This window comes from Neisseria uirgultaei (genome assembly GCF_962719845.1).
GTDB classification, from domain to species: domain Bacteria; phylum Pseudomonadota; class Gammaproteobacteria; order Burkholderiales; family Neisseriaceae; genus Neisseria; species Neisseria bergeri.
Window position 1 is genome coordinate 1 of sequence record NZ_CAUIYF010000010.1, and the last position, 56676, is coordinate 56676.

Annotated in this window: 54 protein-coding genes, 2 tRNA genes and 1 pseudogene (1 of these 57 only partly in view); 27 read left to right on the forward strand and 30 right to left on the reverse strand. The window is 54.3% G+C overall.

Going from position 1 to position 56676, the window contains the following annotated elements; all coding sequences use genetic code 11:
- Nucleotides 1–249: 249 nt before the first annotated feature.
- Both Q9J32_RS07120 and Q9J32_RS07125 read right to left on the reverse strand, forming a co-directional pair.
- Nucleotides 250–2406 carry a TonB-dependent receptor domain-containing protein gene (locus Q9J32_RS07120; RefSeq protein WP_304675387.1) on the reverse strand — a complete coding sequence of 719 codons (2157 nt, stop codon included), beginning with the start codon at nt 2404–2406 and terminating at the stop codon, nt 250–252.
- 179 nt (nt 2407–2585) lie between these two features.
- A complete protein-coding gene (locus tag Q9J32_RS07125) occupies nt 2586–4229 on the reverse strand; it encodes a lactate permease LctP family transporter (RefSeq protein ID WP_301883187.1) in 1644 nt (547 codons plus the stop codon).
- Nucleotides 4230–4577: 348 nt separating this feature from the next.
- Between Q9J32_RS07125 and Q9J32_RS07130 the strand changes: the two genes are divergently transcribed.
- The gene (locus Q9J32_RS07130) at nt 4578–5357 is read left to right on the forward strand and encodes a FadR/GntR family transcriptional regulator (RefSeq protein WP_301883185.1); all 780 of its coding nucleotides are present in this window, start codon (nt 4578–4580) and stop codon (nt 5355–5357) included.
- Between the two features lie 223 nt (nt 5358–5580).
- Here Q9J32_RS07130 and gdhA read toward each other — a convergent pair whose 3' ends face one another.
- Nucleotides 5581–6915 carry an NADP-specific glutamate dehydrogenase gene (gdhA, locus tag Q9J32_RS07135; protein ID WP_301883183.1) on the reverse strand — a complete coding sequence of 445 codons (1335 nt, stop codon included), beginning with the start codon at nt 6913–6915 and terminating at the stop codon, nt 5581–5583.
- 383 nt (nt 6916–7298) lie between these two features.
- On the opposite strand from gdhA, the gene Q9J32_RS07140 reads away from it, so the two are divergent.
- A complete protein-coding gene (locus Q9J32_RS07140) occupies nt 7299–8093 on the forward strand; it encodes a thymidylate synthase (RefSeq protein ID WP_301883296.1) in 795 nt (264 codons plus the stop codon).
- A 9-nt stretch (nt 8094–8102) separates the two neighbouring features.
- Nucleotides 8103–9128, forward strand: a complete 1026-nt coding sequence (locus Q9J32_RS07145; protein WP_301883181.1) for an FAD:protein FMN transferase — start codon at nt 8103–8105, stop codon at nt 9126–9128.
- Between the two features lie 62 nt (nt 9129–9190).
- Here the strand turns inward: Q9J32_RS07145 and Q9J32_RS07150 are convergent, their stop codons facing one another.
- The 12 genes from Q9J32_RS07150 to Q9J32_RS07205 form a co-directional block, all read right to left on the reverse strand.
- Nucleotides 9191–10528: a sodium-dependent transporter gene (locus Q9J32_RS07150; protein WP_304667566.1), complete on the reverse strand. Its 1338-nt coding sequence runs from the start codon at nt 10526–10528 to the stop codon at nt 9191–9193.
- Nucleotides 10529–11072: 544 nt separating this feature from the next.
- Entirely contained in the window at nt 11073–12626 is a 1554-nt protein-coding gene (locus Q9J32_RS07155; RefSeq protein WP_304675389.1) for a glycosyltransferase family 2 protein, read from the reverse strand.
- A gap of 113 nt (nt 12627–12739) precedes the next feature.
- Nucleotides 12740–12815, reverse strand: a tRNA-Ile gene (locus Q9J32_RS07160).
- 53 nt (nt 12816–12868) lie between these two features.
- Nucleotides 12869–14071 (reverse strand): beta-ketoacyl-ACP synthase, encoded by a 1203-nt coding sequence (locus Q9J32_RS07165; RefSeq protein ID WP_304675391.1) that lies wholly within the window; start codon nt 14069–14071, stop codon nt 12869–12871.
- A complete protein-coding gene (locus Q9J32_RS07170) occupies nt 14068–14592 on the reverse strand; it encodes a hypothetical protein (protein WP_304666371.1) in 525 nt (174 codons plus the stop codon). Before Q9J32_RS07170 ends, Q9J32_RS07165 begins: the two co-directional genes overlap by 4 nt.
- Before the next feature lie 9 nt (nt 14593–14601).
- Nucleotides 14602–16947 (reverse strand): MMPL family transporter, encoded by a 2346-nt coding sequence (locus tag Q9J32_RS07175; RefSeq protein ID WP_304666370.1) that lies wholly within the window; start codon nt 16945–16947, stop codon nt 14602–14604.
- A 16-nt stretch (nt 16948–16963) separates the two neighbouring features.
- The gene (locus Q9J32_RS07180) at nt 16964–17557 is read right to left on the reverse strand and encodes an outer membrane lipoprotein carrier protein LolA (protein WP_301883169.1); all 594 of its coding nucleotides are present in this window, start codon (nt 17555–17557) and stop codon (nt 16964–16966) included.
- A 58-nt stretch (nt 17558–17615) separates the two neighbouring features.
- The gene (locus tag Q9J32_RS07185; protein ID WP_301883168.1) at nt 17616–18056 is read right to left on the reverse strand and encodes an acyl-CoA thioesterase; all 441 of its coding nucleotides are present in this window, start codon (nt 18054–18056) and stop codon (nt 17616–17618) included.
- Nucleotides 18053–18985, reverse strand: a complete 933-nt coding sequence (locus tag Q9J32_RS07190; protein ID WP_301883295.1) for a lysophospholipid acyltransferase family protein — start codon at nt 18983–18985, stop codon at nt 18053–18055. The genes Q9J32_RS07185 and Q9J32_RS07190 overlap by 4 nt, the downstream gene beginning before the upstream one ends.
- Nucleotides 18982–19707 (reverse strand): glycosyltransferase family 2 protein, encoded by a 726-nt coding sequence (locus tag Q9J32_RS07195; protein WP_196428703.1) that lies wholly within the window; start codon nt 19705–19707, stop codon nt 18982–18984. The genes Q9J32_RS07190 and Q9J32_RS07195 overlap by 4 nt, the downstream gene beginning before the upstream one ends.
- A 48-nt stretch (nt 19708–19755) precedes the next feature.
- Nucleotides 19756–21471 (reverse strand): ApeI family dehydratase, encoded by a 1716-nt coding sequence (locus Q9J32_RS07200; RefSeq protein ID WP_301883164.1) that lies wholly within the window; start codon nt 21469–21471, stop codon nt 19756–19758.
- 31 nt (nt 21472–21502) lie between these two features.
- Nucleotides 21503–21862, reverse strand: coding sequence for a hypothetical protein (locus tag Q9J32_RS07205; RefSeq protein WP_301883162.1), 360 nt, complete (start codon nt 21860–21862; stop codon nt 21503–21505).
- A 126-nt stretch (nt 21863–21988) separates the two neighbouring features.
- On the opposite strand from Q9J32_RS07205, the gene Q9J32_RS07210 reads away from it, so the two are divergent.
- Nucleotides 21989–22621: a 4'-phosphopantetheinyl transferase family protein gene (locus tag Q9J32_RS07210; RefSeq protein ID WP_301883161.1), complete on the forward strand. Its 633-nt coding sequence runs from the start codon at nt 21989–21991 to the stop codon at nt 22619–22621.
- Between the two features lie 61 nt (nt 22622–22682).
- Here the strand turns inward: Q9J32_RS07210 and Q9J32_RS07215 are convergent, their stop codons facing one another.
- The 3 genes from Q9J32_RS07215 to Q9J32_RS07225 are packed head-to-tail and all read right to left on the reverse strand — an operon-like array spanning nt 22683 to nt 25205.
- Nucleotides 22683–23921 carry a beta-ketoacyl-ACP synthase gene (locus Q9J32_RS07215; protein ID WP_301883159.1) on the reverse strand — a complete coding sequence of 413 codons (1239 nt, stop codon included), beginning with the start codon at nt 23919–23921 and terminating at the stop codon, nt 22683–22685.
- Nucleotides 23915–24643, reverse strand: a complete 729-nt coding sequence (fabG, locus tag Q9J32_RS07220; RefSeq protein WP_301667454.1) for a 3-oxoacyl-ACP reductase FabG — start codon at nt 24641–24643, stop codon at nt 23915–23917. The genes Q9J32_RS07215 and fabG overlap by 7 nt, the downstream gene beginning before the upstream one ends.
- A gap of 37 nt (nt 24644–24680) precedes the next feature.
- A complete protein-coding gene (locus tag Q9J32_RS07225) occupies nt 24681–25205 on the reverse strand; it encodes a hotdog family protein (protein ID WP_301883158.1) in 525 nt (174 codons plus the stop codon).
- 153 nt (nt 25206–25358) lie between these two features.
- Between Q9J32_RS07225 and Q9J32_RS07230 the strand changes: the two genes are divergently transcribed.
- The 7 genes from Q9J32_RS07230 to ubiD all read left to right on the forward strand — a co-directional run bounded on the left by Q9J32_RS07230 (nt 25359) and on the right by ubiD (nt 30020).
- Complete coding sequence (locus Q9J32_RS07230; protein WP_301883157.1) at nt 25359–26114, forward strand: beta-ketoacyl synthase chain length factor; 756 nt, start codon at nt 25359–25361, stop codon at nt 26112–26114.
- Nucleotides 26107–26865: a lysophospholipid acyltransferase family protein gene (locus tag Q9J32_RS07235; RefSeq protein WP_196428709.1), complete on the forward strand. Its 759-nt coding sequence runs from the start codon at nt 26107–26109 to the stop codon at nt 26863–26865. Before Q9J32_RS07230 ends, Q9J32_RS07235 begins: the two co-directional genes overlap by 8 nt.
- The gene (locus Q9J32_RS07240; protein ID WP_002222118.1) at nt 26862–27122 is read left to right on the forward strand and encodes a phosphopantetheine-binding protein; all 261 of its coding nucleotides are present in this window, start codon (nt 26862–26864) and stop codon (nt 27120–27122) included. Before Q9J32_RS07235 ends, Q9J32_RS07240 begins: the two co-directional genes overlap by 4 nt.
- An 11-nt stretch (nt 27123–27133) precedes the next feature.
- Complete coding sequence (locus tag Q9J32_RS07245) at nt 27134–27379, forward strand: acyl carrier protein (protein WP_002222119.1); 246 nt, start codon at nt 27134–27136, stop codon at nt 27377–27379.
- A 75-nt stretch (nt 27380–27454) separates the two neighbouring features.
- Entirely contained in the window at nt 27455–28000 is a 546-nt protein-coding gene (locus Q9J32_RS07250) for a COG4648 family protein (RefSeq protein ID WP_219228382.1), read from the forward strand.
- A 6-nt stretch (nt 28001–28006) separates the two neighbouring features.
- Nucleotides 28007–28522, forward strand: coding sequence for a DUF2199 domain-containing protein (locus tag Q9J32_RS07255; protein ID WP_301883151.1), 516 nt, complete (start codon nt 28007–28009; stop codon nt 28520–28522).
- Between the two features lie 19 nt (nt 28523–28541).
- A complete protein-coding gene (gene ubiD, locus Q9J32_RS07260; RefSeq protein WP_304666369.1) occupies nt 28542–30020 on the forward strand; it encodes a 4-hydroxy-3-polyprenylbenzoate decarboxylase in 1479 nt (492 codons plus the stop codon).
- 72 nt (nt 30021–30092) lie between these two features.
- On the opposite strand, the gene Q9J32_RS07265 is transcribed toward ubiD, so the two are convergent.
- Nucleotides 30093–30482 carry a hypothetical protein gene (locus Q9J32_RS07265; protein ID WP_301883148.1) on the reverse strand — a complete coding sequence of 130 codons (390 nt, stop codon included), beginning with the start codon at nt 30480–30482 and terminating at the stop codon, nt 30093–30095.
- Nucleotides 30483–30584: 102 nt separating this feature from the next.
- Between Q9J32_RS07265 and Q9J32_RS07270 the strand changes: the two genes are divergently transcribed.
- Nucleotides 30585–30878 carry a 6-aminohexanoate hydrolase gene (locus Q9J32_RS07270; RefSeq protein WP_301883146.1) on the forward strand — a complete coding sequence of 98 codons (294 nt, stop codon included), beginning with the start codon at nt 30585–30587 and terminating at the stop codon, nt 30876–30878.
- A gap of 354 nt (nt 30879–31232) precedes the next feature.
- Here the strand turns inward: Q9J32_RS07270 and Q9J32_RS07275 are convergent, their stop codons facing one another.
- Nucleotides 31233–33347 carry an AsmA family protein gene (locus Q9J32_RS07275; RefSeq protein WP_301883143.1) on the reverse strand — a complete coding sequence of 705 codons (2115 nt, stop codon included), beginning with the start codon at nt 33345–33347 and terminating at the stop codon, nt 31233–31235.
- A 274-nt stretch (nt 33348–33621) separates the two neighbouring features.
- Here Q9J32_RS07275 and folP point away from each other — a divergent pair, with 274 nt between their 5' ends.
- From folP to Q9J32_RS07315, 8 genes are all read left to right on the forward strand, one after another.
- Nucleotides 33622–34479 carry a dihydropteroate synthase gene (gene folP, locus Q9J32_RS07280; protein ID WP_304675393.1) on the forward strand — a complete coding sequence of 286 codons (858 nt, stop codon included), beginning with the start codon at nt 33622–33624 and terminating at the stop codon, nt 34477–34479.
- A gap of 129 nt (nt 34480–34608) precedes the next feature.
- Nucleotides 34609–35943 carry a phosphoglucosamine mutase gene (glmM, locus tag Q9J32_RS07285; RefSeq protein WP_304675395.1) on the forward strand — a complete coding sequence of 445 codons (1335 nt, stop codon included), beginning with the start codon at nt 34609–34611 and terminating at the stop codon, nt 35941–35943.
- A gap of 187 nt (nt 35944–36130) precedes the next feature.
- On the forward strand, nt 36131–36814 hold the full coding sequence (locus tag Q9J32_RS07290; protein WP_301883137.1) for a DedA family protein: 684 nt from the start codon (nt 36131–36133) through the stop codon (nt 36812–36814).
- Nucleotides 36815–37094: 280 nt separating this feature from the next.
- Nucleotides 37095–38087: an asparaginase gene (locus Q9J32_RS07295; RefSeq protein WP_301883135.1), complete on the forward strand. Its 993-nt coding sequence runs from the start codon at nt 37095–37097 to the stop codon at nt 38085–38087.
- Nucleotides 38088–38094: 7 nt separating this feature from the next.
- On the forward strand, nt 38095–38862 hold the full coding sequence (locus tag Q9J32_RS07300; RefSeq protein WP_301883132.1) for a TatD family hydrolase: 768 nt from the start codon (nt 38095–38097) through the stop codon (nt 38860–38862).
- A 104-nt stretch (nt 38863–38966) separates the two neighbouring features.
- Nucleotides 38967–40043, forward strand: coding sequence for a peptide chain release factor 1 (prfA, locus tag Q9J32_RS07305; protein ID WP_301883131.1), 1077 nt, complete (start codon nt 38967–38969; stop codon nt 40041–40043).
- A gap of 21 nt (nt 40044–40064) precedes the next feature.
- Nucleotides 40065–40208: a hypothetical protein gene (locus Q9J32_RS07310; RefSeq protein WP_159071435.1), complete on the forward strand. Its 144-nt coding sequence runs from the start codon at nt 40065–40067 to the stop codon at nt 40206–40208.
- Nucleotides 40208–41206 (forward strand): 2-hydroxyacid dehydrogenase, encoded by a 999-nt coding sequence (locus tag Q9J32_RS07315; protein ID WP_301883128.1) that lies wholly within the window; start codon nt 40208–40210, stop codon nt 41204–41206. The genes Q9J32_RS07310 and Q9J32_RS07315 overlap by 1 nt, the downstream gene beginning before the upstream one ends.
- Before the next feature lie 77 nt (nt 41207–41283).
- On the opposite strand, the gene serS is transcribed toward Q9J32_RS07315, so the two are convergent.
- Nucleotides 41284–42579: a serine--tRNA ligase gene (serS, locus tag Q9J32_RS07320; RefSeq protein WP_301883127.1), complete on the reverse strand. Its 1296-nt coding sequence runs from the start codon at nt 42577–42579 to the stop codon at nt 41284–41286.
- Nucleotides 42580–42745: 166 nt separating this feature from the next.
- Between serS and Q9J32_RS07325 the strand changes: the two genes are divergently transcribed.
- Both Q9J32_RS07325 and parE read left to right on the forward strand, forming a co-directional pair.
- Nucleotides 42746–43267: an RNA pyrophosphohydrolase gene (locus Q9J32_RS07325; protein ID WP_301883294.1), complete on the forward strand. Its 522-nt coding sequence runs from the start codon at nt 42746–42748 to the stop codon at nt 43265–43267.
- Between the two features lie 66 nt (nt 43268–43333).
- Nucleotides 43334–45319, forward strand: a complete 1986-nt coding sequence (parE, locus tag Q9J32_RS07330) for a DNA topoisomerase IV subunit B (RefSeq protein ID WP_301883125.1) — start codon at nt 43334–43336, stop codon at nt 45317–45319.
- Between the two features lie 73 nt (nt 45320–45392).
- On the opposite strand, the gene Q9J32_RS07335 is transcribed toward parE, so the two are convergent.
- Both Q9J32_RS07335 and aroC read right to left on the reverse strand, forming a co-directional pair.
- A complete protein-coding gene (locus tag Q9J32_RS07335; protein WP_301883124.1) occupies nt 45393–45818 on the reverse strand; it encodes a ProQ/FINO family protein in 426 nt (141 codons plus the stop codon).
- A 91-nt stretch (nt 45819–45909) separates the two neighbouring features.
- A complete protein-coding gene (aroC, locus tag Q9J32_RS07340) occupies nt 45910–47010 on the reverse strand; it encodes a chorismate synthase (protein ID WP_301883122.1) in 1101 nt (366 codons plus the stop codon).
- Between the two features lie 146 nt (nt 47011–47156).
- Between aroC and trmA the strand changes: the two genes are divergently transcribed.
- Nucleotides 47157–48245 carry a tRNA (uridine(54)-C5)-methyltransferase TrmA gene (trmA, locus tag Q9J32_RS07345; RefSeq protein ID WP_301883120.1) on the forward strand — a complete coding sequence of 363 codons (1089 nt, stop codon included), beginning with the start codon at nt 47157–47159 and terminating at the stop codon, nt 48243–48245.
- A 19-nt stretch (nt 48246–48264) separates the two neighbouring features.
- The gene (locus tag Q9J32_RS07350) at nt 48265–49458 is read left to right on the forward strand and encodes an amino acid aminotransferase (protein WP_301883119.1); all 1194 of its coding nucleotides are present in this window, start codon (nt 48265–48267) and stop codon (nt 49456–49458) included.
- A 64-nt stretch (nt 49459–49522) separates the two neighbouring features.
- Here Q9J32_RS07350 and Q9J32_RS07355 read toward each other — a convergent pair.
- Nucleotides 49523–49598, reverse strand: a tRNA-Arg gene (locus tag Q9J32_RS07355).
- Between the two features lie 284 nt (nt 49599–49882).
- Between Q9J32_RS07355 and Q9J32_RS07360 the strand changes: the two genes are divergently transcribed.
- The gene (locus tag Q9J32_RS07360; RefSeq protein WP_301883117.1) at nt 49883–50722 is read left to right on the forward strand and encodes a c-type cytochrome; all 840 of its coding nucleotides are present in this window, start codon (nt 49883–49885) and stop codon (nt 50720–50722) included.
- A 67-nt stretch (nt 50723–50789) separates the two neighbouring features.
- A pseudogene (locus Q9J32_RS07365) lies at nt 50790–50900 on the forward strand (IS5/IS1182 family transposase); the annotation flags it as partial.
- A 239-nt stretch (nt 50901–51139) separates the two neighbouring features.
- Here the strand turns inward: Q9J32_RS07365 and gcvP are convergent.
- Nucleotides 51140–53992 (reverse strand): aminomethyl-transferring glycine dehydrogenase, encoded by a 2853-nt coding sequence (gcvP, locus tag Q9J32_RS07370; RefSeq protein WP_301883116.1) that lies wholly within the window; start codon nt 53990–53992, stop codon nt 51140–51142.
- Between the two features lie 30 nt (nt 53993–54022).
- The gene (locus Q9J32_RS07375) at nt 54023–54382 is read right to left on the reverse strand and encodes a hypothetical protein (protein WP_101128713.1); all 360 of its coding nucleotides are present in this window, start codon (nt 54380–54382) and stop codon (nt 54023–54025) included.
- Here Q9J32_RS07375 and Q9J32_RS07380 point away from each other — a divergent pair.
- Complete coding sequence (locus tag Q9J32_RS07380) at nt 54381–54560, forward strand: hypothetical protein (RefSeq protein WP_025455583.1); 180 nt, start codon at nt 54381–54383, stop codon at nt 54558–54560. The genes Q9J32_RS07375 and Q9J32_RS07380 overlap by 2 nt on opposite strands.
- On the opposite strand, the gene Q9J32_RS07385 is transcribed toward Q9J32_RS07380, so the two are convergent.
- The 4 genes in view from Q9J32_RS07385 to pqiB are tightly spaced (at most 3 nt apart) and all read right to left on the reverse strand, a layout consistent with a single transcriptional unit that may run on beyond the window.
- On the reverse strand, nt 54553–55194 hold the full coding sequence (locus Q9J32_RS07385) for an arylesterase (RefSeq protein ID WP_301883110.1): 642 nt from the start codon (nt 55192–55194) through the stop codon (nt 54553–54555). The genes Q9J32_RS07380 and Q9J32_RS07385 overlap by 8 nt on opposite strands.
- Nucleotides 55184–55735 carry a DNA-3-methyladenine glycosylase I gene (locus Q9J32_RS07390; protein WP_301883109.1) on the reverse strand — a complete coding sequence of 184 codons (552 nt, stop codon included), beginning with the start codon at nt 55733–55735 and terminating at the stop codon, nt 55184–55186. Before Q9J32_RS07390 ends, Q9J32_RS07385 begins: the two co-directional genes overlap by 11 nt.
- A gap of 3 nt (nt 55736–55738) precedes the next feature.
- A complete protein-coding gene (locus tag Q9J32_RS07395; protein ID WP_301883107.1) occupies nt 55739–56257 on the reverse strand; it encodes a PqiC family protein in 519 nt (172 codons plus the stop codon).
- On the reverse strand, nt 56257–56676 hold the 3' end of the coding sequence (pqiB, locus tag Q9J32_RS07400) for an intermembrane transport protein PqiB (protein ID WP_301883105.1). The gene runs 1239 nt beyond the window's last position; only the last 420 of its 1659 coding nucleotides appear in the window; its start codon lies beyond the right edge, outside the window — the gene reads right to left on this strand; the stop codon is at nt 56257–56259. The genes Q9J32_RS07395 and pqiB overlap by 1 nt, the downstream gene beginning before the upstream one ends.

The window sequence follows — 56676 nt, forward strand, 5'->3', positions numbered from 1 at the left end:
AGTGGGGGGGGGGGGGTGTGTATGCATGATTTTTCCTTTTGGTGGTTTGGCAGCGGGATTTGGCAAAATGTTGCCGTTACAACAGCCGTCGTAATCAGTATTTAAGATTGGTTCGGCTGTTATTAAAATATAGATATTAATGCGTTAAAGGGGCGGGTAACAAAAGGCAATGCCGGCAGGTTGTCCGCCTTGTAAGGTATGCCGTCTGAAACGGACTCTGTTTCAGACGGCATTTTAAAATGCAAGCGTTTAGAACTTGGCTTGCAGCCTTAACCAAGCGGTGCGGCCGGGTTCGTTCACGCGGGTGGTTTTGATGCCGGCGGCAGGATCGACAAATCCTCCGCTCCTGCTGACGAATTCGGCATAGGTTTTGTTGAACACATTGTCCACACCAGCTTGCAGGGTGGCGTATTTGTTGAATTTCCAGCCGGCATTAACGGAAAGCACGCCGAAGCCTGCGGATGCGCCGATGTCCTGACCGATGATGTTGCCCTGTCCTTTGGCGTAGCGGTTTTGTTTGGCAACAACTTTCCACAGTGCGCCCGCGCTAAATTTGCCGTTGTCGAAGGCAAGGGTGTTGTTCCATTCGAGCGGGGGTGTTTGGGCAAGCGGCAGATTATCGGTCGTGTTTTTACCGCGCGTGTAGGCAAGGTTGCTGGATATGCTCCAGTTTGGTGCAAACTGCCATTTCACTTCAAGTTCGCCGCCCAGACGGATGGCATCGATATTGCGTGCGCTCAAGTCTGGACCATGATGATGGCCGGAGTGTCCGCTGGTTGCCGGTGTGCCAGAGTGTCCGCCTGCTGCCGGTGTCGTCGGAGTATGGCTGCCGGCGGGCACGCCTGTTGCCGGTGCCGTCGGAGTGGGTCCTGTGTGGTGGTGTCCCGTGTGATGGCTAGGTGCCGACGCGCTGCCGGCGGTATGATGCGTCATCGGTTTTGGTTCGACTATGATGAAATCGTCAACCTTGCCTGCAAATACAGAGGCGGAGACGTGCCAATTTCCGCTGTTCCAAATCAGCCCTGCATCAAGTTGGCGGTTGGTTTCTTTTCGGAGTCGGAGGTTTTCCGATTTTTTGCGTTCCCAGTAGTCGGGCGCACGCTGGGCGATGCCTAAACCTGCGTAGTATTTGGTATTGCCCGTTGTTTGCTCGAAACGGAAAAAGCCGGAAGTCAAAGGATATTTGGTTTTTTTGAGGGGATCGGAGTCTGCCTTGTCTTCGTATGTGCCTGTTACTTGGTCGTGCCGCAAACCGGCAATCAGTTTTTGCTTGTCGGTACGTTGCCAAGCCGCTTCGGCAAAGCCGCCCAGTTGGTCAAAGCTTTGGGTAGGTTCGAAAGGGCTGGAAGCGTAGTTTTCATCGCCGTTGCGTTCGGTATGGCGGTCGCGCATATAGTCGATGCCGGTTTGAAGGTTGACGTTGTCCCAGTCGAATACGGCTTTGAGATTGCCGGTATCGGTGCGGCGTTTGGGGTTATTGGCTTTTTTAATCTGCATACCGGTAGAGGAGTCGCGGATGGTACGCAGGCTGTAGGTGTCCATAACGTGGTCGATTTCGCTGGAACCGTAGCGTGCCTCGATTTCGCTCAACCACGGTGTGATATTGCGTTGGCTGATGCGGATATTCCATGCGTCGCGGTCGAATTTGCTGCCGTCCATCATACGGTCGGCGTAGGCTGCCTTACCTCGGCTGCGTTCGTATGTGCCGGCGATGGTGGTGTTTTCGGTCGGGGTAACGCCCAACTGAACCATTTGGCTGTCGCGTTTGAAGTTGGAATGTACGCGGTTGCCTGCCCCGTCTTTATAGTCGCCGGATTCGTTGTGTGAGACATTGAGGCGTGCATAACCGTATTTGCCGCCCGCACCTGCTTCAAAGGAGGCATCGCGCCTGCCGCTGCTGCCTAATGTGGTGCTGCCGTTGAAGGAGTAGGGTTGTTCGCGGAAGGTCGGATCTTTACGGACGAAATGAACCGAACCGCTGATCAAGCCCATCCCTTGGGTAACGGTTTGCGGACCTTTGGTTACGACAACTTCGTCAAAGGTGCTGGGGTGGATATAAGAAGTGGGCGGGTCCATGCGGTTGGAACAGCCGCCGTAAACGAACTGGTCGTCTGCATTGATGGCAAGGCGCGAGCCGCCCAAACCTCGGAACAATGGATCGCCCGAGCTGCCGCCTTTGCGGATGATGCTCATGTTGGGGACAGATTGCAGCAAATCCGCGCCGTCGCCTGCCGGTAGGGGCTGGAGGGTGGCTTTAGGATTGAATTTGACAGTGTTGGCCTTTTGCTGCTGTGTTCCGGTAACGGTAACGGGCGAGAGTTCGGCGGTTTCTTCCGCAACGGGGGCTGCCCATGCTTGGCTTAGCGCGGCTGCAAGGGGGAGGAGTAAGAAGTGGGTAGTTTTCATATTTAATCTACTTAAATGGAGGGTTGTTGTGTTAGTTCTAAAGTAGTATATAAAACTAAACTGAACGATGTATCAGAAAATGCACTTTGTTTAACATACATCAATAATGAATGTACCGGCCCGATAAAAAAATGCCGTCTGAAGCGGAAAAGGCTTCAGACGGCATTTTGAGAGACGGGTTATTTATTAAAGAAAATCAGCGTCCACGGCAAAACATATGCCTGTAGGAGGGTGAGAAGACCGACAAAGGTACAGAAAATCAGGCTGTGTTTCACGGTAAAGCGGAACAGGTTGGATTCCTTGCCCTCTAAGCCTACTGCCGCACAGGCGATGGCGATGGATTGAGGGGAAATCATTTTGCCTGTTACGCCGCCGGTCGTATTGGCGGCAACGGTCAGCTCGGGGGTAACACCGATTTGATGCGCCGTGCTTGCCTGCAAAGAACCGAATAAGGCGTTTGCGGAAGTGTCCGAACCGGTCAGGAATACGCCCAACCAGCCGAGGAACGGCGAGAAGAACGGGAACACGGCACCGGTAGCGGCAAGGACGAGTGCCAATGTAGATGACAGTCCTGAATAGTTTGCCACGAATGCGAAGCCGAGTACCAAACCGATAGACAGGATGGACAGGCGCAATTCTTTGAGCGTTTCAAAGAAAGTGCCGACGGCTTCGGAAGGCTTCATTTTCAGCAGGATTGCGGAAACGATGGAAGCAAACAGGATTGCCGTACCGACTGCGCCGAGGAAGTCAATTTTGAATACGGCGGCGTATGGTGTCGGTTCGCTGACGATGGGCGCGGCTTTTTGCACCAGGTTGTGCAGCATCGGCCAGTCGAATTTGATGGTGGCAACGCCCAAAGCCTCTTTAACGCCTTTAATCGTCCACACGCTGACGAAAACGGTCAGGATGGCAAAAGGCGACCAAGCTTTGATGATTTGTCCGGCAGTGTATTCGCCCGCTTTGCGTTCGGACGGTTTTTTCATGCCGTTGAACGTGAAGATTTCTTCAGGCTGCCATTTTTTCAGGAAGGCGGACAGGCAAATCAGGCTGACCAGTGCGGAGGTTACGTCGGGCAATTCCGGGCCGATGAAGTTGGCGGTAATGAATTGGGTAACGGCGAAAGATACGCCCGCCACCAAGACGGCAGGCCAAGTTTGGCGTATGCCGCGCATACCGTCCATCATAGCGACCAGCCAGAAGGGGACGATAACCGACAGGATAGGAAGCTGGCGGCCGGCGACCTGACCGATGTGGTAAGGGTCGAGATTGGACACTTGGCCGGCAACCAGAACAGGGATGCCCATTGCGCCGAAAGCCACGGGCGCGGTGTTGGCAATCAAACACAAACCGGCGGCATAGAGCGGATTGAAGCCCAAGCCCACCAGCAAAGCGGCGGTAATCGCCACCGGCGCGCCGAAGCCTGCCGCGCCTTCGAGGAATGCGCCGAAGGAGAAGCCGACCAGCAGCATTTGCAGGCGTTGGTCTTCGGTAATCGAAACCACGGAAGCGCGGATAATGTCGAACTGCCCTGTTTTTACGGTAATTTTATACAGGAATACGGCGGTAACGATAATCCAGGCAATCGGCCACAAACCGTAAGCGAAGCCGTACAGCGCGGAAGAAACCGCCATACCCGCTGGCATCCCGAAGCCGAATACGGCAACGGCAAGCGCAATCAGCAGCGTATAAAGCCCCGCCTGATAGCCTTTCAGCTTCAGGACGGTCAGCGCGGCAAAGAAAAAGACGATGGGTAAGAGTGCGGCGGCGGCAGTCAGATACAGGCTGCCGCCGATTGCCGTGTAGTTTTGAACCCAAGTTTCCATAATTGAACATCTCCGAAAATATTTTTCTAATCGTCGGCAATAGTGGTCAAACCAATTAAAGCAACGTTGCATTACTTTACGAAACTTTAATATTCAGGTCAATATATTTTTGGGCGGTGCGGTCGATTTGAATCGGAGCTTTCATTTAAATCCCGTTAAAACAAATATTTGTAAGAATAAAAATTATAGTTTGGTGTAGTTTTTTTCTGTGTTTCGGGGGCGGTGCGAGGTAAATGCCGTTGACGGCGGGAACGGCGTGTCATTAGAATCCGCCCTGATTGGTCAGTCCAATTTGATGTTTGATGTATTTCGGAAGGGTTCGTTAAATAATCTTTTAAAGGAGGGGTGATGAAACTGGTAAGGCCTCAGAAAATCAGCGATCAGGTATTGTCGGTATTGGAAGGCCGCATCGTGGAAGGGGTTTACGCGGAAGGGGGCAAGATTCCGCCCGAACGCGTTTTGGCGGAAGAGTTTGGCGTTTCGCGCCCGTCGGTCAGGTCGGCATTGAATGTTTTGGTTGCCCGTCAGGTTTTGGAAGCGAGGCAGGGCGACGGTTATTATGTTTCGGTCAAGCCGCAGCAGGATTTTTTGCAAAGTTGGCAGGAGCTTTTGGGCAAACATTCCAATTGGGAACAGGATGTTTTTGATTTCAGCTGCCACATCGAGGGCTGTATGGCGGCATTGGCGGCAGAACGCCGGACGGATGCCGATTTGAAGCGGATTCGGTTTTGGCTTGAAAAGTTTGAGGAAGCGTGCGGAAGCGGCAATTTGGAACATCAGAGCGAAGCCGATGTCAGCTTTCATCAGACGATTGCCGATGCGGCGCACAATTTGTTGTTCAGCCATTTGTCGGGCAGTTTGTTGAAAATGCTGTACCGGCAGACGCGCAGCAGCCTTATTTATCTGAATCAGGAAGAAGATCCGCGTCCAAAACTGATGGCGCAGCACCGTGTATTGTATGAGGCGATATCGAACCGTCGGCCGGGCGAGGCTTCGGAGGCGGCAAAGGCTCATTTGAATTATGTGGCGAGCAGCATATTGAAAGACAGGGAATATCAGAGCCGTAACCGCCACGCGGATACTTTGGCGCAAAACGATTTGAAGCGCGTGCAGGATTGGGCGGTGTGAATGCCGTTCAGACGGCATAGCGCGCCAACAATCGGACAGCCTTTATTCAATGGAACCGGTTTGCGCCCAAACGGAAATAAGCGGCTTTTCACTTGCAAACGGATGGAATCGGCCGGGTATCCAAACACAGGAAAAAAGGTTTGAAATGCCCGGATAATGAAATGCCGTCTGAACAGCATTTGCGGTTCAGACGGCATTTTGTTTGCGGGTCGGCGGCGTTTACTTAGAAACCTTGCGCCAACATTGCATCGGCAACTTTGACGAAACCGGCAATGTTTGCACCATTGACGTAGTTTACTTTGTCGCCGACTTTGCCGTATTTCAGGCAGGATTCGTGGATGCTTTGCATAATCTCAAATAAGCGGTTGTCCACTTCTTCGCGCGTCCAAGACAGGCGGATGGCGTTTTGGCTCATTTCCAAGCCCGAAGTTGCTACGCCGCCGGCGTTGGAGGCTTTGCCCGGGGCGTAGAGGATGCCGGCTTTGATAAATTGCTCGACCGCGCCTAAAGTTGACGGCATGTTCGCACCTTCGGCAACAACGTAGCAGCCGTTTGCCAACAAGGTTTTGGCGGCTTCTTCGTCCAATTCGTTTTGGGTCGCGCAGGGCAGGGCGATTTCGGCGGCAACGCCCCACGGTTTTTGATTTTCAAAGTATTGCAGACCTTGCTCTTTGGCATAAGTGGCAACCCGTTCGCGGCGGACTTCTTTCAATTCGATCAAGGCGGCGAGTTGCGCTTCGGTCATACCGCTGTCGGGGAAGAGGACGAAGCCGTTGGAGTCGGAAACGGTCAGCACTTTCGCACCCAGTTGGATGGCTTTTTCGGCAGCGTATTGCGCCACGTTGCCGGAGCCGGAAATCAGTACGCGTTTGCCTTCAAAGCTGTCATTGCGGGTTTGCAGCATCGCTTGGGCGAAATAGACGCAGCCGTAGCCGGTCGCTTCGGGGCGGATGAGGCTGCCGCCCCATTCCAAACCTTTGCCGGTCAGGACGGAAGAAAACTCGTTGCGGATTTTTTTGTATTGTCCGAACAGATAGCCGATTTCGCGCCCGCCTACGCCGATGTCGCCGGCCGGAACATCGGTGTCCGCGCCGATGTGGCGGTAGAGTTCGGTCATAAAGGCTTGGCAGAAGCGCATCACTTCGGCATCGGATTTGCCTTTGGGGTCGAAATCCGAACCGCCTTTGCCGCCGCCCATAGGCAGGGTGGTCAGCGCGTTTTTGAAGACTTGTTCAAAAGCGAGGAATTTCAACACGCCCAAATCGACGGTCGGATGGAAGCGCAGACCGCCTTTGTAAGGGCCGATTGCGGAATTCATTTGAATGCGGTAGCCGCGGTTGACTTGGACTTGACCTTTATCGTCTTGCCAGGTTACGCGGAACATGACGACGCGTTCGGGTTCGACGATGCGTTCCAGCAGGCTTTGCTGGGTGTATTTCGGATTTTGTGCCAAAAACGGATCGAGGCTCATGAAGACTTCTTCAACCGCCTGATGAAACGGCTCTTGATTGGGGTTGCGTTGTTTGAGGTTGGCAAACAGGGTGTTCAAGTCAGTCATTCGGATACTCCTTTTGATTGATGTTGTACTAATGGGAAAACGAATTTGTAGTTGGCAATATAAACCTATTTTTTTCTGATGCCAAGTCTGATTTTGCAAAAATTGTTGACATTATTTTTTCCATATTTTTGATATTTGATGTTTATTGCCAATAATTAATCAATAATCATAAATTAATTTTGAAAATAAAAATATTATTGGAATTTTATTTCAAGTAATTAAACTGGATTTTTTGATTCCAATCAAGGTAATTTTGTTTTCACGCCTGCTTTTACTGTGGAAAAGGATTGAGATTGTCAACAATCCTGCCTGCCTGAATCTGTGTTTTGGGCATTATCCGGAAATGTTATAATATGCGCCGTTTAATTTGATGAAAGATGATGATGAAGGCCTATTTGGACTTGATGCGCCACGTCCTCGACAACGGTACGGACAAATCAGACCGCACCGGTACGGGTACGCGCTCCGTATTCGGTTATCAGATGCGTTTTGACTTGGGCAGGGGCTTTCCGCTGCTGACGACCAAAAAGCTGCATTTGCGCTCGATTATTCATGAGCTGCTTTGGTTTCTCAAAGGTGATACCAATATCAAATACCTAAAAGACAACAACGTTTCCATTTGGGACGAGTGGGCGGACGAAAACGGCGATTTAGGCCCGGTGTACGGCTACCAATGGCGCAGTTGGCCCGCACCCGACGGCAGGCATATCGATCAAATCGCCAATGTGGTGGAACAAATCAAGAAAAATCCCGATTCGCGCCGCCTGATTGTGTCGGCGTGGAATCCGGCTTTGGTCGATGAAATGGCCTTGCCGCCTTGCCACGCGCTGTTTCAGTTTTACGTTGCCGACGGCAAACTGTCCTGCCAGCTTTACCAACGCAGCGCCGATATTTTCCTTGGCGTGCCGTTTAACATCGCCAGCTACGCATTGTTGACCATGATGATGGCGCAAGTGTGTGGACTGGAAGCAGGTGAGTTTATCCATACGTTTGGTGATGCGCATTTGTACCGCAACCATTTCGAACAAGCAGAGTTGCAATTGGGCCGCGAATGTCGGGCACTGCCTGTCATGAAGATTAATTCAGAGGTTAAGGATTTGTTCTCCTTCAAATTTGAAGATTTTGAGTTGGAAGGTTACGACCCTCATCCGCATATCAAGGCGGCAGTATCAGTCTGAGGAGGGTATATGGACAGGCATTTCGGGCGCAGGCGTTTTTTGACGGTTGCCGCCGTTGCGGCGGCGGGCGCGGCGGTTTCTTTTTTGCCGAATCCTTTTGCCGCCGATGATGAAAAACGCAACGGGGATGAAAAACGCGATGAAAATGTGTTTTTCTGGAAAGGTGTCGCGCTGGGTTCCGGCGCGGAGCTACGCCTGTTTGGTGTGGACGACAGGCGTGCGGCGGATTTGGTCAACAAGGTTTTGGCGGAAGTGGCGCGTTTGGAAAAAATGTTCAGCCTTTACCGTGAAGACAGCCTGATCAGCCGTCTGAACCGTGACGGTTATCTGACTTCGCCGCCGGCGGATTTCTTGGAACTGTTGAGCATTTGTCGGGATATGCATACTTTGACCGGCGGGGCATTTGATCCGACAGTTCAGGTTTTGTGGAAACTGTATGCCGATTATTTTGCCGCCCATCCTGATGCGGAAACACCGCCATCGGAAAATAGCGTGAAGGAAGCCTTGAAGCGGGTCGGCTTTGACAAATTGGTGTTTGATGACCGTGAAATCCGTTTTGCCGAAAAGGGTATGGGTTTGTCCTTGAACGGCATCGCGCAAGGCTATATCACGGATAAGGTCGTCGCGTTGCTGAAGGCAAACGGCGTGCCTGCCGCTTTGGCCGATATGGGTGAAATCCGCGGGTTTGATACAAACGGTAAACGGACTTGGAATGTCGGCATCCGCAACCCGGATGACGAAGAAGGCGTGTTGGCAAATATCACGATGAAAGACAAAGCGTTTGCCACTTCGGGCGGCTATGGGACGGTGATGGACAAAGCGGGCAGGTTTACCCATTTGTTCGATCCGCGAACCGGCGTGAGTACGCCGCGTTATAAAAGCATGAGCGTAATGGCGGATGATGCGGCGGTTGCCGATGCCTTGTCGACGGCGTTTTCCATTATGGATTTGCCTTTGATACGGTCGGTTGCCGAAAGCAGGCGGCTTAAAGTTTGGCTGGTCATGCCGGACAATACTTTGAACGAAATAGGCTGAACCTGAAGCAAAAATGCCGTCTGAAAGGCTTTCAGACGGCATTTTTGCTGTTTGGATGGCTTTTAAAGGATGCCCAAAGAATTGATGAAAACAATAATAATGGCAATCGGGGCGAGGTAGCGCAAGGTATTCAGCCACAGCAGCAGCACTGACTGGGGTACGGTGCTGCCCGATCCGGCATCTTTTAATACAGACTGCTTGTCCTGAATCCAGGCGGTAAAGATGGAAACACTCAAAGCACCAATCGGCATAATGACGGCGGAAATAACATAGTCCCACAAATCAAAAATGGTTTTGCCGAAAACCTTAAACTCGCCCCATACGCCGAAAGACAGCGCGGACGGGATGCCGACAATGAAAATGGCTGTGCCGATAAGCCAAGTGTGCTTTTTGCGTTTGCGTTCGTCTTGGCGGATGGTTGAGGCAATGACCGTTTCCAACATCGAAAATGCCGAAGTCAGCGTGGCGAAAACGACCAGCAGCATAAATACCGCAAATAAAACCGTACCCAACGGCATTTTCATAAACACTGCGGGCAATACGATAAAAATCAATCCCGGGCCCTGGCTCGGTTCAAAACCGAAGGCGAATACCGCCGGGAAAATCACCAGGCCGGCAAGCAGCGAAACCAAGAGGTTCATCCACATAATCGTATGGCCGGAACGGAACATATCCTGATCTTTTCCCAAATACGAAGCGTAGGTAATCATAGCGGAAACGCCGATGCTCAAGGCAAAAAATGCCTGTCCCAAAGCCGTAATCATCGTATCGGCTTTAAAGTACGACCAATTCGGTTTGAGCAGGAAAGACACGCCCTCCATTGCCCCCGGCAGCGTCAGCGAACGGATTGCCAGCGCAATAAAGAGGATAAACAGTCCCGGCATCAGATAACGGTTTGCCTTTTCAATGCCGTCTGAAATGCCGCCTTTGACCACCCAAACCGTAATCAGCATAAACAGCGCCTGATAGGACAGCGAACCTGCCGGATTGGAAATCGTTGTGCCGAACAGGGCTTCAAAGTCGGCTCCCGCATGGATTGCCCCCGTAAAACTGTGGACGACATAATTCAATACCCATCCGCCGACCACGCTGTAAAACGACAGCAAAATAAAGCAGGCGGCAACGCCCATGCGCCCGACCCAAAGCCATTGCGTGCCCGGACGCAGAACCCTGAAGGAATCGACGGCATTTTTACCGCCCGTGCGCCCGATATAAAATTCGGCAAGCTGGACAGGCAGGGCGACCAAGATAGTAAATATCAAAAACAGCAGGAAAAACACCGCGCCGCCGTTGGTGCCTGCCGTATAAGGAAATTTCCAAATCGCGCCCAAACCGATGGCCGAACCTGCCGCAGCAAGGACGAAACCGATTTTGGACGACCAAGAAGTATGGTTACTCATAAAATTTATTAAGAAATGTGAAGGTAGTGCATTGTAACAAAGCACTTGACGCGGCGGCACAAGCCGGGGAAGACGCTGCAAAACTTTGCCAATAGGCTGCGTAATATCGGGGGATATTGGGATTTTCTTATTTTGAGGGATGGATTCGGGGTGTTTCTTTCCAATGAACGAATATAATTTGGCGGTTTGTTGCATCAAAGGATTTCAGACGGTATAGGCCGTCTGAAGTTTTTATTGTGGATTAAATAGAGAATACGCATATCGTCATTTTCGCGAGAGTGGGAATACGGAATTTTAACGCTACGGTGATTTATCCGAAACAACGACCGTCTTTTCGCCGTCATTCCCACGCAAGTGGGAATCTGGTAACGAAAAATCATAGGAAGTTATCCGAAACACAAAAACTGAAACCGAACGGACTGGATTCCCGCTTTCGCGGGAATGACGAGATTAAAGTTTTAAAATAACCGAAATTCAAAAAACTGGATTCCTGCCTGCTCAGGAGTGATGGCAGAAATAAGGATATAGGTGCTTTTATTTGAATTTATGGTAAGAAACGGTCCAAACCGTCTTTGCAGCGGATTTTTTGTTCGGACAGCGTGGCTTTGAGCAGCGCGTCGTTTTGCGGTAAGGCATTGCGTTCGGCTTCATTGTGCCAAAGATGGTAGGCAATGCCGGCAAATTTAAGGTTGTGGCGTTTTATGCCGTTATGGAAGAGGCGGGCGACGAACTCGCTGTCTTCGCGTCCCCAGCCGACAAAGCGGTTGTCGAAGCCGTTTACAGCCAGAGTATCGCTGCGGAAAAAGCCCATATTGCAGGTTTTGATGCCTTTGTATTTGCGGCTGCTTTGTCTGCCGATCAGGGCGGACAGGCTGCGGCAGCGCAGGGCGGACAGGCGTTTTTCTATGCCTTGGCTGAACACGGACAAATCGGGCAATTCGCCGGAATCTAAAATTTCTTGGGTGCGCCCTTGGGTCAGGATGACGCGCGAACCCTGTATCAGCCTGCCTTTACGTGCGAGCTTGAGGTGGTCGGCGACGAAGGACGGGTCGAGTATCATGTCGCCGTCGATAAGGATGATGTAGTCGCTTTTTGCCTGCGCCAGCGCGCGGTTGCGCGATTCGGCGGCGCGGAAGCCGTCGTCCGGCCGCCAAGAATGTTTGACGGGGATGTCGGTGTGGCTGCGGATGAACTCGACAACTTCGGCGGTGTCTTGGCGCGAACCGTCGTCGGCGACGATGATTTCGTCTGGCAGGCGGGTTTGCGCGAGCGCGGATTTCAAAACCAGCTCCAGCGCGTCGGGGCGGTTGTAGGTGGTTACAATTAGGGCGACACTGATGTTGCGGTTGCGCTCGTAAAGTTTGACATATTTGTAGTACGAACCTTGCGCATTGGCGATGGAAATGGTCAAGCCGTCCGCGCCGTAGGCGAAGCCGCGTTTGAGCAGGTAGTTTTTGACAAACGATACGCTGCCGTGCAAGAGGGCTTTGAAGGGCGAGCTGTTTTTTTTGTAGCGGTTTTCCTCGGCGTAGAGCGAGCTGTATTGCTGCATTTTCTGAATCAGTCCTTCGGCGTTTTCGAAGGAATAGTGTTTCAGACGGCCTTCGAGCAGACGGACGTTTGCATCGGGCGGCAAAATCAGCGATTCATGCACCTGACGGTCGGAAAAACGGGTAAACCGACGGTGGTAAAGGCGCGGGATAATGTCGGGATACCAGCCGCAGGCTTTGATCAGGCGGCCGTTGTAGTGGTTCAGGCGCGAGAGGGAGAAGATGTTTTGTTCTTTGTTTCCCGCCACGGCTTTGCGGATGGCGGCAATCAGTTCTCTATCTGCCACTTCGTCGCTGTCTATGCTGAATATCCAATCATTTCGCGCAAGTTTTGCGGCAAGGTTTTTCATCGGGCCGAAGCCGATGAAGTTATGTTTGTGATAACTGATGTTGGTGAAGCGTTCGGCGATTTCAAAGGTGCGGTCGGTCGAGCCGTTGTCGAGCAGCAAAACTTCATCGAAGTCTTGAAGCGCGGTCAATACTTCGTGCAGATAGCGTTCCGAGTTTTTGACCAATATAGCCGCTGTGGCGGGAATTTTCGGGTTCATAATGAGGTCGTCCGACAAAAGGTAGATGCAGGGAAAAACCGTGTTGCCTGTCCGGTCTAAATGTGCCGCCATAAATGGCAAAAAAGCCCAAACATACGTCCGGGCTTGGGAATTGGTGGGTCCGGTGGGGTTCGAACCCACGACCAAGGGATTATGAGTCCCCTGCTCTAACCCCTGAGCTACAGACCCGTCAAGAGTAGGCGCGTATTGTATAGCATAGCGGTGGGATTGACAAACTTATTTCATCCGATGATTAAGACACAGTTGCTTCCTCCGAAGGCAAATGACGAGCTGGCGGCAATGCGTTTTTCGGTTTCCCAGCGGCTGCCGCTGCCGGTCAGGTTGATGGCGGGCAGGTCGGGGTCGTTCTGCCCGTCCCAAAGCTGGGGCGGAAGTTTTCCTTCGGGATTGCTTTGCCGGTCGGCAATGCCCCACGCGAACGCGGCTTCGATTGCGCCCGCCGCGCCTAAAGTATGCCCGGTTTGCGGCTTGGTGGACGTGCAGGGCGTATTGTTGCCGAAAACTGCTGCAACGGCGCGGCTTTCCATACTGTCGTTGTGGTGCGTCCCGGTGCCGTGCAGGTTAATCCAGCCGATGTCTTCGGGCGCAAGGCCTGCGTGTTGCAATGCCGTCTGAAAGGCAAGGATTGCGCCTTGAGCATCGGGGCGGGGTGTGGAAATATGGTAGGCATCGCTGCTTGCGCCGTAACCCAGAAGCCGCATACCGCCGGAAAAATCCGCATCGCGCGTCATGATGAATACGGCTGCGCCTTCGCCGATATTGATGCCGTCGCGGTTGGCGGAGAAAGGGTTGGCAATGTTTGGGGACAAGACTTCCAATGAGGCGAATCCGTTGACAGTCAGCGGCGAGAGTGTGTCCGCGCCGCCGCAGATGACGGCATCGCACATACCGGCGCGAAGCAGGCGGGCGGCACTGATTAATGCGCGCGCGCCGGAGGTGCAGGCGGTAGAAACGACGTAACGCAGGCCGTTCAGCCCGTAAGCGTCGGCAATGAAATCGGCGGGCGCGTTCATAAGGTGTTGGCATTGGTTGAACGTGAGGCCTTGCCAGGCTTTTCCCTGCACTGCCTGTCGGAACATCGGGATGTTTTCGTCCGCGCCGCCGGTGGATGTGCCGATGACGACGGCAATCCGGTTTGCGCCGTACCGCCGTATGGCGGCATCGATTTGCGGTTCGATTTGTCCGAGCGTGTGCCAAAGCAGCCGGTTGGTGCGGCTGCGGCAGTGTGCGGGCGTGCCGTCTGAAAAGGGGCGCAGGGTTTCTTTTACCATACCGAAGGCAAGGTTTTTGCCGTCAACCCAGTCGGATGAAAATGTCAGTGCCGGTTTGGAAGAAGGGGACAGCAGGGCATTGATGTGGGTGTGCAGTTCGCTACCCAACGCGCTGGTGAGTGCAGGGCTTCCGAGGTAAACAGGTATGTTCATAATGGTTCAATCGGTGCAACCGACCAGCTGGTTTGGTCGGGTAGGGTAATCAGGAACTGTCCGCCAATATGGTTGACGCACCATATGTCCCGATTGCGGTAGCGGAACAATGTTCCTGCTTTGCAGAAGGACGCGCCGCCGCCTGCCTGTTTGAGGTCGGGATAGGGGGGCGCGGCATTCTCGACAGTTATCAGCGGGAGCAGTGCGGCAAACAGGCGGCGGGACGGCATATTGGGCATCACGAATCCGTCGTTTTTCCAGCCGCTGCTGCTGATGGTCTGGCGTGAAACCGGTGCGCCCAATATGTCGGTTTGTACAAACCGGATGCCGTCTTCAAGCTGTTCGGCCGCCAGTATGCCGGTTTGTACCGGTTCTTGCCCCTTATTGTAGCGTTCCCATTTGAACCATTGTGCGTCTTGGGTAAGGCGCGGTTGGGTTTGGGGCAGGGGCAGGGCATATGGGGCGCAGGCGGCGAGCAGTTTTGCGGTCAATATGGCAAGCAGGGTCGTGGTCGAGCGCATAAGTTCCTTTCAAAAATGCCGTCTGAAGCAGAAACGGCGGCAGGGCGGCTGACGGTTGGGATGCTGCGTATCGGGGACGGAGTACATCAGCCGTGCCGCCAGCCACAGGTTCAATATGACCCCGATGCCGACGGTCATGCCGAATGCGGCGACGGCCGGTGTGCCGCTGAAGGCAAGCAGGACGAAGGAGATGCCGGTCGTGAGCGCGGCAAGCAGCATACCGCCCAGCCGCGCATCGGTGCTGTGTCCGGCATTGAGCGCGTAAACGGCATAATCGATGCCGATGGCGGAAACCAGCAGCAATCCGAACATGGCAAACAGGCTGACGGGAATGCCCAGCCAACCCAATACGGCAACAGTGCCGATGGCGGCAGCGACGGGTACGGCGAGGATTTTCCCGCCCTGCCGTGCGCCAAACAGCCGCCACAGCAGTAGCCATGCCAGCAGGTAAGACGACAATTTCAGCCAAGCCGCCTGATTGCGCGTATGGCGGAACAGTTCGTTGAGCCTGCCGCGTTTGTCCGCCCATTTGATTCCCGGGACGGTTTCCGCCGTTTTGCGGACGGTTTCCGGATCGGTCATACCGTTCAGGCGGATAACGGAGGCATAACGGTGCGGTTCGACTTCGCCGAGATACAGGGGTTTCCAAGCCTGCGCCAGAGGCAGGGCGAGGCCGTCTGAAAGCGTGAGGGCAGGCGTGCCGGCCGCTTGCAGCAGGGCGGATTTCAGCGTGTCTTCGGGAATGCCCAGTTCGTGCAGGGTGCGGTAGTTGCCGGGTTTGTCTGCAATCACGCGCAAATGTTGTTTCAGGCGGTTTTGTTCGGCGGCCGGCAGGATGAATTGATCCAGCGATTGGATGCCTTTCAGTTTGCCTTGTCGAATCAGGGGGGCGAGGGTGCGGCGCAGTTCGGCATTTTTCAACAGCAGCGCGTCTTCGCTTGCGGCTTCGGCAACCAAATATTGACCGCTGAAATCGGTTCCGCCCAATGTGCCGATTTTTTGTATTTGCGACAACAGTCCGGACGGCATATTCACCCATTGGCGGATGTCGTCATGCCAGTTGCTGCGCCACAGTCCGACGGTGGCGAAAACCATCAGGAAAACTGTTGCGGGATAACGGAAGGATGAGGGAAGCCGTTTCTTGATATGTTTGCCCAGTATGGCACTCAAGGCGGCAAAAGGTACGGGTTTTGCCTGATAACGGGCAAACAGGGGCGGCAGCCAGCAGATGGTCGCGCCGAATGCGCCCAGCAGCGAAAAGCCGGAGAAAACGGCAGTTTGCTGTAAAACCGGCAAAGGTGTGAACCAGAGCAGCGCGTATCCCGAAACGGTAATCAGTAGGCTGACGGCAAAGGTGGGCAATACCTGTTTCATCGCCGGTTTCGCCTGCCATGATGAGAATACAGACGGGGTCAGCCAGTGCAGCGGGAAATCGACCAGCATCCCGATCAGGCTCGTACCGATAACCAGCGTCAGGGCGTGAATATGCCCGAATACCGCCAGCGTCGCCGCCAAACCTGCCAGCATTCCCGCCGCAGGCGGCAGCAGCAGCCAGAAAGTGCGCGCGCTGCGGAAAACCCACAAGATGAGGGCGACGGTCAGGACGGTGCCGGCAAAACCCATTATCCGGCTTTCTTTTTCTGCATCGGCTTTGGCGGCTGCTGCAAAAAGTGCGCCGCCCCCGGTCAGGATTTCGGCGTGCCTGCCGGATGCCAATGTCTGTGTTTTTTGGAGCAGGTTTGCCAAAGCATCTTGAGGCAGGGCGTTATCGGGCAGCTTGGCGCGTATCCACACCCAGGTTTTTCCGTTGTCTTCGTTGAACAGCATACCGTTTTCGGGGTGCCATTGCAGACGGGTTTGGGGATTGATTTTGCCGGCAACGAAACGTCCGAAACCCAGCCAGTCCTCATCTAAGGGCAGGGGAGATACGGCAAATGGGTTGGCGGCATCTTCGGCGCGTTGGCGGAAATAGTCGGCAGGTTTTTCGGTCAGCAAACGCCGTTGGGCTTCGGGCAGGACGGCCAAGCTGATTCTGCCGATGTCTTGGCGGATTTGTGCAAGGTCGGGGCTGATTTGGCTGTTTACTTCGGAAAATATCCCGCTTTGCCGCCATAAGGCGGCAATTTCCGATGCCGTTTGAAATGCGGTTTCGGGCTGGGGGCTGCCGGCCAGCAGGATGATTTGACTGTTGATTTGTGCGTCGCCGGCGCGTTCGGCCGCCTGCAAAACGGTATCTTGGCTGCTTTGGGGCAGTAGTTCGGTCAGGTCGGTCTGCAGCCAGGCGCGCGTTGTCATGCTGTAACAGACAAAGACGGCAAGTGCAGACATCAACAGGGTGTAAATCAGGCGGATCATGGCGGTTCGGACGGTGTCAGAGTGATTGTTTGGCAAATTCGTCCAGAGGGTTGCCGACGGTTATGCCGTTAAACTGCATATCGGTTTTGTCCCCTTGTTTTTCATGCAGTTCGATACGGCGTACGACGTTGTCCCCGCTGATGTCGATATGGTTGAAGATTTGTTTCATCACCAGTGTTTTCGGTGTGAGTTGCAGCGTCCATTTTTGCGCCGACCCTTCGAGTTTCAGGTCAAACTGTTTTTCCAGTCCTTGCGTATCGCCGCCGATCAGGTCGAGAAAGAGTTTGATTTGCCTGTTTTGTCCGGGCATTTTTCCGGTATCGGGCATTATCCAGCCTTTACCGTTCCATTGGCTGATGCCGTCTGAACGGACGCGGAGGACGGCGGCAAACGGTTTTTGCATCTGCCAGAGCAGACCGCGTTTGGGCATCAGTACGAATTTTCCGGTTGCAGCCATCGGTTTGGATAGGGATTTCAGATGGCGGTATTGGATAAAGCTGCCTTGGATGTTGTCGGGTTTTTGCAGTATCCGGGTCAGTTCGGCAGTGGAAAATGCCGAGGCGGAAAGGGAGGTTGCGGCAAGGAGTGCGGCAAGCAGGTATTTTTTCATGGTTGTCTGTCGGTGTGGCAATAATGGGTAAAAATGCCGTCTGAAAGCGGACGGCGGTTTATGCGGCTTGAAAAGTCGGATGACTCCGTATGGCTTCGAGCCAGCTTTCCGGCGTTTGGAACTGTGTTTCTCCGGTTTTTAGGGATACTGCCGCCTGCGTGGTCGATGCGCGGGTCAGTTTTTCGCCGGTTTGCTCATCGGACAAAGTGTAGTCGATACGCAGGCAAGTGTCGATTTCGACGATGGCCATATCGATGCGGATGGTTTGTCCGAACCGTGCGGGGCGTATGTATTTCAAGTCCATTTTGACGATGGGCCAGCCGAAGCCGCGCCTGCCCATTTCATCGTAGCCGTAGCCTATGCTTTCAAGGAAGGCGCAGCGTGCGACTTCGAGGTATTTGACGTAGTTGCCGTGCCAGACGATCTGCATCGGATCGACATCGAAAAACGGGACTCGGACGGTGTGGCTGTGGCGGCAGAAAATGTGTTTTTTGTTCATCGGGGATGGTGCTCCGTATGCCAAAAGTCGTAAAAATTGAACCATTGCAGCGGATTCAGACGGCATTCTTCTTCTAAAATGCGGGCGAAATGTTGCGCGGATTTTTTGATTTTTTGCGTGCGTTCCGCCCGCGTCCAATCCGATGTGTCGGTCATAGGGCGAAGTTTCAGGCGGTAGCGTCCGTCTTGTTTGATGCAAAACAGCGCGTTGACCTTGGTTTTCAGCAGCGATGCCAGAATCCACGCACCTTGCGGTATTTCGGTACGGTGTTGCAAAAAATCGACGGTTACGGTTTTTTCGCCCCGGACGGGAATGCGGTCGGCGGCGATTGCCAACCATTCCCCTGCTTCAATACGTCGGCTGAGCGTCATCATCAGCGATGCGTCCAAGTCGCTTACCTGTATCAGTTGGATTTTGTCCGCCCCCGCCTGTTGCAGGGCTTCGTTGAACATTTGTGCGTGGCGGCTGTGTACGAGGACGTTGAGTTTGAAATTCCGGTGGTGGGAAACCAGTGCGCGGCAGATTTCCGTATTGCCCAGGTGCGAACAGGCAAAAATCTGCCCGCGCCCGTTTTGATACATGGCGGCGGTCAGATTGTCGGGGTCTTCGATAATCAAGTCTTCGTAACGTATTTTGCGCTGCCATACGGCAAACCGGTCGCAAACGGCTTCGCCGAATGCCAAAAACTGCGCGAATATGCGGTTTTCAGACGGCATAGCGTCGGGAAAGGTATGCCGCAGGCGGTTTTGGTAGGTATGGAGGTTTTTCCGCGCCCGAGGCGAGGTCAGGTAGAAATACAGGACGACGAACCAAATACACGGTTTCATTAAAAAAGGGGGCAGATAACGGACAATCACCGCCGTCAGCTTGAGGAACAGACGGTTGCCGCGTTCGTTTTGTTCCGCCCAGTGTCGGGACGCGCCGTTCATCGGAATATGCCTTTCAAGATGCGCCAACGCCATTTGAGCATACCGAAAAACAGCCGTGTGTGCATTTGGCTGATAAGGATGTTGTCGGCAAGGGCGCGGAAGTGGGAAATGCCGTCTGCGGCGTAACGGACGGGCGTGGGTATCCACACGGGTTTGATGCCGCGCCAATATAGCCGGATCAGGATTTCGATGTCGAAGTCCATACGGTTGCCGACGTATTCTCCGCGTATGACCGCCAACGCAGGCGGCAACGGATAAAGGCGGAAGCCGCACATACCGTCTTTAATATCGGACGACCAGGTGTGAACCATATTCCAAAAGTCGGTAATCTTGCGCCCGTACAATCGGGATTTGGGCGCGTCGCCGCCGTATTGCGGCTGACCGCAGACGAGGGCTTCGGGATTGAGTTGCGCGGCACGGACGAACTTCGGCACGTCGTCCAAACAGTGTTGGCCGTCGGCGTCGATTTGCAGGACGTGGCTGTATCCCAGCTCCGCCGCCGCCTCGAAACCTGTGCGTACTGCCGCGCCTTTGCCGCCGTTGCTTGTGCGGCGGATGACGCGGATGCCGTCTGAAGCCAGATTTTCTAAAACGGGTATGCAGTCGGGGCGGGAGCAGTCGTCCACGACCAACACGTCCAAACCGCAGGCGCGCAGGCCGTGCGCGACCGTGCCGACGGTTGTCGGGTGGTTGTAATGGGGGATGAGGGCGAGGATGTTCATATTTATATCAAGGTAAGGCTGTAATCTTATTGCCTTTGCGAAGGCGGTTCATCGTTCTTCCCTTGCGGCCGGATCGGGACTGTCCGGCGGCGTGTCGAATACCAGCTTCCCCGAGGCGCAGACGGCATCCTGTTTTCGGATTTTAAACGACAGTTTGTTTTTATCGGCATCGTATCCGAGTTCTACGGAAATGTCGTCATATGGACGGATAAATTGCTGGTATTTCAGGTTTTCGATGCGGATAATGTTTTGCCTGCCGAAGGGGTGCTGTGCGGCGAGTAGGCGCACCCATTCCAATTCGACTGCGCCGGGGACGAGGGGAAAGGTGGAAAAATGTCCGCCGAAATAGGGTAAATCCAGCGGTACGCGGGTTTGGTAGTGCAACCGGTTTCCTTCGGGCGGCAAGGTGTGCCATTGCGGCGCGGCGGGTTCTGCCAATGCCGTCTGAAAGTCCGCTGCGGTAATTTTCCCTTGTCCGTTGCGCGGCAGACGGTCTGCAAAACGCCAGTAGCGCGGCAGGGCGGCCGTGTCTTGCGTTTGGGCAAGGTGTTGCTTGAGTGCGGCGATAACGGCGGTGCGCCCCTGTTCCAGCCACGCCGTGATGCCTTCCGTATCGAGTGCCGCCCAAACGGCAATGCGTCCGTGTTCCGGATGCAGGGCGCAATGTGCGTCGGCAATCCAAGGGTGTTTCAGCAATTCGTGTTCGATTTGGTTGAGCGAAATGCGTTTGTCTGCCAGTTTGATTATCCTGTCCTGCCTGCCCAGCAGGGCAAAACCGTCTTCGTGGGTTTCGATGCAGTCGGCAATGTGCTGCACGCCGCCTGTCCACGGCGAGAATATTTCCACCGATTTGCCGGTATTGCGGACGGCAACATCGGGAAACGGTTGCCATAAGGTTTGTTTCCGGCGTGATGCAATGATGCCGGTTTCCGTACTGCCGTAAACTTCATAAGGGCGTACCGCATATTGTTCCAACAGTGCGGCGGTTTCCGGTGGGAGTTCCCCGCCTGCGGAAACGATGCCGGCCATCCTTCCGTTTAACGCCGCCCAATCCCGATTTTCGCCGAAACGGTTGAGCAGGGCGGGGCTGGCAATCCAGACATTTTGATAATCGGACGGCACGTTCAGGCTTGCCGACAGCAGCAGTTCGGGATAGGCGTTTTGCCTGCGGATCATCGCCCACCCCATCAGCAGCGGAAGCGCGAAGCGGAAGGTTAGTCCGTACATATGTTGCGGCGATACGCTGCCGAGGACGGCGGTTTTGCCGCGTCCGAACGGGATTGCCGAAGCCAGCGCGCGGGCTTCCGATTCGATTTGCGCGGCGGTTTTGACGATTGTTTTGGCTTCCCCGCCGGAGCCTGATGTACGCAAATGCACTTCGGATTCGGGCGGGATGTCCAATGTTTGCGGTATGCGGCTTTCAGACGGCATACCGCCGCAAGGGGTTTGTATTTGCCAAACGCGGATGCCGTCTGAAACAATATCGGTGTCGGTCAGCAGGATTTGTGCGGATTCCGCCCAAGTCAGGTTTCCGGGCGCGGTATTCGGCAGCAGCAGGGCTTTGCCGCCGCTATTCCAAACGGCAAGCAATGCGGCTGTGAACAGCGCGGCATCGTCAAACCACAATGCCGCCGAACGGATGTTGTTTTGCGTTAATTTGAACGACAGGGTGTGTACCGTGCGTATAAAATCGGCGCGGGTCCACAGCGGGTCGAGGGCAATCGGCGTATTGTCGGAGAAGTTGATGTCAAACATTCGGGTCATATGCAGGTAGCCTGAAATACGGAGAACAAGCCTAGTCGTGCTGGCACTGCTCGTAGATTTTATTTTCGGGATAGGTATCTTTGCCCGAAGGGTACCAGCCTTTCTTGCGCACGCAGGCATCTTGCTCACTGTCTCCGCCGCCAATCGGGTCATAGCCGCAGGAAAACATATCGTCGAGCTTTCGCTGTCCATACAGATTCATCTGCCGCAGCATTTCATCACGCTTGGCTCTGCTGGCTTCCGGTGGAGTTTTTTTAGCAGGATAAATTTTGTCTTCGTTGCACAGCTCCCACCAGCCCGACGCATCGGGCGGCACACGAAAGCCGCTGCCGACGTTCAGGCAGCCTGAAAGCAGGACGCAGAGCATAAGGGGCAGTATCGGTTTGTTCATTTGGGGTCTCCTGATTGGGGATGATTGGGATTGGTACGGTGGTTTTGCTGTTCGAGCAAATCATAAACGCTGATACGGTGAATGGTATTAATATCATTTATTCAAAGTGGCAGAACGGAGGGTGTCGTGCCGGATGATAAAACAGTATTGCAGTGCCGCCTTGCCGATGCGTCGGCCGCCGCCGCTTATCGGGAATCCTGTCTGGACGATGCGGACAGGGCGCGCCTGCTGTGTGCACCGAAATTGGCAGGGCGGACGGATTGGCGGGTCAGCCGCTTCCTGAAGCAGCAGGGCGGCAAGATAGGTTCGCTTTCGCACAGCAAAGGGCGGGCGGCGGTTTTGGTCTGCGGCGGCGGCACGGTTTGCGGTGTCGATATTGAAACGGTCCGTCCGCGCAATTTTCAGGCACTTGCCGAATGGGTTTGTTCCCCTGAAGAACGGGTTTTTTTGGCACGTTCCGGTTGGCAGGCAGAGGCTTTTTACCGCCTGTGGTGCATTAAGGAAGCACTGCTCAAAGCCTGCGGTTTGGGTTTTCCGCAAGATATGGCGAAAGTCGGTTATTTGACCGACGGTTCGGCGGTTTACGGTTTGCGTGCGGATGGCGGAACCGGTTGGCACGCCGTCAGCGCAATCTGGTGCGGCGACGCGGTTGTCGCCTGCGTGTGGCGCGGCGCTGCCGAATTGGATTGGCAGTATTGCGGAACGGATGCCGTCCGGACGGTTTGCCATATCGAGCGGATAGGCGGCAAGGAAGTCTGAAAGGGCAGTTTGTTGTTTTATTCCGTTTTAAATCAATATGATGTAATCGGATTGTGCGGCTTTATCCGTTCTTCCAACGTTTGAACACCAGCGAGGTATTCACGCCGCCGAAGGCAAAATTGTTGCTCATCACGTAATCGGTTTGGATTTCACGTCCGCCGCTCAAAATATAGTCCGCCTTGCCGCAGCGCGGATCGATGTCGTTCAAGTTCAGGGTCGGGGCGAACCAGCCGCCGTTCATCATTTCAATCGAGAACCACGCTTCCAGCGCGCCGCACGCGCCGAGCGTGTGCCCCAAATAGCTTTTTTGCGAACTCATCGGCACAAATCCGAACACGGCTTCGGTTGCCAGCGTTTCGGCGATGTCGCCTTTTTCGGTTGCCGTGCCGTGCCCGTTCACATAGCCGATTTTGTCGGGCGTGATGCCCGCGTCTTGCAGCGCGAGTTCCATACATTTCTGCATCGTGTCTTTTTGCGGCTGGGTAACGTGGCTGCCGTCGCTGTTGGCCCCGTAGCCGACGAGTTCGGCGTAAATTTTCGCACCGCGCCGTTTGGCGTGTTCCAATTCTTCCAATACGAAAATCCCCGCACCTTCGCCGATGACCAGCCCGTCGCGGTTCGCGTCGTATGGACGCGGGGTTTTTTCCGGTTCGCCGTTGCAGCGGCTGGCGGCATAAAGCGAGTCGAAAACATAAACTTCGGACGGACAAAATTCTTCGCCGCCGCCCGCCAGCATCATATCGGTCAGACCGTATTTGATGGCTTCGTAGGCATAACCTATGCCTTGGCTGCCGGACGAACACGCGCTCGATGTCGGGATGATGCGTCCTTTCAACCCGAAAAAGATGCCAATATTGGCGGCGGTGGTGTGCGGCATCATACGCACATAGGTGTTGGCGCTGAAGTTGCGCGACGTGCCGGTCAGCAACAATTCGCCCACATCGCCGATGTCTTTGGTGCTGCCGCTGGAAGAGCCGCAGGCAACGCCCATCCGTCCGTCGGTAATGCTTTCGTCCCCGAGCAAACCGGCATCCGCCAGCGCCTGCTCCGCCGCATCGACGCACAAATACGACACGCGCCCCATACTTCTGAGCTGCTTGCGCGTCCAATGTTTCGGCGGCGCGTAATTTTCAATCGGCGCACCCAGTTGCGCTTCCAATTCGGGGAAACGTTCGTGCCAATCCATATATTTGACGGCGTTTTTTTCGGCTTTGAATGCTGCCTGTATGCTTTGCCAATCCCGGCCGAAGGCGGTAATGCCGCCTATGCCTGTTACTGCGACCCTTCTGGTATTCAACACAAACCTCCGTTCACCGCAATCACCTGGCGCGTGATATACGCCGCTTTTTCATCCATCAGGAAACGCACCGCGTGCGCCACTTCTTCGGGCAGTCCCATACGCGCGGTGGGGATGGCTTTCAAAATTTCTTCGACAGGTACGTTTTCATCGATAATATCGGTATCGATGAGACCCGGCGCGACACAGTTGACGGTGATTTTGCGTTTCGCCAGTTCGACCGCCAAGGCCTTTGCCGCGCCGATAATGCCCGCTTTTGACGCGCTGTAATTGACCTGCCCGCGGTTGCCCGTCAAACCGGATACCGATGCCATGCACACAATCCGTCCGGCTTTGCGGCGGCGTATCATCGGCATAACCAGCGGATGCAATACATTGTAAAAACCGTCCAAATTAGTCCGCAGCACCACATCCCAATCGTCGTTTGAAAACGCGGGGAAGGCATTGTCGCGCGTCAGTCCGGCGTTCAACACCACGCCGTAATACGCGCCGTTTGCTTCGATGTCGGCGGTCAGAATCTCGCGGCAGGCTTCGCGGTCGGACACGTCAAACTGCAACACGCGCGCATTTCTGCCCAAAGAGCGGATTTCTTCCGCTACGGCTTCGGCTTCATCGCGGCGGCTGCGGCAATGGACGGCGATATCAAAGCCGTCTTCTGCCAAACCGAGTGCGGCGGCTTTGCCTATGCCTCTGTTTGAACCGGTAATCAGGACGGTTTCGGTCATCATTGTTCTCCGTATGTGTGTGCCTGTTCAGACGGCATTAAGTTGTTCCGACAGGGTGTTCGGGGCTGTACACGTTGAGTGAGGCGCGCGCCAAAATGCCGTCTGAAGGGAGTGTTCCGGACGAAGTTTCCGGCGCGTCTGTCCAACGCAGTTCGCAGTCGAACACGCCCATTCCCCCGACATCCTGAATAGACATATGCGCCGTTGCCAACAGATGCGTGCCGACAGGGACGGATTGGGCGAAGATTTCAAGTTTGCGCGTGCCGAGCAGGAAGCCGAGCCGAACCGGTTGCGCATTTTTTCGGGCTTGGATACCGGCATACGCGCCGACAGCCTGTGCCATCAGTTCGATAAATGCCGTGTAGGGCAGTATGCCGCCGGCCAGCAGGATGTGGTCGGGTTTTATCTGCGCCCCTGCTTCGACAAAATCATCGCCGTATCGGGTAATGCGGTCTATCAGAACCATACGCCCGCTGTGCGGCAGCAGGGAGGCGGTGTCGGTAATCGGGCATTCTGGCAGTGTGTCCATATATTGCGGCGGCAGGCTGGCAAATACCGGCATTATAATGATAAATGTAAATTCAGGCTAATTCTGGCGGTTTGCCGAGGGGCGGCGTTGTCGGAGAAAGGGGCAGAAATGCGTTTGAATTTCGGCATTGTCAGGGGGATAGGCTTTGGTTAGAATGCGGCACAGTGTAAATTTTTGAAAGAAACTATGCCGCCGATTATTTGCCGGTTCCACTTCGACATCGCCGACTGGCGGGTTTCGGGCAGCAAAATGCGCGATATGGCGCAGTGGGCAAAATGGGCGGAATGTCCGGATTTTGCCGACGGTTTGCCCGATGTCAGGCTGGAATTGCCGTTCCTGCCCGCTATGCAGCGCCGCCGTTTGAGTAAGGCGGCGCGTCTGGTATGCGACGCGGCTTGGGACATTGCCTCCGCCCATCCCGGCAGTCCGGTAGTTTATGCCTCGCACGACGGGGAAATGGGGCGCAGTTTCGATTTGTGGTTGGAACTGTTGAAATCGCATACCGTGTCGCCGACTTCGTTCGGTTTGTCGGTGCACAATGCAACGGCGGGACAATGGTCGATATTGCGTCAGGATATGAGCGAGCAGACGGCATTGGCTGTGTGTGCCGACGGTGTGGAAACGGCTTTGGCGGAAGCGGTGTCTCTGTTGGAAGAGGGATGCGGGTCGGTTTTGGTTTTGGCGGCGGACGATCCGCTGCCGGAAGGATATGCCGTATCGGCGACTCGCGCGCCGTTTGCTTATGCTTTGGCGATGGTTCTGACCAAAGGGACGCGTTACAGCCTGACTTTGTCTGCTTCGGACGATATGCCGTCTGAAACCGGTATGCTGTCCGAGGCATATTGGAGCGGTTTGGAATGGGTGCGTTTTCTGTTGAACGGCAGTCGGGAATGCCGCCGGGTATACCGCAATCGTGAATGGCTGTGGCAGCGGAATGGATAAATTGGATTATTGCCGCCGTTTTGCGGCGACTTGGTTAGGATTTGTGATTTTCGGTGTCGGCGGCATTATGATGAAATTGGTTTTGCTGCCTTACACTTTAAACGGCACTTCAAGGTCTGTCGCCCGCCAATTGGCGGCGCGCCGGATTATCGGAACATCTTGGCGTTTGTTCGTTGCTTATCTGAAATGGTCGGGCGTGTTGGAGGTATCGTTCAGGGGTATTGAAAAACTCAACCGCCCGGGCCAGTTGATTTTGGCAAACCATCCGTCTTTGCTGGATGTGGTGCTGCTTGTCGGCCATGTGCCCGAAATGAATTGTATCGTGAAAAAAGATTTGCAGCACAATCCGGCAATGAGCAGCCAGATTAAAGGTGCGGGCTATATTCCGAACGAAGAGTCGGAAGCAATGCTGGAAACAGTAAAGGCGGTTTTTGACAGCGGGCAGAGCCTGCTGGTGTTCCCCGAGGGAACGAGGACGGGCTGGGACGGACGGGTAAAAATGCACCGAGGCGCGGTTTCTTTGGGACTACGCTATGCTGAAGTGATTACGCCCGTGTGTATCAAAATGAATCCGCCCAATTTTAAAAAGGGGCAGCCGTGGTACCGCATCCCCCCGAAAAGGATACGGTATGAAATTACTGTCGGAGACGACATCCTCCCCCAAGACTGGCTCGCCGAGAAACCGTTGCCGATTGCGGCGCGGCGGCTGAATGAATATCTACAGGACTATTTTACAAGGAAAACCATATGAACGACTTGGAAAACCAAATCAAACAACTGATTATCGACAGTTTGGCTTTGGAGGATATAACCGCCGCCGACATCGGTAGCGAAGACGCGCTGTTCGGCGACGGAGGGCTGGGGCTGGATTCCGTCGATGCGCTGGAATTGGGCTTGGCGGTGCAAAAACATTTCGGTTTCCGATTGGACGGCGAGCAGGAGAACTTGCGCGAACATTTTGCCAATGTCAAAACACTCGCCGCCTTTGTCAAAAGCCGCCAAGCATAAGGATGAAACATATGACCGAACAAGAAATCTACCGGTTGTTGCGCGATACCCTGACCGAGTTGTTTGAAATCGAACCGGAACGGATTACGCCCGATACCAACCTTTACGAAGATTTGGAAATCGACAGCATCGATGCCATCGACCTGATTGACCGCATCAAACGTGAAACCGGCCGCAAGCTGCAGGCTGAAGATTTCCGCAATGTCCGCACCGTCAACGATGTGGTACAGGCGGTATTGAAGATTCAGGCTGGCTAATTGGGTATTTCTAATTATTTTTCAGACGGCATATTATTATCGGATGCCGTCTGAAAACATTTGTGCGGATTCAAAATGAAACCCGGTTTTTTCGGACATATTTTTCTGACCGTATTAAGCATTGCCTATCCGGCTTTATGGTATTACGGCAGGGAGGCGGGCTGGTTTGTTTGGCTGGCGGCGGCGATGTGCGGGTTGTGGCTGCTGCGCGCCCTGACTGCCAAATTGCCCCAACAGCGTTATACGGCTTTGTTTATTACACTGTTTTTTGCCGCAGTATTGGTGTTCGGGCGGCGCGATTCAATGTATTGGTATCCCGTCCTCGTCAATCTGATGATGTTGGCGGTGTTCGGCGGAAGCCTGTTTGCCGGGCAGACGGTGATTGAAAAACTTGCGCGGCTGCAACAGCCCGACCTACCTGAAAAAGCCGTGCGCTATACCCGCCGGGTGACGCAGGTTTGGTGCGTGTTTTTTATAATCAACGGGACACTTGCCGCTTTGTTGGCGCGGTTGGGGCGATATGATTGGTGGGCGGTTTATACCGGCGTGATTGCCTATGTATTGATGGGGATGCTGTTTGCCGGAGAATGGCTTTACCGCAAACTCGTTTTGAAAGTCTGAAACCTTATGCACATTTGCACTTCCTGCGGCGAAAACCACGAAGAAATGCCCGCAATCGGCTTTACCGTCCCCGATTCCTATAAGCAACTCAGTGAAGAAGAACGCATTGCTTATCAAGCGGAATGCGATTCTGATTTCTGCATCATCCGCTATCCCGCCCAAACCGACCGTTTTATCCGCGCGGTGCTGCCGATCCCGATTATCGGTCATGAGGAAACGCTGGAATACGGCGTGTGGGTATCCGTCAGCGAAAAGAGTTTTAACGACTATCAAAGCCGCTTTCACGACAATCCGGAAAACGTCGTTTATTTCGGTATGATCTGCAACCGGCTGCCCCCTTATGAAACCGACACCTTCGGTCTGCACTGCAATGTCGTTACCCAGTCTAATAACCAACGCCCCCTGCTGCAACTTCATCAAAGCGGCGGACATCCGCTGGTACGCGACTTTTATCACGGCATAGGATATGCCGAAGCACAGGCAAGGATAAGGGCGGTATCCGAATCGGATTGTTTAGGATAAACGGACAAAAAGGATAAATATGAAATACAAAGACCTGCGCGACTTCATTGCCATGCTCGAGCAGCAGGGCAAACTCAAGCGCGTCGCGCATCCCGTTTCCCCGCATTTGGAAATGACCGAAATCGCCGACCGCGTGCTGCGTGCCGAAGGGCCGGCGTTGCTGTTTGAACACCCGATTAAGCCCGACGGTACGCGCTACGATTATCCCGTGTTGGCGAACCTGTTCGGCACGCCTGAACGTGTGGCGATGGGTATGGGCGCGGACAGCGTGTCCAAGTTGCGCGAAATCGGGCAGACGCTGGCGTATTTGAAAGAACCCGAACCGCCCAAAGGCATCAAAGACGCGTTTTCCAAACTGCCATTGCTGAAAGACATTTGGAGTATGGCGCCGAACGTAGTGAAAAACGCGCCGTGTCAGGAAATCGTGTGGGAAGGCGAAGACGTTGATTTGTATAAACTTCCAATTCAGCATTGCTGGCCGGAAGACGTTGCGCCGCTGGTAACGTGGGGCTTGACCGTTACGCGCGGGCCGCACAAAAAACGCCAGAACTTAGGCATTTACCGCCAACAATTAATCGGCAAAAACAAGCTGATTATGCGTTGGCTGTCGCATCGCGGCGGTGCGCTGGATTATCAGGAATTCCGCAAACTTAATCCCGGTACGCCGTATCCCGTCGCTGTCGTGCTTGGCTGCGACCCTGCCACCATTTTGGGTGCGGTAACGCCCGTTCCCGATACCTTGAGCGAATACCAGTTTGCCGGACTGCTGCGCGGTTCGCGGACGGAACTGGTGAAATGTATCGGCAACGATTTGCAAGTGCCCGCCCGTGCCGAAATCGTACTGGAAGGCGTCATTCATCCGAACGAAACCGCGTTGGAAGGCCCATACGGCGACCACACGGGCTATTACAACGAGCAGGATCATTTCCCCGTGTTTACGGTCGAACGCATCACCATGCGCGAAAACCCGATTTACCACTCCACCTACACGGGCAAACCGCCTGATGAACCTGCCGTTTTGGGCGTGGCGTTGAACGAAGTGTTCGTACCGCTTTTGCAAAAGCAGTTCCCCGAAATCACCGATTTCTACCTGCCGCCCGAAGGCTGCTCCTACCGCATGGCGGTGGTCAGCATGAAAAAACAGTACGCCGGACACGCCAAGCGCGTGATGATGGGCTGCTGGTCGTTCCTGCGCCAGTTTATGTACACCAAATTCATCATCGTGGTGGATGACGATGTGGACGTGCGCGACTGGAAAGAAGTCATCTGGGCGGTAACCACACGCATGGACCCTGTACGCGATACCGTTTTAGTGGAAAACACGCCCATCGATTATCTTGACTTCGCCAGCCCCGTCAGCGGACTCGGCGGCAAAATGGGTTTGGATGCGACCAACAAGTGGCCGGGCGAAACCGACCGCGAATGGGGACGGGTAATCAAAAAAGACCCTGCGGTTACGGCTAAGATTGATGGGATTTGGGAGGAACTCGGCTTATAGTAGATTCAAATAGATTTCTCGTGTCGTCATTCCCGCGCTGGTGGAAATGACGATAATTGAGCATTTTTTATTTTAAATCAATATATTGAAAGTTAGTTTGATACGCAATGCCGCCCTACGGTTGCAGGGCGGCATTGCTATGCCGCCGTTTGGATTTTCAGACGGCATTTGTGTGTTGCCTGTGTGGTTTTGTGTTGGGATGGCAATTTCGAGGCAGCCGATGCCGTCTGAAAGGCGATTGTCTGGCGGGACAGGCGCGTTCTGTTTGTCTGTTTGGAAACGGTTGGGAAAGGCGTATGTCGGCGGATTTGTTGGGCGTAGTGGCTGGGCTTTTTGCGGCAAGCTGCGATTTTGTCCGTTACGGATTACGGCGGCTGAAAATCCTGTACCGCGCCTGGAAACGAGGCGGCTGGCGGAATGTGCGGCGCGTGTCGCTGCGGCGGAAGATGGTGGTCTCGGCATGGTCGGTGTTCGCCGCACTGCTTGCGGCGGCGTTGATATCCGGCCGGTGGCTGGTTTTTTGTCGGTTGGGCCGGTTTTTAGGATGGCATGAGGAGAAGACACATGGACGAACTGTTCAAATGGGCGGTCAGGATTTTGGCGGAGGTGGCGGACTGGATACTCGAGCTGATGTGTTCGGCATTCCCGTTTGCGGAACCAAGCCGTTTTTTCCATCGGACCGCACGTATCGTTGTGCCGGTTTTGAGCTTGGGTCTGTTTCGTGTCGAAGATTATGGAAACACGGAATGTTTGGACTGGCGGACGTTTTCTGCCGATATGGGCGAATCGATAGGCGGTTGGTTTTGGTTCGCGTTCTGGCTTGCCTTTTCAGTATGGGCAGCCTATGCCCTGTCGTGAAATATAGTGGATTAACAAAAACCAGTACAGCGTTGCCTCGCCTTAGCTCAAAGAGAACGATTCTCTAAGGTGCTCAAGCACCAAGTGAATCGGTTCCGTACTATTTGTACTGTCTGCGGCTTCGTCGCCTTGTCCTGATTTTTGTTAATCCACTATATAACCGACATACTTTGTTTTTGATGCGGCAACGAAAAATCGCTGCGGGTTGACGAAAATACAAATGGCGGCATTGCCAGCCGACACCAAGCCAAACAGATATGGGGCTTGTATTTCCGATGTGGTACGGTCGGTCGGAAAAGTCATGCCGTCTGAAGCGCGGGGACGTTTCAGACGGCATTTTTGTACGCAGGGTATTTACGGTTCTTTAGGTTTGAGCCACTGCCATTGTTCCAGCAGGGTGTCTTCGAGGATTTTCTGTTTCTCTTTGCGCGAATTGATGCCGCCGGTCAGCCTGCCGTAATCGACGGTAATGGACGGCTTGTCCACGGTACCGGTGATTTTCAGGGGAATCGGTTTGTTTTTCGGATGGACGGCGTTGCGGATAAGGACATCTTCAGACAATTCCTGCGTATCCAGATTGGTATAGCCGTTGCCGGTAACGTGAAGGCTGTCGGAGAAGAGTTCGGTATCGACGTGGCGGCTGATGCCGTCTGAAATTTCGCTGTTGAGCGTGAATCGGTGGAAGGGTGTGCTGGGTGCGGCATTGTCGGCAGTTTTGCCCGAAATGCCGTTTTTCAGGATATTGTCCATGTCGATACCGTGCCACGCGCCGTTGGAAATATTCAGCGACAGGCTGCCCTGAAGCGAGCGGATAAGCTCTTTTCGGGTTTCGCCGCTCGCGGTCAGGTCGATGACCGCATCGCCGTTGCCACTGAAGCTGTGGAAGCCGAACAGGTCTTGCAGCAGCGGTTGGATTTGGATGTTGCTTGCATTCTGTTGCAGGCGGTAAGTGGCGGGGCGAGTGTTGGCGATGCTGATGCCGCCTTCGGTATGGCCGCCGTAAAGCCCTGACTTGAAACGGCTGAGCGCGATATGGCCTTTGTCGGCGTGGAGGTAGGTTTCCATATCGTCCAGTTGCAGGCCGGGAAGTTGGACATTGCCGATTTTAAGGTGGGCCTCGATATCTCCGGACAGCCTGCCGAGAGTGTCGGGAAATATTTTGCCGTTTTGTTGCCGCACGTCGTCAAGATAGGGGGTCAGGTTCAATTTTTGCAGTGCGACGGCGGCTTCCAGGTGAGGTGCGTCTTCATGTGTGTATCTGAATTTCGCGGCAACGGTTTGGCGGTCGAACGAACCGTTGAGTTCGGCATGCCACTGATGAAGGTTTTTTATGGACATCGAACCGTCGAGCCGGCTGATGAAACGGGGTTGCGGCAGGCGGTTGACGGTATCCTGAAGGGTTGATACATGCAGGCGCGGTGCCTCCAGACCGTTATTCCGGCTCCAAACCAATGGCGAGCCGAGGGAAAAGTTGGTTTGAAGGCGGGGTGTTTTGACGTTGCCGGAGATTTCGGCGTTGCCGATGTTGCCGATGCCGGGATGGAGGTCGGCCCTATCGAGTTTGAACGATCCGCCCCACTGGGAATTTTCGCCGGCAGCGGTAAATGTCCCGTTGGCGGTTTCAATTTTGATGCCGTTGTTCCTGAGTGCCAGCGTAGGGATTTGGGCGGTCAGGTGGAGGTTGTGGAAGGCGGTGTCGGCACGCAGGGCGAGGTCGGCGGCATCCGCCCCGCCGGCATTGAAGCGGATCGTGGGGCTGCCGGTGGTGGAAACGGCAATGCGGTGTCCGTTTAGGGCGGTCTCGGCTTCGAAATGGAACGGTGAGATTTCGGGCGTGCCGATGCCGTCTGAAAGGAACAGCCCCCTGCTTTTCCACGGGACGGACAGCTTCCCCCAAACCAGTATGCCCGAACTTTCAAACTGCTGCCCCGACGAATCGGGGGATTGCAGGTTGAGGCGGACTTCCTTCAGGGTAAGCCGGTCTTGCGGCAAGTCGAGGTGGACGGTGCTGTTTTCGATAATGATGCGGTTTACCGAGGCTTTGCGTTTTGGGTTGTCGATTAGGTCTTGGATGTTCCAAACGCCTTTCCCGTCGCGCGTCAGAGCAAGTTCCGCACCCGAAACCACCCATTTTTCAACCTGTATCTGATCCGACCACAGATTTTTCCAGCTCAATCCGATTTTGGTTTCTTTGATGGAAACGGCAGTCCGGTCGCCGCCGGGTTCGGTAATGGTCAGGTTTTTCAGGATGACGGTCGGCCGGGGCAGAAGCCTGCGCTGTATATCCGCATCAAACGAGATTTTCCGGTGCGTATGGGCAATGCTTTGTTGGAGGCGGCTTCGGATGTTTTCGGGTGTGAAGATGCGATATACGGAAGCGTGCAGCCCGATTGCTGCCAAAAGCAGTATCGTCAGCACGGCTACCGCATATTTCAGACGGTATTTGTGGAAGACCGATAATAAATCCATAGCCTGAAAAGTCTGTAAAACACGCCACAGTATAACACGGCTTGTAGAAATCCTATTTTGTGCGGGCGGATTATCTTGTATAAAGGGGTAATGTCCATAAGCAGGCATACCGCCGGATCAGGTATCGCGGGTGTTGCCGCGTTTGCAGGGGCAGTGTATGTTTCATACGGCGGCGGATTCTGCAAGATACTTTTTTGAAATGCCGATGCCGTCTGAAACGGACAAGTTTTGTTCGGACGGTATATAATTTGCTTTTTATTCCGGAGGCACGGATATGGTCGGATGCGTTTGGCAGGCAGGACGGTTTGAAATCGGTTTGGACAAACCGAAAATCATGGGTATCGTGAATCTCACGCCCAATTCTTTTTCCGACGGCGGCGCGTATTCGCAAAACGCCCAAACAGCTTTGGCGCATGCCGAACGGCTTTTGAAAGAGGGTGCGGATATTCTCGACATCGGCGGCGAATCGACGCGGCTGGGTGCGGATTATGTTCCGCCTGAAGAAGAATGGGCGCGGGTTGAGCCTGTATTGGCGGAAGTGGCGGGGTGGGGCGTTCCCGTCAGTTTGGACACGCGCCGTACGGTGGTTATGGAAAAAGCGTTGGCACTTGGCGGCATCGATATTATTAACGATGTGGCGGCGTTGACCGACGAAGGCGCGGTCGAATTGCTGGCGCGCCAGACGGACACGGGCATCTGCCTGATGCACATGCAGGGTTTGCCTGAAAACATGCAGATTAATCCGAAATATCAGGATGTTGTCGGCGAAGTGGCAAGGTATTTGAAGGCGCGGGCGGCGGAATGTGTCGCGGCAGGCATCGCACCGCAACGCATCACACTCGACCCCGGTTTCGGCTCCGGCTTCGGCAAAACCTTGCAACACAATATCGCGCTGATGCGGCATTTGCCCGAATTGATGGCGGAAACCGGTTTGCCGCTGCTGGTCGGCGTGTCGCGCAAGAGCACGATAGGCGAGCTGACCGGCGAGGCAAATGCGGCGGAACGCGTACACGGCAGCGTGGCGGCGGCGCTGGCTTCCGTGGCGCGCGGCGCGCAAATCGTGCGGGTGCATGATGTGAAGGCGACGGCGGATGCGTTGAAGGTGTGGGAAGCGTTGGGCATCAATCTGTAAACAGCGGTTCGCATACTTTATGCCGTCTGAAAAGGGCGGGGCGGCTTCAGACGGCATCAACGGTGCAGACAGCAAGGCACAAACTGACTGTATAATCTCGGACAACGGTTCACATGCTCGGAGCAAATGATGGCAAAAAAATATTTCGGCACGGACGGCGTGCGCGGCGAAGTCGGGCAGTTTCCGATTACGCCCGATTTTGTATTGAAACTCGGCTATGCGGCGGGTCAGGTCTTGGTTCAGCACGACACCGGCCAGAAACCGACCGTTTTAATCGGCAAGGATACGCGGATTTCCGGCTATATGCTGGAGGCCGCTTTGGTGGCGGGTTTTACCGCCGCAGGTGTCAACGTTATCCAAACCGGTCCGCTGCCCACGCCCGGCGTGGCTTATCTGACCCGTGCGCTGCGCCTGTCCGCCGGTGTGATGATTTCCGCGTCGCATAATGCCTATTCCGACAACGGCATCAAATTCTTTGCCGAAGGCGGCGTGAAACTTTCCGATGAAGTCGAGTTGGAAATCGAAGCCAAAATCGACGAAGAAATGAAAACCCAGCCTTCTGCACGCCTAGGTCGCGCACGCCGCATCAGCGGTGCGGACGACCGCTATATCGAATTTTGCAAATCCACCTTCCCCAGTCATTCCGACCTTCGGGGTTTGAAGTTGGTTATCGATACCGCCAACGGCGCGGGGTACGGTGTCGCACCCAAGGTGTTTCACGAACTGGGCGCACAGGTCGTCAGCATCGGCGACGAACCCAACGGCTACAATATCAATGAAAAATGCGGTGCGACTTATACCAAGACACTCCAGGCAGCCGTTTTACAGCATGAAGCCGACTACGGCATCGCCTTAGACGGCGACGGCGACCGCCTGATGATGGTCGATAAAAACGGTAAGGTTTACGACGGCGACAGCCTGATTTACGTCATCGCCAAAGCCCGCGCCCGAGAAGGTATCAACATCGGCGGCGTGGTCGGCACGGTTATGACCAATATGGCGATGGAAATCGCCCTGAAAGAGCAGGGCGTCGATTTCTGCCGCGCCAAAGTCGGCGACCGCTATGTGTTGGAACAGCTGAACCAACGCGGCTGGCTCATCGGCGGCGAAGCCAGCGGCCATATTTTGTGCATGGACAAACACAACACCGGCGACGGCATTATTTCCGCGCTGCAAGTTTTGGCGGCGCTGAAAACGCTGAACCAAGACCTCGCCACCGTTTGCGCCGACTGGCAGCCGTATCCGCAAACGATGATTAATGTGCGCATCCAAAAAGGACAGAACTGGCAGGAAGCCTCAAAAGGCGTATTGGCGGAAGTGGAAAAGGAACTTGAAGGCAAAGGAAGGGTTGTATTGCGCGCTTCGGGAACCGAACCCGTCGTGCGCGTGATGGTGGAGGCGCGTCAGGCGGATTGGGCGCGCGAAGGGGCGGAACGCATTGCTGCCGCCATCGGCGGCATTTAGGCAAAATCAGGCAAAACCGTTTCAACAGCGGCGGTTTTCCTGTTTAAATGCCGTCTGAACGTCTGGCGGGGGCGCGAATCTGCCCCCTGCCGCTTTCAGACGGCATAATCTTTGATAGAATGCCGTTTCGCGCAGAAAATGTTTCGGCTTGTTCTGACTTTTTATCTCCGACAATGGAATATCCGCTATGTTTGCCCTTTTGGAAGCCTTTTTTGTCGAATACGGCTACGCGGCCGTGTTTTTCGTTCTGGTCATCTGCGGTTTCGGCGTGCCGATTCCCGAAGATTTGACCTTGGTAACGGGCGGCGTGATTTCGGGTATGGGTTATACCAATCCGCATATTATGTTTGCGGTCGGTATGCTCGGCGTGTTGGCGGGCGACGGCGTGATGTTTGCCGCCGGACGCATCTGGGGGCAGAAAATCCTCAAGTTCAAACCGATTGCGCGCGTGATGACCCCGAAACGCTATGGGCAGGTTCAGGAAAAATTCGACAAATACGGCAACTGGGTTCTGTTTGTCGCTCGCTTTCTGCCGGGTTTGCGGACTGCCGTTTTCGTTACCGCCGGCATCAGCCGCAAAGTATCGTATCTGCGCTTTCTGATTATGGACGGGCTTGCCGCGCTGATTTCCGTGCCCGTTTGGATTTATCTGGGCGAATACGGTGCGCACAACATCGATTGGCTGATGGCGAAAATGCACAGCCTGCAATCGGGTATTTTTGTTATCTTGGGTATAGGTGCGGCCGTTGTCGCTTGGATCTGGTGGAAAAAACGCCAACGTATCCAGTTTTACCGCAGCAAATTGAAAGAAAAGCGGGCGCAACGCAAAGCCGCCAAGGCAGCCAAAAAAGCCGCGCAAAGCAAACAATAAAATCAAGCACCTAAATAGCTTGCCGATATTCAATAGTTTCCGTATTTTTTAATCCACAAAGCGGTATCTTCCGTGTTGGGAACCTCACAAGGGATTCAAGCTTGTTGTGACTCTCCTATTTCGTGAATAAAATCCACTTGGGAAATCAAATATTGACAGCCCTTGGGTGCTTTTTCATTTGAAGGCCGTCTGAAAACCGTCCGCGCCGCCAAATTGCCAGTCTGTCCGAAATATAGTTAAATAAGCCGTATCATTATTTTCAGACGACCCGATGATGTCCATGAAACAAAAAATCTTCGTCCTCTACACAGGCGGCACCATAGGCATGACCCAAAGCAGCGAAGGCCTGCGCCCCGATACCGCACTGGTCAGCCAGGCCCTTTCCCCCTTTTCAGACGGCCTCGATTTCGAGTGGCACGTCTGCAATCCCTTGATTGATTCCTCCTCCGTCACCCTGCAACACTGGCGCGGTTGGCTGGACATCATTGCCGCCAAACTCCCTTCATGCGACGGCATCCTGATACTGCACGGCACGGACAGCATGGCGTACACCGCCAACCTCCTCTCGCTCGCCCTGCAAGGCTTGGGCAAGCCGATTGTCCTGACTGGTTCCCAATGGCCTTACGCCGCCGAAAACAGCGATGCCCCGCGCAACCTTTCCACCGCCGTTGCCGCTTTCAGCCTCAAGCTCAAACAAACCGTCATCGCGTTTGACGGCAAACTGTATCCCGCCGTCGGCAGCAGCAAAGTCAGCACCGAAACCGCCGCAGGCTTCGACAATCCGCATTTCGGCGCGCTTGCCGAATGGGACGAAACCCGGGGTTGGCACAATCTCCGTATTCCGTCCCAAGACGCAGCAGCCGTTTCAGACGGCCTCAAAATCCGCTATCCCGATCCTCAGGCAAAAATCGCCGTCCGCACGCTTATCCCCGGCTTTGCCGTCCAAGAACTTGCCGACGGACTCGGACAGCTTTCCGCCCAAGCCCTTATCCTGCAAAGCTACGGACACGGCAACACGCCCGCAGACGAAGGTTTTATCCGCGCCGTGCAAGATTTTACGCAGCAAGGCAAATTGTTGCTCAACATCAGCCAAGTCCGACAAGGCAGAACTGCCGCCGTTTACGCGCAAGGCAATGCGTTCCGCAACTCGGGCATCATCAACGGCGGCAAATGCAACCTCGAAACCGCCGCCGCGCTTATGACCCTCGCCGTATCGCAAGGCTGGGGTAAGGAAGATGTTTACAAAGAATTGGTAAGACTAAAGTTAGTGTGAAATCGAAATGAACTTCACCGATACCCATTGCCACCTTGCCGATCCCGCCTTACGCGAAAACCTGACGCACGTTTTGACCGCAGCACGGGAGGCTGGAGTAGGGCGGTTTATCGTTCCCGCGACGCGCCCGCAGGATTGGCAAAGCGTGGCGGAACTGTCGGAAATGCCGTCCGAACACGGTATCCGGGTTGCCTTCGGTATCCATCCTTGGTTTTCAGACGGCATTGAGGAACAGGATTTTGCCGGTTTGGAAGCCGTATTGGCGCGTTACCCCCGAGCGTGGGTCGGCGAAATCGGTTTGGATTTTTACGGCAAAACCCAAACGCCGCCACAGCGCGAACGGCAAATCCAAGTCTTCAGCCGCCAGCTTGAAATCGCGCAAACCCTGCGTCGGCGCGTGATTATCCATAATCTCAAAGCCACTGCCGACATCGCCGCCGCCGTCAGACAGACAGGTTTTTCCTGTGGCGGCATCGTCCACGCCTTTTCGGGCAGCATTGAAGAAGCGCGCGTGTTGGTCGGGCTCGGTTTCAAAATCGGCATCGGTTCGCTGCTGCTCAATCCGAACGCGCGTAAAGTGCGCGATACGCTTAAAGCCTTGAACGACGGGGATTTCGTATTGGAAACGGATAGCCCGTTTATGCTGAAAAAGGAGATTAATACGCCTGTCAATATTCCGAGTATTGCAAAGATTGCTGCGGAAATCCGCGGAACCTGTGTAGAAGAGGTTGCCAAGGTAACGGAGCGCAATGCCGATGCCCTGTTGGGACGGTAGGTTATCCATCTAAGATTATCTTTTTGAATATCCGGAAAACCTATTATAATAATCCAGTGTTGATGCCGTCTGAACATTCAGGCGGCGTTTGTTATGGAAGAATTATGAAGACGTCTATCTTAGAAAAACTACAACAACTCAGCGACCGACTGGAAGAAGTCACCCACCTCCTCGGACAACCCGAAGCCACGTCCGACATGGACAACTACCGCAAACTCACGCGCGAACACGCCGAACTGACCCCCGTCGTCGAAGTATTCCAAAACTATCGGCTTGCCCAAAGCGACTTGGCGGATGCCGAAGAAATGCTGTCCGACCCCGAAATGAAAGACTTTGCCGCCGAAGAAATCGAAGCGGCAAAAGCCAAAATCAACACACTCGATACCGAACTGCAAAAACTGCTGCTGCCCAAAGATGCCGACGACGACAAAAACATCTTCATCGAAATACGCGCCGGAACGGGCGGCGACGAAGCCGCGCTGTTTGCCGGCGATTTGCTGCGTATGTACAGCCGCTACGCCGAACGCAACCGCTGGCAGGTCGAAATTGTGTCCGCCAACGAAAGCGAGTTGGGCGGTTATAAAGAAGTCATCGCCCGTATTGTCGGACTCGGTGCGTACAGCCGTCTGAAATTCGAATCGGGTGGCCACCGCGTACAGCGCGTCCCTGCAACCGAAAGCCAAGGCCGTATTCACACTTCAGCCTGTACCGTCGCCGTCATGCCTGAAGCGGACGAACTGGAAGACATCGAATTGAACCCCGCCGACTTGCGCATCGACACCTTCCGCGCATCCGGCGCGGGCGGTCAGCACATCAACAAAACCGACTCCGCCGTCCGCATCACCCACCTGCCCACCGGCATGGTGGTCGAATGCCAAGACGGTCGCAGCCAACACGCCAACAAGGCGCAGGCGATGAAAGTCCTCGCCGCCCGCCTGAACGACGCGCAAAAACGCGAAGCCCAAGCCAAAGAAGCCGCCGAACGCAAATCCCTCATCGGCAGCGGCGACCGCAGCGAACGCATCCGCACCTACAACTATCCCCAAGGCAGGGTAACAGACCACCGCATCAACCTTACCCTGCACAAGCTGGATTTTGTCATGGACGGCGACTTGGAAGAAATCACCGATGCCCTGATTGCCGAGCATCAGGCGGAGCTTCTGGCGGCGATGGGCGATTGAGTTTTGTGTTTTGAAATGGAAATGCCGTCTGAAATCCAAGTTTCAGACGGCATTTTGCGTCTGCCGTGCCATGCAATCAATTTTAATCCGCCATATTCTACTGATTTGTTTGAATTCAGTGTATTATGCCGTTTCTCAACCATAGGCGACAACTGGACATATTGATGAAGATTGCGATTTACGGTACGAAAAGCTATGACCGCGAACATTTTACCCGCGCCAACCGGCATTTCGGCTTCGAGCTGGAGTTTTTTGATTTTATGCTGGATGTAAAAACGGCGAAAATGGCGGAAGGCGCGGAGGCGGTCTGTATTTTTGTGAACGACGACGGCAGCCGGCCCGTGTTGGAAAAATTGGCGCAAATTGGCGTGAAAACTGTGGCGTTGCGTTGTGCCGGCTTCAATAATGTGGATTTGAAGGCGGCTGAAGAATTGGGCTTGAAAGTCGTGCGCGTTCCCGCCTATTCGCCCGAATCGGTTGCAGAACATACCGTGGGGCTGATGCTGACCTTGAACCGCCATATCCACAAAGCCTACCAGCGTACCCGCGATGCCAATTTTTCTTTGGAAGGGCTGACCGGTTTCAATATGTATGGCAAAACGGCGGGCGTTATCGGCACGGGGAAAATCGGTATCGCAACGATGCGGATTTTAAAGGGTTTCGGTATGAACCTGCTGGCTTATGATCCGTTTTGCAACCCCGAAGTGGAAAAACTCGGCGGCAGGTATGTGGATTTGGACGAGCTGTATGCCCGGTCGGACATCATCACGCTGCATTGCCCCGCCACGCCGGAAAACCACTATATGCTGAACGAAGCGGCGTTCGACAAAATGAAAGACGGTGTGATGATTATCAACACCAGCCGTGGCGGCCTGATTGACAGTGCCGCCGCCATTGAGGCGTTGAAACGCCGGAAAATCGGCGCATTGGGCATGGATGTGTACGAGAACGAGCGCGAGCTGTTTTTTGAAGACAAATCCAACGATGTGATTACCGACGACGTGTTCCGCCGACTGTCGTCCTGCCATAACGTGCTGTTTACCGGACATCAGGCGTTTTTGACGGAAGAGGCGTTGGGTAATATTTCGGAAGTTACGCTGTCCAATATCCGCGAGGTCGGACAGACCGGAGATTGCGGCAATGCGGTTTGTGCCGACGGTTGACGTGTTTTAAGAGTTTAAAGGAAATGCCGTCTGAAACAGGTTTCAGACGGCATTTGACGTTCAGGCAGCCTGCAAACTTATTTGACTTCCAACTTGGCAACCCCGCCCATATAAGGCTGCAAAGCGGCAGGGATATTGATGCTGCCGTCGGCGTTTTGATGGTTTTCCAATACGGCGACCAGCGTTCTGCCGACTGCCAAGCCGGAGCCGTTTAAGGTGTGTACCAAGCGGTTTTTGCCGTTTTCGTCTTTAAAACGCGCCTTCATGCGGCGGGCTTGGAAATCTTCGCAGTTGGAACAGCTTGAGATTTCGCGGTAGGTGTTTTGCGCGGGAACCCAGACTTCCAAATCATAGGTCTTAGTCGCGCCGAAGCCCATGTCGCCAGTACACAGGGTAATCACGCGGTAGGGCAGCTCCAAGGCCTTCAGGATGTTTTCGGCATGACCGACCATTTCTTCCAGCGCTTCGTATGATTTTTCGGGATGAACGATTTGCACCATTTCTACTTTATCGAATTGGTGCTGGCGGATCAGGCCGCGCGTGTCTTTGCCGTATGAACCCGCCTCGCTGCGGAAACAGGGCGAATGTGCGGTCAGCTTCAGCGGCAGTTCGCTTTCGGACACAATGCTGTCGGCAACGGTATTGGTCAGGGTAACTTCAGCTGTCGGAATCAGATATTGCGTGGTTTTGGTTTCGTCGCCGCCACGGGTAACGTGGAACAGATCTTCCGCAAACTTCGGCAGCTGGCCCGTGCCTTGCAGCGTCGTATCGTCAACGATATAAGGCGTGTAATGCTCGGTGTAGCCGTGTTTCAGCGTGTGCGTATCGAGCATGAATTGTGCCAGCGCGCGGTGCAGACGGGCGATTTGTCCGCGCATCACGGTAAATCGTGCGCCGGACAGCTTCGCGCCGCCTTCGAAATCCAAACCCAAAGGTTCGCCCAAATCGACATGGTCTTTGATTTCAAAGTCAAATTCGCGCGGCGTGCCGACTTTGCGGACTTCGACGTTTTCGGTTTCATCCTTACCGAAAGGCACGCCCTCATGCGGCAGGTTAGGTATGCTCAACAACCATGCATCCAGTTCCTTTTGCACGGCTTCCAAATCGGCGGCGGCCTGTTCCAAATCGGTTTTGATTTGAGCGACTTGATCCATCGCCGCCTGCGCTTCTTCGTGTTTGCCCTGACCTTTCAGTGCGCCGATTTGTTTGGAAATGCTGTTGCGCGAGGCTTGTAGTTCTTCGGTTTTTACCTGAACGGACTTGCGTCGTTCTTCCAGTGCGTCAAAACGTGCGGTATCAAAGTCATAACCGCGCCGTGCAAGCCGTTCGGCAACGGCGGCGGTGTTGCTGCGGAGCAATTGGATATCTAACATGGTCTGATTCCCGAATTAATTTGAAACGTATTATTGTAAACCAAATTTAAGATATTTTCCCAAATCCCCCCGTGTTTCGGCACGCGTACCACCATGCCGTCTGATTTGTCAAAACCGCCTGATTTGTGGGAAAATCGCACGATTGAATTTAACGGAGGGCGACACCGTGTTGGACAGGGAAGGCTATCGCCCCAATGTCGGTATCATCTTAATCAACAACCGCAACGAAGTCTTTTGGGGCAAGCGTGTGCGCGAACATTCTTGGCAGTTTCCGCAAGGCGGCATCAAGCCGGGCGAAAGCCCCGAAACCGCGATGTACCGCGAGCTGTACGAAGAAGTCGGACTTATGCCGCAACACGTCAAAATCGTCGGGCGGACGCGCGACTGGCTGCGTTACGACGTGCCGAACAACTGGGTACGCCGCGAATGGCGCGGATCCTATCGCGGACAAAAACAGATTTGGTATCTTTTGCGCCTGACCGGCCGGGATTGCGATGTCAACCTGCGCGCCACCCGCCACCCCGAATTTGACGGCTGGCGTTGGCACCAATATTGGGCGCCCGTTGACGAAGTGATTGATTTCAAACGCGACGTTTATTTGGGGGCGTTGAAAGAACTCTCCCGCTTCCTGCGCGGTATGGAAAGTTATGAAGACTTTGCCGCCCGCCAACCTTCCGGCAACCGGTAAAACAACGGAACGCAACGCTTTCAGGCCGTCTGAAAGCGTTGTTTTTCTTACTTTCAGATTATTCCTATGGCTAAAAACAACCAATACAGCGAATCCAGCATCACCGTCCTCAAAGGCTTGGAGCCGGTTAAAGAGCGTCCCGGTATGTACACCCGCACCGACAGCCCGACCCACATCTGCCAAGAAGTCATCGACAACGCGGCGGACGAGGCATTGGGCGGTTTCGCCACGGCAATCGACGTGCAAATTCATGAAGACGGTTCGCTTTCCGTGCGCGACAACGGGCGCGGTATTCCCGTCGGCCTGCACCCTGAAGAAGGCGTACCAGTGGTCGAACTCGTGTTCACCCGTCTGCACGCGGGCGGCAAGTTCAACAAAAAAGACGGCGGCAGCGCGTATGCCTTTTCAGGCGGCCTGCACGGCGTGGGCGTGTCCGTGACCAACGCGCTTTCCACCCGACTTGAAGTCAGCGTCAAACGAGACGGCAAAGTCCACCGCATCGTGTTTGCCGGCGGCGATGTGGTCGAACCCTTGGCGGAAGTGGGCAAATGCGCCGTCAAAGACAGCGGCACTGAAGTACGCGTTTGGCCGGACGGAAAATATTTTGAAAGCCCGAATTACAGCATTCCCGAACTCGAACGCCTGCTGCGCGCCAAAGCCGTGCTGCTGCCGGGCGTGCGTGTTTCCCTAACCCGTCCGATCAAAGGCGGAGACGAAGCGCACACCCAAACTTGGCACTACCCCGACGGTCTGAAAAGCTATCTGACCGACCTGATTGCCGACGCGCAGGAAGCCGTGCCTATCTTCTCTTGCGAAAACTACATTTCAGACGGCCACAACGGCGATTTCAGCATCGGCGAAGGCGCCGCGTTTGCCCTGACTTGGCTGGAAGAAGGCTCGTGCGCCAACGAAAGCTATGTCAACCTGATCCCCACCCCGCTGGGCGGCACGCACGAAGCAGGTTTGAAACAAGCCGTGTTCAACGCCGTCAACAACTTCATCAATCTGCACAACCTCTTGCCGCGCGGCGTGAAAGTGCAAAGCGACGATGTGTTCGGCAAAACCGCTTTCGTCCTCTCCGCCCGCGTCCTCGACCCGCAGTTCCAAGGTCAGACCAAAGACAAGCTGACCAACCGCGACGCGTTGAAACTCGTTGCCGCCGTATCGGGCGACCCTTTGGAATTGTGGCTGAACCAAAACGTGGATTTCGGTAAAAAAATCGCCGAACTCGCCATCCGTCAGGCACAAGCGCGGATGCGTTCGGTTAAAAAGATTGAAAAGAAAAAAGGCAGCGGCGTCGCTGTCCTGCCCGGCAAACTGACCGATTGCGAAAGCGAAGACATCCGCGAAAACGAACTCTTCCTCGTCGAAGGCGATTCCGCCGGCGGTTCCGCCAAACTTGCCCGCGACAAAGCCACGCAGGCCATCCTGCCACTGCGCGGCAAAGTGCTCAACAGTTTTGAAGTCCATCCCGACCAACTCTTCGGCAACGCCGAAATCCATGATATTTCCGTCGCCATCGGCGTCGATCCGCACGGCATCAACGACAATCCCGATTTAAGCGGCCTGCGCTACGGCAAAATCGCCATCTTGTCCGATGCCGACGTGGACGGTTCGCATATTCAGGTTTTGCTGTTGACCCTGTTCTACCGCCACTTCCCCAAACTGGTCGCCGACGGACACATCTACGTTGCCCAGCCGCCGCTGTTCCGCGTCGATGTCAACGCACAAGGCAAGAGCAAACCCGCCCGCAAATTCTATGCCCTCGATCAAAACGAACTTGACGGCATTTTAGAGCGGCTGCAAAAAGAAGGCGTCAAAGAAACCGCCTATTCCATCAGCCGCTTCAAAGGTTTGGGCGAGATGAACCCCGACCAGCTCAAAGACACCACCATGCACCCCGACACCCGCCGCCTGTTGCAGGTGCAAATCCCCGAAGGCGCGGATGACGAAACACGCGACATCTTCGTCAAACTGATGGGCAAAGGCGAAGCCGCCGCCCGCCGCGCCTGGATGGAACGCGAAGGCGATACGGCGGAACTCGATATTTGAACCGTGATTGCCGCATACGAAAAAATGCCGTCTGAAACCGAATCGGTTTTCAGACGGCATTTCGTTTGGGGATTTATTCTGCTGCGGAAGATTCGGCTGCTTCGGCTTCAACAGACGGCGTTTCGGCGGCAGCTTGGGCGGACTGCTGTTGCAAAGCCTGCTGCACGAAAGGATGGTTTTGCGCGATTGCCTGTTCTTCGGGGGTAACTTCGCCTTTGAAACGGTTGTTCAAATCGAAACGTTTGCCGCCGCGCGCCAAGGCTTTCAGATAACGCGGACGGCGGCAGTGGTTGGCGAGGACGCGTGCAATCAGTGCGGAATCGTATTGCGGCAAAGCGGCAATCAAATCCTGATCGATGCCGAGCGCCAACGGTTTGAAGCGTTTGAATACATCGTATTTGCTGTAGATGTGGTCGGCGATCATTTCGGTCTGTTTCTTTTTGCTCATAGTTTGGACGGCGGATTTCAGTGCCGCACCCAAAGCGGTTTCTTGTGTCATGTCGGTTGTGTTCCTCTAAACAGAACCGTGCGTCAAGGCTGCACGGCAATGCTTGGTATTCTATTATAAAGTCTGTGTTTTGGCTAAATTTTTATTTGTTTGAAAGGGTAATGTCGGGCGTATTAACCTGAACGTCGGCATTTTGCGCGCGATGGCGCAGGGCGTGGTCGATTAAAACCAAGGCGAGCATGGCTTTGGCAATCGGCGCGGCGCGCAAGCCGACGCAGGGATCGTGCCTGCCGTGGGTGGCGAGTTCGACGGGGTTGCCGTAAATGTCGATGCTTCGGCGCGGAGTGGCGATGGAGCTGGTGGGTTTGATGGCGATATTGACGCAGATGTCTTGCCCCGTGCTGATGCCGCCGAGGATGCCGCCCGAATGGTTGGACAGGAAGCCTTGCGGGGTCAGTTCGTCGCCGTGTTCGCTGCCGCGTTGCGTTACGCTGTCAAAACCTGCGCCGATTTCCACGCCTTTGACGGCGTTGATGCCCATCATCGCGTAGGCGATTTCGGCATCGAGGCGGTCAAAAACGGGTTCGCCCAAGCCGACAGGGACGTTGGCCGCTTCGATATGCAGTTTCGCGCCGACGGAATCCAAGGATTTGCGCACGCCGTCCATATAGTTTTCCAGCTCGGCGATTTGGCTTTGGTTGGCGGCAAAAAAAGGATTTTGGGAAATATATTCGCAGCCTTCAAACCGGATTTCTTTTTCGCCAACTTGGGTAACGTAGGCGGTGATTTCCGTGCCGAATTTTTCTTTCAGCCATTTTTTGGCGACGGCTCCGGCGGCAACGCGGGCGGCGGTTTCGCGGGCGGAACTCCTACCGCCGCCCCGGTAGTCGCGCGTGCCGTATTTGTGCCAGTAGGTATAGTCGGCATGGCCGGGGCGGAAGCTGGTGGCGATGTTGCCGTAGTCTTTGCTGCGTTGGTCGGTATTGCGGATTAAGAGGGCGATGGGTGTGCCGGTGGTTTTGCCTTCGAATACGCCAGAGAGGATTTCGACTTGGTCGGCTTCGCGGCGTTGGGTAACGTGGCGGCTGGTGCCGGGTTTGCGCCGGTCGAGGTCGGCTTGGATGTCTGATTCGGTCAATGCCAGTCCGGGCGGGCAGCCGTCGATGATGCAGCCCAAACCCGCGCCGTGGCTTTCGCCGAAGGTGGTCACGGTGAAGAGTTGTCCGAAAGTGTTGCCTGCCATGATTTTTCCCTTTATCGGTATAGTGTGGAAAGATGGCGGATTTTAGCACAAAAGCCCGTCCGCCATTGAAGGGGAGGCAGTCAAAGAGTTTGCGTGCGGCGAGGAAAATCGGCTTATAATCCGATCTGATTTTTCAGGATAGCGATATGAGCGACTACACGCAGCAGCTTCAAGATAAAAAAGACCGCCTTAAAACCCTTTTTGCAGGTTTGGATTTCCCTGAGTGGGAAGTGTATGAATCCCCGGACAAACACTACCGTATGCGCGTCGAGTTCCGCATTTGGCATGAAGGCGGGGAAATGTTTTACGCCATGTTTGAAAAAGGGCAGAAAGCCAGCGGCGCAAGCATGATACGCTGCGACCGTTTTGAAGCGGCTTCCGAGGCCATCAACCGCCTCATGCCCGAGCTGATCGCCGCCGCCGCGCAATCCCCCGAACTCAAAAAACGCTGGTATGCCGTCGAATTCCTCTCCACGCTCAGCGGGGAAATGCTGGTTACTATGATTTACCACAAAAGGCTTGATGATGAGTGGATACAGGCGGCACAAGAGCTGCAAGAACGGTTGGACATTGCCGTTATCGGGCGGAGCAGGGGGCAGAAAATCGTTTTAAAACAAGATTACGTAACCGAAACCCTGCGCGTCGGCGACCGCGATTTCCACTACCGCCAAATCGAAGGCAGCTTTACCCAACCGAATGCTGCCGTGTGTCAAAAAATGCTTGAGTGGGCGTGCCGCGCGGCGGAAGGCTTGGGCGGCGACCTGCTCGAACTATATTGTGGAAACGGCAACTTTACGCTTCCTTTATCTGAAAAGTTTGAACGTGTTTTGGCAACCGAGATTTCCAAAACCTCCGTCAGCGCGGCGCAATGGAATATTGAGGCAAACGGGATAGGCAACATCAAAATCGCCCGTCTGTCTGCCGAAGAATTTACCGAAGCCTATACCGGCAAACGTGAGTTTACACGCCTTAAGGATGGCGGTATTGCTTTGACGGATTACGCATTTTCCACTATTTTCGTTGATCCGCCGCGTGCCGGTATCGATGAGGAAACTTTGAAGCTGGTGTCGCAGTTTGACAACATCATCTACATTTCCTGCAATCCCGAAACCCTGCGCGCCAATTTGGGCATCTTGGCGGAAACCCATACGGTCGAACGTGCCGCCCTGTTCGACCAATTCCCGTTTACGCACCATATTGAAAGCGGCGTACTGTTGAAAAAGAAAATCCTTTGAAAAGCAAAAGGTAAGGACTATGTACCGACACATCGAATACTATCCCGGCGACCCGATTTTGAGTTTGGTCGAAACCTTCAAAAACGACCCGCGCCCCGAAAAAGTCAATTTGAGCATAGGCATTTATTTCAACGACGAAGGCAAAATGCCCGTATTGGAATCCGTAAACCGTGCCGAAACCGCCCGTGCCGCTACACCTGATCCGTCGCCCTACCTGCCGATGGAAGGTTTGAACACTTACCGCAGCGCGGTGCAACATTTATTGTTCGGAAAAGACAACCCCGCGCTCGCGCAAGGACGCATCGTTACCATACAGACTCTGGGCGGCTCAGGCGCGCTCAAAGTCGGGGCGGACTTCCTGCACCGCTGGTTCCCCGCAGCGCGCGCCTACGTCAGCGACCCGACTTGGGACAACCATCGCGGCATTTTTGAAGGCGCCGGTTTCGAGGTTGGTACTTACCCATATTACGACCCTGCTGCCGTCGGCGTGAAATTCGACGAAATGACCGCATTTTTCAACACCCTTCCCGAAAACAGCGTCTTAATCCTGCATCCCTGCTGCCACAATCCGACCGGCGTGGATATGTCGGAACAGCAATGGGACGAAGTGTTGCAAATCATCAAAACGCGCAAACTGATTCCGTTCATGGACATCGCCTACCAAGGATTCGGCGGCGATTTGGACAGCGATGCCTACGCCATCCGCAAAGCGGTGGAAATGGAATTGCCCTTGTTCGTCAGCAATTCCTTCTCGAAAAACCTGTCGCTCTACGGCGAGCGCGTCGGCGGCCTGAGCGTGGTTTGCCCGAATAAAGAAGAAGCGGAATTGGTGTTCGGACAACTCAAATTTACCGTCCGCCGCATCTACTCCAGCCCGCCCGCGCACGGCGCGTATATCGCCGCCGACGTGATGAACAGCCCCGAACTTTACACCTTGTGGCAAAACGAAGTTTATATGATGCGCGACCGCATCTGTGCGATGCGGCAGAAACTTTACGGTGTATTGACCGACCGAATCCCCGGCCGCGATTTCACTTATTTCATCAAACGGCGCGGCATGTTCAGTTACACAGGGTTGAGCGTAGAACAAGTCCGCAGGCTGCGCGACGAATTTGCCGTTTACCTGCTGGATTCCGGCAGGATGTGCGTCGCCGGGCTGAATACATCAAATATCGCCTATGTCGCCGATGCGTTTGCCGAAGTGTTGAAATAAGAGTTTGAAGTAAGTCAAAAGGCCGTCTGAAAAGTATTTATCTTTCAGACGGCCTCTTTATAATTGGCGCACCCAACAGGGATCGAACCTGTGACCTCCAGCTTCGGAAACTGACACTCTTCCAACTGAGCTATGGGTGCGGAAAACGTAAGGTTAACGTAAATTCTGCAAATTGGCAAAGGTTATCTTGCGCCGTCAGGCGGCGTATGGAGGCATAATGGGAGTTTTCTTGGAGATAATCCAGTATTTTCAACGGATTATTTGTTTTGCACAGATACTGTTGGCAAATTTTTTCATATTTTCAATGATAGCGATTGGAAAGACCCTGTGAATTCAGTATAATCCAGCAAAATATTGTTAACTGCGTTTAACACACCAAACTATAATCTACAGCACAACCTAACCTGACGGCGAGGCCTACCAAATGAAACAACTCCGCGACAATAAAGCCCAAGGCTCTGCACTGTTTACCCTTGTGAGCGGTATCGTTATTGTTATTGCAGTCCTTTATTTCCTGATTAAGCTGGCGGGCAGCGGCTCGTTCGGCGATGTCGATGCCACTACGGAAGCGGCAACGCAGACCCGTATCCAGCCCGTCGGACAATTGACGATGGGCGACGGCATCCCCGTCGGCGAACGCCAAGGCGAACAGATTTTCGGCAAAATCTGTATCCAATGCCACGCGGCGGACAGCAATGTGCCGAATGCTCCGAAACTGGGACACAACGGCGACTGGGCGCCGCGTATCGCGCAAGGCTTCGATACTTTGTTCCAACACGCGCTGAACGGCTTTAACGCCATGCCCGCAAAAGGCGGCGCGGCAGACCTGACCGATCAGGAACTCAAACGGGCGATTACCTACATGGCAAACAAAAGCGGAGGTTCTTTCCCAAATCCTGATGAGGCTGTACCTGCCGACAATGCCGCTTCAGGGGCAGCTTCTGCTCCTGCCGATAATGCAGCTCCAGCGGAAGCGGGGGCAGAAGACAAAGGTGCGGCAGCTCCTGCGGCCGGCGTTGACGGCAAGAAAGTTTTTGAAGCAAGCTGTCAGGCGTGCCACGGCGGTTCAATCCCCGGTATTCCCGGCATAGGTAAAAAAGACGATTGGGCGCCGCGTATCAAACAAGGTAAAGAAACCTTGCACAAACACGCCCTTGAAGGCTTTAACGCGATGCCGGCAAAAGGCGGCAATGCCGGCTTGAGCGATGACGAAGTCAAAGCAGCGGTTGACTATATGGCAAACCAATCCGGTGCGAAATTCTAAATTCGGATTAAAATTTTGGATTAAATAAAAACGGGGCAGGCATCTGCTCCGTTTTTTTATGGGAATTTATAGTGAATTAAATTTAAATCAGGACAAGGCGACGAAGCCGCAGACAGTACAGATAGTACGGCAAGGCGAGGCAACGCTGTACTGGTTTAAATTTAATCCACTATATTTGTTTGCCCGTGTGGAAATGACATCAAAGGGTGCAAATAGGCTTTTCATCTTCGAAATCTGTCTGTCCGATCGGATGAATAAAAAGTAGGATGATAAAAAAACCCGGTGTATGGATATTGGTTTAACACATTTATTTTGGAGTTATAGCCGAGATATGTGTATCGGTGCAACCGGCCCGCCGTTGACGAAAATGCCGTCTGAAAGTGTTTCAGACGGCATTTGTCTTCGGGGTTTCAACAGTCAGTCTTCATAATTTTCCATCGGCGGGCAGCTGCACACGAGGTTGCGGTCGCCGTACACGTCGTCCACGCGGTTGACAAAGGGCCAGAACTTGTGTTCGCGCACGAACGGCAACGGGAAGACGGCTTCTTCGCGGGAATACGGGTGCTCCCATTCGCCGGTTATATCTGCGGCGGTGTGCGGGGCGTTGACCAGCGGATTGTCGTCTTTCGGCCATTCGCCGCGCTCGACTTTCAGCACTTCCTGTTTGATTTGTTTCAGGGCGGCGATGAAGCGGTCGAGTTCGGCTTTGCTTTCGCTCTCGGTCGGCTCGATCATCAGCGTGCCGGCAACGGGGAAGGAGACGGTCGGGGCGTGGAAGCCGTAGTCCATCAGGCGTTTGGCGATGTCGGTTTCGGTGATGCCGCTTTCGGCTTTGAGCGGACGCAAATCGACGATGCATTCATGCGCGACGCGGCCGTTTTTGCCTGTGTAGAGGACGGGATAGTCTTCGCTCAGGCGTTTGGCGACGTAGTTGGCGTTGAGCAATGCCCAGCGCGTTGCCTGTTCCATGCCTTGTTTGCCCATCATGGTCAGGTACATCCAAGTAATCGGCAGGATGGATGCGGAACCGAAGGCCGCAGCAGCAACGGCGGTTTGGTCGGCACTGGCGCTGTGGGTGTCGGTCAAAGCGTGTCCCGGTGCAAACGGGGCAAGATGGGCTTTCAAACCGATAGGGCCGACGCCCGGACCGCCGCCGCCGTGAGGGATACAGAAGGTTTTGTGCAGGTTCATGTGCAACACGTCCGCGCCGACTTCGGCAGGCTGCATGATGCCGATTTGGGCGTTGAGGTTGGCGCCGTCCATGTAAACCTGTCCGCCGTTTTCATGGATGATGCGGCAGATGTCGCGGATGCCTTCTTCGTACACGCCGTGGGTGGACGGGTAGGTAATCATGATGGCGGACAAGGCGTCGCGGTGTTGTTCGGCTTTGGCTTTCAAATCTTCGATGTTGACGTTGCCGTGTTCGTCGGTATCGACAACGACGACTTTCAAACCGAGCATAGCGGCAGTCGCAGGGTTGGTGCCGTGGGCGGATTTGGGAATCAGGCAGATGTTGCGGTGTCCCTCGCCGTTGGCTTCTTGATAGCGGCGGATGGAGAGCATGCCGCTGTATTCGCCCTGCGCGCCTGAGTTGGGCTGGAAGGAAATCGCGTCAAAACCGGTGATGGCTTTCAGGCTGTTTTCCATATCGGCGAGCAATTCGCGGTAGCCGGCGGTTTGCGCCTCGGGGGCGTAGGGGTGGATGTCGGAGAACTCCGCCCAAGTAATCGGCAGCATTTCCGCAGTCGCGTTGAGTTTCATGGTGCAGCTGCCCAATGAAATCATGCTGCGGTTCATCGCCAAGTCGCGGTCTTCGAGTTTTTTCAGATAGCGCAGCATTTCGTGTTCGGTGTGGTAACGGTTGAACACGGGATGTTGCAGAATGTCGTCCTGACGCAGCAATCCGGCGTTCAGACGGCCTTTGACATCATCGGCAAATGTGAACGTATCCTTGCCGGTAAACGCGCGGTACAAATCAACCAAATCTTCGTATGCCGATGTTTCATGGAATGCAGCCGCAACTTGAGTATCGTTGACGCGGCGCAGGTTGTAACCCGACTCTAAAGCAGCGGCAAACACTTGGTCTGCTTTCTCTTTGTTGCCGAAATCGACGGTAACGGTATCGAAGAAGACTTTGTGAACCACATTCAGGCCGTCTGAAACCAGCGCGTCGGCAAAAGCAGAAGCCAGCGCGTGAATGCGGTTGGCAATGCGTTTCACACCTTCAGGGCCGTGGTAAACAGCGTACATACCGGCCAAGTTCGCCAGCAATGCCTGCGCGGTGCAAATATTGGATGTCGCTTTTTCGCGGCGGATGTGTTGTTCGCGGGTGGACAAAGCCATGCGCAGCGCAGGTTTGCCCGATGCGTCTTTGGATACGCCGATGATGCGGCCCGGGGCGGAACGCTTGAACTCGTCCTTAAACGCGAAATAAGCGGCGTGCGGCCCGCCGAAGCCCATCGGTACGCCGAAGCGTTGGGTGTTGCCCAAAGCAATATCCGCGCCCAATTCGGCAGGCGATTTCAGCAAAACCAAGCTCATGATGTCGGCGGCAACGGCCACGATTGTGCCTTTGGCTTTCAGACGACCTATGACGCTTTGCAAGTCTTGCACGTCGCCGTCTTTGCCGACGTATTGGAACAGCGCGCCGAAGTATTCGCCTTCATCCGCTTGGGCAAAATCGCCGACCACCAGTTCAAAGCCGAAATATTTGGCGCGGGTTTTCATCACGTCCAAAGTTTGCGGATACACGCGCGCATCCACAAAGAAACGCCCGGATTTCACCTTGCCCACGCGGTGCGCCATCGCCATCGCTTCGGCGGCGGCGGTCGCTTCGTCCAGCAAAGACGCGCCCGCCACAGGGAAACCGGTCAAATCGATGCACACTTGTTGGAAGTTCAACAACGCTTCCAAACGACCTTGGGCAATTTCCGCCTGATATGGGGTGTAGGCAGTGTACCAACCCGGATTTTCCAATACGTTGCGCAAAATCACGTTCGGCACGCGGGTCGGGTAATAACCCAAACCGATATAGGACTTGTTGATCACGTTTTTCGACGCAATGCCTTTCAATTTCGCCAATGCGTCCGCCTCGGTCAAGGCCTCGGGCAAATCGAGTTCAGACGGCATACGGATGCTTTGCGGCACGGTATTGCCGACAAAATCGTCCATACTCTTCTCGCCGAGCGTTTCCAAAAGCGCGGCCTCGTCGCCGAAACTCAAATGTCGCGCGGCAAATTCGTTGGGGTTGAACAGTTCGGACAGTTTCATTTCTACTCCTTCGGGTTTGTAGGGCTGCCATCAGGCAGAATTTTTAGACATCGGATGATTCGGGCAAGGGTAGCACAAAAGACGGGATAATGGCGGACAACGCGCTAGAATGCAGCAGGTCAGGACAAGCAGCACCACAAGCAGCAGCGATAAGGGAAAGCCGCTGACTAAAACCATGAAACCTGCAAGCACCAGCCAAGCCAATGGATACGCCGGAAGCGGAAAAACAATATTGAGCAGAACCAAAATCACGACAAACAGCGGCAGCCCCGCCATCAGGTTGGCACGCCTGTATATTGCGTACGGGTCGGATGCTTCTTCAGGTTCGCAATATTCCATGATTTCAGCCTGTCCGGGTTTTATCCACAGCAGGTTCGGACGGTCGGTCATGCCGTCTGAACCGGCAGACCATCTTTTTCAAAAAACGCCATACCGCCGCAACTTCATGCGGCTGTATGGCGTAGGTTTTGCACTTCAGACGGCATATGCGTCCCGAAGCAGTTTGGTGTTCCAGTCGGTTCATGATTATATAAACAACTTGGGTGCGGATAAACCTTTGTTTATCTAAACCCCTGTTTTCTCAAAAATTGATTCAAATCTTCGGCAAATTTCCGATAGCCTTTGCCGTTGGCGTGGATTTGGTCGGACTTTAAATCGTTGTCGCCCAAAATTTCCGCCCACACGCCGCCGAACAGCGGAATGCCGTATTCCTCGGACAAATCCTCATACAGCGGATGGTCGCTCAAATGCCCGAACAACGCGCCCAGTGTGATGTGCGGCACGCCGACGAGGACGGCGGGGATGTTTTCCTTTTGCACGGTTTCGATGATTTTCGCAATATTGGCGCGGGTCTGCTCCTCGGGAACTTTGCGCAGAAAGTCGTTGCCGCCTATGCCGACAATCACAAGCTTGGGTTTGCGTGCCAACAGCGCGGGCAGGCGCGACAGGGCTTGCGCGGACGTGTCGTCCGATACGCCGCCGTTGACAATATTCCAACCCGTCAGTTTTTGCAGTTGCGCGGGGTAGGATTCGCCGGGGTTTGCGCCGTAGCCGAAGGTGAGCGAATCGCCCAAGGCAAGCACGGTGCTTCTTTCGGGAATTTTGGCGTGGGTTCGGGCGGATTTTCTGCCGCAGGCGGTAAGAAGCAACGCGCCTGCGCCGAGGAGGAAGATTCTTCTGTTCATTGGTTTTTCAGACGGCATCGAGCCATTTCGGGTGGTATTTCAGGGTTTTACGGTAAACCGGACAGCTTTCGGCGTGCGCGCCTTTGAGGTAGCCGGTACTCATCAGAAATTCGCCGACGATTTCGCCGCCGACGAATTTGAAATGTTTTTTAAAGAGTTTGACCCATTCGTCTTTGCTTCGCGGATGGTGCGCGTCGAGCCAGTTCTTGAACGAGCCGTATTCTTGTTGCAACGCTTGGATTTGCCGTGCATTGAAAATGGCGGCATCGATTTTCAGGCGGTTGCGGACGATGCCTGCATCGGCAAGCAGCCGCTCAATATCGGCTTCGCCAAATGCGGCAACAGTATCGATGTCGAACCCTTCAAATGCCGTCTGAAACGCCTGCCGCTTCTTCAGTATCAGCGTCCAGCTCAATCCTGCCTGATTGATTTCCAACACCAGCCGTTCAAACAATTCATTGTCGTCCTCAATCGGAAAACCGTATTGCGTGTCGTGGTAATGTTTGTTCGGGTTGTCGGTGTTTTCGGGAAGTGAGGCGGCAAATTCGCAATAGTTCACGGTTTACTCGATCATCTGTTGCGCCGCCTGTTTCAGTCCCTGTTCGAGTGCGGCGGTCATGGCGGCGTAGCCGTCACCTTGCTGTTCGGTTTCGATATGGAAGGGTCTGTTCGTACCGTCGGGTAGGACGGCGTAGCCGCTGATGAGTGTTTTGCCCGTGTGGCTGCCTTGGAATGCGTCGATATAGACCGTCCATTTTTCGGTACTGCCGCTGCGTGAGGCAGGAACAAAGATGCGTGTGCTGTCCAAACGGTTGAATGCATTGCTCAACGCCGCTTCGAGCATATCGTCCAAGGTGCCTGCCCAAACGTGGTTTTGTGCGGTGTTGAGGCGGTAGGGGTCGGTTTGATAGACCAGTCCGCCGCGTTTGAGCGGTTCGGCAAGACGGACTTCGACGGCAGTTTCGCCGCCTTGCGTTGCAGGACGGATGTAGCGGCTGTCGGGCAACACGAAATATTGTGTGCTTTGCACAGTACCGCAGGCGGCAAGCGTCAGGGCGGCGGCAATCGGGAAAAGGCGCATTATCGGCTTCCTTTCGGGACAGGGTCTTTGCGGCGGCTGTTGAAAATCAGCGCGTTGGGTTTTTCTTTCAAAGTGTTAATGACGGGTTGAACGTCTTTTAAGGTTTTGTCCAAACTTTGCAGCGTATTTTGTACGTCGCCGTAGATAGGCGATTGCGGCGATACGCCTTGCAGGGTTTGACGCAACTCTTTCAGGGTTTGGTTCAACTCGTTCGGAATGTTTTGTGTTTGCGGTTTGCCAACCAGTTTGTCGATGGAGCTTAAAGCAGCATTGGCAGATTTGAGTGCGGATTTGAGTTCGGCAAGCGAGCCGTTCAATTCGGCAACGGTTTTATCCAATGGCAGATTGTTGAATTTGTCCAGCAAATCCGCCAATTTGGCCTGCAAGTCGTCCAAACCGCCTTGGGTTGCGATAACGGT

Bases quoted from the DNA above. Each gene is read 5' to 3' on its own strand.
- Q9J32_RS07335 (WP_301883124.1), bottom strand. From the start codon at position 45,818: ATGACACAAGAAACCGCTTTGGGTGCGGCACTGAAATCCGCCGTCCAA.
- Q9J32_RS07200 (WP_301883164.1), bottom strand. From the start codon at position 21,471: ATGACCCGAATGTTTGACATCAACTTCTCCGACAATACGCCGATTGCC.
- trmA (WP_301883120.1), top strand. From the start codon at position 47,157: ATGAGCGACTACACGCAGCAGCTTCAAGATAAAAAAGACCGCCTTAAA.
- ubiD (WP_304666369.1), top strand. From the start codon at position 28,542: ATGAAATACAAAGACCTGCGCGACTTCATTGCCATGCTCGAGCAGCAG.
- Q9J32_RS07130 (WP_301883185.1), top strand. From the start codon at position 4,578: ATGAAACTGGTAAGGCCTCAGAAAATCAGCGATCAGGTATTGTCGGTA.
- Q9J32_RS07300 (WP_301883132.1), top strand. From the start codon at position 38,095: ATGAACTTCACCGATACCCATTGCCACCTTGCCGATCCCGCCTTACGC.
- Q9J32_RS07315 (WP_301883128.1), top strand. From the start codon at position 40,208: ATGAAGATTGCGATTTACGGTACGAAAAGCTATGACCGCGAACATTTT.
- Q9J32_RS07170 (WP_304666371.1), bottom strand. From the start codon at position 14,592: ATGCGCTCGACCACGACCCTGCTTGCCATATTGACCGCAAAACTGCTC.
- Q9J32_RS07240 (WP_002222118.1), top strand. From the start codon at position 26,862: ATGAACGACTTGGAAAACCAAATCAAACAACTGATTATCGACAGTTTG.
- Q9J32_RS07225 (WP_301883158.1), bottom strand. From the start codon at position 25,205: ATGCCGGTATTTGCCAGCCTGCCGCCGCAATATATGGACACACTGCCA.
- gdhA (WP_301883183.1), bottom strand. From the start codon at position 6,915: ATGACTGACTTGAACACCCTGTTTGCCAACCTCAAACAACGCAACCCC.
- Q9J32_RS07120 (WP_304675387.1), bottom strand. From the start codon at position 2,406: ATGAAAACTACCCACTTCTTACTCCTCCCCCTTGCAGCCGCGCTAAGC.
- Q9J32_RS07205 (WP_301883162.1), bottom strand. From the start codon at position 21,862: ATGAACAAACCGATACTGCCCCTTATGCTCTGCGTCCTGCTTTCAGGC.
- Q9J32_RS07190 (WP_301883295.1), bottom strand. From the start codon at position 18,985: ATGAACGGCGCGTCCCGACACTGGGCGGAACAAAACGAACGCGGCAAC.
- Q9J32_RS07380 (WP_025455583.1), top strand. From the start codon at position 54,381: ATGCCGTCTGAACCGGCAGACCATCTTTTTCAAAAAACGCCATACCGC.
- Q9J32_RS07180 (WP_301883169.1), bottom strand. From the start codon at position 17,557: ATGAAAAAATACCTGCTTGCCGCACTCCTTGCCGCAACCTCCCTTTCC.
- Q9J32_RS07145 (WP_301883181.1), top strand. From the start codon at position 8,103: ATGGACAGGCATTTCGGGCGCAGGCGTTTTTTGACGGTTGCCGCCGTT.
- gcvP (WP_301883116.1), bottom strand. From the start codon at position 53,992: ATGAAACTGTCCGAACTGTTCAACCCCAACGAATTTGCCGCGCGACAT.
- aroC (WP_301883122.1), bottom strand. From the start codon at position 47,010: ATGGCAGGCAACACTTTCGGACAACTCTTCACCGTGACCACCTTCGGC.
- Q9J32_RS07245 (WP_002222119.1), top strand. From the start codon at position 27,134: ATGACCGAACAAGAAATCTACCGGTTGTTGCGCGATACCCTGACCGAG.
- Q9J32_RS07150 (WP_304667566.1), bottom strand. From the start codon at position 10,528: ATGAGTAACCATACTTCTTGGTCGTCCAAAATCGGTTTCGTCCTTGCT.
- Q9J32_RS07275 (WP_301883143.1), bottom strand. From the start codon at position 33,347: ATGGATTTATTATCGGTCTTCCACAAATACCGTCTGAAATATGCGGTA.
- Q9J32_RS07290 (WP_301883137.1), top strand. From the start codon at position 36,131: ATGTTTGCCCTTTTGGAAGCCTTTTTTGTCGAATACGGCTACGCGGCC.
- Q9J32_RS07165 (WP_304675391.1), bottom strand. From the start codon at position 14,071: ATGAACATACCTGTTTACCTCGGAAGCCCTGCACTCACCAGCGCGTTG.
- serS (WP_301883127.1), bottom strand. From the start codon at position 42,579: ATGTTAGATATCCAATTGCTCCGCAGCAACACCGCCGCCGTTGCCGAA.
- Q9J32_RS07270 (WP_301883146.1), top strand. From the start codon at position 30,585: ATGGACGAACTGTTCAAATGGGCGGTCAGGATTTTGGCGGAGGTGGCG.
- Q9J32_RS07375 (WP_101128713.1), bottom strand. From the start codon at position 54,382: ATGACCGACCGTCCGAACCTGCTGTGGATAAAACCCGGACAGGCTGAA.
- Q9J32_RS07295 (WP_301883135.1), top strand. From the start codon at position 37,095: ATGAAACAAAAAATCTTCGTCCTCTACACAGGCGGCACCATAGGCATG.
- prfA (WP_301883131.1), top strand. From the start codon at position 38,967: ATGAAGACGTCTATCTTAGAAAAACTACAACAACTCAGCGACCGACTG.
- Q9J32_RS07185 (WP_301883168.1), bottom strand. From the start codon at position 18,056: ATGAACAAAAAACACATTTTCTGCCGCCACAGCCACACCGTCCGAGTC.
- Q9J32_RS07310 (WP_159071435.1), top strand. From the start codon at position 40,065: ATGCCGTCTGAAATCCAAGTTTCAGACGGCATTTTGCGTCTGCCGTGC.
- Q9J32_RS07140 (WP_301883296.1), top strand. From the start codon at position 7,299: ATGAAGGCCTATTTGGACTTGATGCGCCACGTCCTCGACAACGGTACG.
- Q9J32_RS07255 (WP_301883151.1), top strand. From the start codon at position 28,007: ATGCACATTTGCACTTCCTGCGGCGAAAACCACGAAGAAATGCCCGCA.
- folP (WP_304675393.1), top strand. From the start codon at position 33,622: ATGGTCGGATGCGTTTGGCAGGCAGGACGGTTTGAAATCGGTTTGGAC.
- Q9J32_RS07235 (WP_196428709.1), top strand. From the start codon at position 26,107: ATGGATAAATTGGATTATTGCCGCCGTTTTGCGGCGACTTGGTTAGGA.
- Q9J32_RS07175 (WP_304666370.1), bottom strand. From the start codon at position 16,947: ATGATCCGCCTGATTTACACCCTGTTGATGTCTGCACTTGCCGTCTTT.
- Q9J32_RS07125 (WP_301883187.1), bottom strand. From the start codon at position 4,229: ATGGAAACTTGGGTTCAAAACTACACGGCAATCGGCGGCAGCCTGTAT.
- Q9J32_RS07265 (WP_301883148.1), bottom strand. From the start codon at position 30,482: ATGCCGAGACCACCATCTTCCGCCGCAGCGACACGCGCCGCACATTCC.
- Q9J32_RS07230 (WP_301883157.1), top strand. From the start codon at position 25,359: ATGCCGCCGATTATTTGCCGGTTCCACTTCGACATCGCCGACTGGCGG.
- Q9J32_RS07250 (WP_219228382.1), top strand. From the start codon at position 27,455: ATGAAACCCGGTTTTTTCGGACATATTTTTCTGACCGTATTAAGCATT.
- Q9J32_RS07155 (WP_304675389.1), bottom strand. From the start codon at position 12,626: ATGAACCCGAAAATTCCCGCCACAGCGGCTATATTGGTCAAAAACTCG.
- Q9J32_RS07195 (WP_196428703.1), bottom strand. From the start codon at position 19,707: ATGAACATCCTCGCCCTCATCCCCCATTACAACCACCCGACAACCGTC.
- parE (WP_301883125.1), top strand. From the start codon at position 43,334: ATGGCTAAAAACAACCAATACAGCGAATCCAGCATCACCGTCCTCAAA.
- Q9J32_RS07360 (WP_301883117.1), top strand. From the start codon at position 49,883: ATGAAACAACTCCGCGACAATAAAGCCCAAGGCTCTGCACTGTTTACC.
- Q9J32_RS07350 (WP_301883119.1), top strand. From the start codon at position 48,265: ATGTACCGACACATCGAATACTATCCCGGCGACCCGATTTTGAGTTTG.
- glmM (WP_304675395.1), top strand. From the start codon at position 34,609: ATGGCAAAAAAATATTTCGGCACGGACGGCGTGCGCGGCGAAGTCGGG.
- fabG (WP_301667454.1), bottom strand. From the start codon at position 24,643: ATGACCGAAACCGTCCTGATTACCGGTTCAAACAGAGGCATAGGCAAA.
- Q9J32_RS07385 (WP_301883110.1), bottom strand. From the start codon at position 55,194: ATGCCGTCTGAAAAACCAATGAACAGAAGAATCTTCCTCCTCGGCGCA.
- Q9J32_RS07395 (WP_301883107.1), bottom strand. From the start codon at position 56,257: ATGCGCCTTTTCCCGATTGCCGCCGCCCTGACGCTTGCCGCCTGCGGT.